Source organism: Mycobacterium kyorinense, assembly GCF_001672775.1.
GTDB classification, from domain to species: Bacteria; Actinomycetota; Actinomycetes; order Mycobacteriales; family Mycobacteriaceae; genus Mycobacterium; species Mycobacterium kyorinense_A.
In genome coordinates this window covers 1-49,452 of sequence record NZ_LZKJ01000064.1, presented here as the reverse complement: position 1 = coordinate 49,452, position 49,452 = coordinate 1, and the positions used below count along the sequence as shown (strand labels likewise).

Below are 49,452 nucleotides of genomic sequence, written 5' to 3'. Positions count from 1 at the left end.
CGCGCGAGCGTGTAGCCGGTCATCGTCCAAGCGACGACCGCCTGGGTGGACCCGAATTTGGTGATGAACGTGCGCTGGGCCACCCCGACGACTGTGGCGTCCATGATCGCCATCACCACGGCAACGGCGCACACACCGGCTATTCGCAGTAGGCCCAGGTCGAGCCGGTCCGGATAGCTGGACTCGTTGCTGGTCGACTGGCGGGAGCGCAGCACGGACCCCAGCGTAACGACAATTAGCTAGATGACCAACCTACTTTGCGGATGCTGACGTAGTCTCGCAGCATGACGCTGACCGAAATCCCGTTGACCACTCTGGACGATCGCCCCACGTCATTAGCCGAATACGCCGATCGCGCCGTGCTCGTCGTCAACGTCGCCTCGAAATGCGGCCTGACCCCGCAATACAGCGCACGTTCATCACCAAATTCGGGTCCACCCAGGCGGTCGTCGCTTGGACGATGACCGGCTACACGCTCGCGCTGGCCACGGTGATCCCACTGGCCGGTTGGGCCGCCGACCGATTCGGCACGAAGCGGCCTTTTATGGCGTCCGTGCTTGCATTCACCGTGGGTTCGTTGCTGTGCGCGCTGGCGCCAAACATCAGTGTGCTCATCGTATTTCGAGTACTTCAAGGTCTTGGCGGCGGCATGCTGATGCCGCTGGCCGTCACGATCTTGAGCCGCGAGGCTGGTCCGAAACGGATCGGCCGTCTGATGGCGGTGCTGGGTATTCCGATGCTGCTCGGCCCGATCGCGGGACCGATTCTCGGTGGTTGGCTGATCGACACCTATAGCTGGGAGTGGATTTTCGGGATCAACGTGCCGATCGGTTTGGCGGCATTCACCCTGGCTGCACTGGTGTTTCCACAGGATCGCGCAACCCCGTCGGAGGCATTCGACGTCGTCGGCATGCTGCTCCTGTCGCCGGGCCTGGCCGCGCTGCTGTACGGGGTCTCCTCCATCCCGGGTCGCGGCAGCGTCACCGACGAGCACGTGTGGATACCGGCGGTCGTCGGCTTGGTGATGATCAGTGGGTTCGTTCTGCACGCGCTGTACCGGACGGAACACCCGCTGATCGATCTGCGGTTGCTCAAGAATCGCGAGGTCACCGCCGCCAACTCAACGTTGTTGTTCACTGCGGCAGCCCTTTTCGGCGCCGGATTGCTGCTCCCGAGCTGCTTTCAGCAGATGTTGCTCCAAACGCCGCTGCAGTCAGGGGTGCACATGATTCCGGAGCGGTTCGGTGCGCTGGTCGCCATGCCGATCGCCGGAGTGTTGCTGGATAAGCGGGGCCCGCACAAGGTCGTGCTGGCCGGCATCACGTTGATCGGCGCGGGCATGGCCGTCTTTGCCTACGGCGTCTCGACGCACGCAGCCTATCTGCCCGTACTGCTAGCGGCGCTGACGCTGATGGGGATGGGACTGGGTTGCACGACGATGCCGCTCGTGGCGGCGGCCGTCCAGTGCCTGGCACCGCATCAGATCGCCCGCGGTTCGGCACTAGTGCATGTCAACCTTCAGGTGGCAGCATCGATCAGCACCGCACTGATGTCGGTGATCCTTACCAACCAATTCAACGACAGCAGCAACATTTCACACGCCTACACCGCGGTGTTCGTCGTGGCCGCCGCGGTGGCGCTGTTGGCGTATATCCCTGCGGTGTTTCTGCCCAAGCAGCCGATCGCCGCGGTAGCCGACCGGCCACCGATGATGACTCACTGACCCCGGCTGCCGCGCACGTCTACTTGGCCGTCGCCATAGTGGTCGTGATCTGCGGCAGCCAACAGCCAGGCGTACTGGAATGCGACTTCCTTCCACCGCTCGTAACGACCGCTGATACCGCCGTGGCCGGCGTTCATCTGAGTCTTCAGCAGCACCGAGTTGCCGTCGGACTGGGCGTGCCGCAACGCCGCAACCCATTTCGCCGGCTCTACGTAATAGACCCGGGTGTCATTCAGCGAGGTCATTGCGAGGATGGCCGGGTACTTCTTGTTGCCGACGTTCTCATAGGGAGAGTAGGCCTTCATATAGGAGTAGACGGCCTTGTCCTGCAAGGGGTTTCCCCACTCGTCCCATTCGGTGACAGTCAGCGGCAACGACGGGTCCAACATGGTTGTCAGCGGGTCGACGAAAGGCACCACCGCCAGGATGCCGGCGAACAGACCCGGCTCCTGATTGGCCACCGCGCCCATCAACAGGCCGCCTGCGCTGCCGCCCATTGCCACCAGGCTCTGCGGTCGGGTCAGCCCGGAGTCAACCAAATGCTTTGCCACCGCGACGAAGTCGGTGAAGGTGTTCTTCTTGTGCAGCAGCTTGCCGTGCTCGTACCACAGCCGGCCCATCTCACCGCCGCCGCGGACATGCGCGACGGCGAAGACCATGCCCCGATCCAGCAGCGACAGCCGCGGAATCGCGAACTGTGGATCCTGGCAGATCTCGTAGGCGCCGTATCCGTACAGCACTGCCGCAGCCGGGAATTCGATGTCGGCCCGGTGCACGATCGACACTGGAATTCGGGTGCCGTCGTCTGCCAGTGCCCATTCGCGTCGTTCGACGTAATCCTCGCGCCGGAAGTCGCCGAGCACCGGTTGCTCACGCAGCAATGTGCGCTCTCCGGTGACCAGGTCGAGGTCGTAGATCTGCACCGGCGTGACAAACGATCCGGCACCGATGCGCAGCTTCGGCGAATTCCAGGTCGGGTTGGGCCCAAGGCCTGCGGACATCAGCTCGGAGTCGAACGAAATCTCTTCGGGACTGCCGTATCCGCCGTCGTCACCAATGGGCCACAGCTGGACTCGCGGCAGCGCCTCCCGTCGATAACTGAGCACCAAATGCCGTTCGAAGGCATCCACGGCGTCCAGCCGGACGTCATCCCGATGGCCGATGAGCGTCCGCTTCGCGGCTGGTTCACCGACCGGCGTCTCGACGAGCGTGAAGTTCACCGCACCCTCGTTGTGCAGGATCAAAAACCGATCCTCACCCGCGACGACGGCGTGCTCAACCGAGTATTCGACGCCGTCGCGGCGCGGCCACACGGTCCTGAATTCAGCCTGCGGATCGGCGGCATCGGCGTAGCGGACCTCCGATGTGATCGCCGATCCGGCGGCAATCAACACGTAGGCGTCGCTGCGGGTGCGCCCGACTGCCAGCCAAAACCGCTCGTCGGCTTCGTGATAGACCTTCACGGCGGGCAGTCCAGAGCCGATGCGATGCCGCCATACCGTGTCCGGACGCCAAGCCGCATCCACGGTCACGTAATAGACGGTGCGGTTGTCGGTCGCCCAAGTTGCGCCCGCACCGATCCCGACGATCTCGTCGGAATATCGTTCGCCGGTATGTAAATCCTTGAACCGCAGGGTATAACGTTCGTCGCCGACGATATCGACCGAATATGCCAGGACGTTGCCGTCGGGGCTGACGCTGGCGGCACCCAAGGCGAAGAAGTCATGGCCGTCCGCCTCGATGTTCTCGTCGAGCAGCACCTGCTCGCCGGGAATCTCGGTGTGCTCGTCGAACACCGGCGGCGTCCAGTCGCCGGGATTGGTGACCGGACAACGGCAGTGCACGCCGTACTGCTTGCCTTCGAAGCTGCGGGCGTAATACCACCACTGACCACGTCGGGTCGCGACCGACAGATCGGTCTCCTTGGTACGCGCCTTGATCTCCTCGAAGATGCGCTGCCGCAAGGGTTCCAGCTGCGCGGTCGACTGATCGGCGTAGTCGTTCTCCGCCTCGAGGTAAGAGATCACGTCTGGATTGGCTTTGTCACGCAGCCATTCGTAGGGATCGACGAACACGTCTCCGTGGAATTCCCGTCGGCTCTCGACCCGTTTCGCGACCGGCGGCGCAGGTGTACCGCTCACGCGCCGGGCCCGATCCAGTCGTCGAACCGCAGTCCGGAAATCCGTTGGTAGGCATCCACGTAGCGGTCGCGGGTGGCGTCGATGATGTCGTCCGGCAGCGGCGGGGGTGGCTGCGAACCCGCCCGGTCCCAGCCGGACTCGGGACCGGTGAGCCAGTTGCGGACGAACTGCTTGTCGAAACTGTTCTGCACCACCCCGGGGCGGTAGTCGTCAGCCGGCCAGTAGCGCGACGAATCCGGAGTGAAGACCTCGTCGGCCAGTACGAGCTCGCCTCGATTGTCGATACCGAACTCGAATTTGGTGTCGGCGATGATGATTCCCTTTCTCAGGGCATGGTCGGCGGCCTGTACATAGGTCTGCAGCGTACGGTCGCGCAGTTGGTTGGCCCGCACCGCGCCCACCATCTCGGTCACCCGCGCGAACGAAATGTTCTCGTCATGCTGGCCCAACTCGGCCTTGGTCGCCGGAGTGAACAACGGCGTGGGAAACTTGCTGGCCTCGACCAGACCCGGTGGCAGCGGGATACCGCAGAGTGTGCCGCTGGCCTGGTAATCCAGTAAACCCGAGCCGGTCAGGTAACCGCGGGCCACACACTCCACCGGCAGCATCTCCAAGTTGCGCACCACCAGCGCGCGGCCAAGAACCTCGTCGGGAATCCGTGGATCGTCCGGCGGTCCGGCCAGGTGGTTGGGCGCCTCGACGAAGTCGAAGAAGAACACGCTCATCGCGGTCAGGATGCGGCCCTTGTCCGGAATCGTGCTGTCCAAAACGTAGTCAAACGCCGAAATCCGGTCAGTTGCGACGAACAACAGATGCTCGTCGTCGACGCGGTAGAGCTCGCGGACCTTGCCGCTGGCCAGATGTTGGTAGTCGGACAGAGCGGGACGCATCGGGTCAGCTTAATGGCGATCGCAAGCGCGGCGGAGCCGGGCGCTGGGGGCACCACCCGCTTGCGGGGGACGGGTCGCCATCATGATCAAGCCGCGATCGCAAGCGCGGCGGAGCCGGGCGCAGCGGGTCGACACGCGATTATCGGACAACTGCGCACGACTGCTGTGCTGGGATCAGGGCTATGAAATCGCGGTTCGTCCCTTACGCCACTACTCCTGGTCGACTGCTGGCGCAGTTGCTCAGCGATGCCGCCGTCGTTGTGTGGACTGTTGTATGGGTGTCCGTCGGCGTTGCCGTGCACAGTGCGTTGGCGACGATCGCCGCAGTGGGTCGCCAGGTCGAAGGCGGCGCACACGGCGTCGCCGGCAACCTGTCGTCTGCGGGCCACAACGCCGACCGCGTCCCGCTAATCGGAGACGCCGTCAGCAAACCGCTCACTGCGGCCAGCCACGCGGCGCTGGACATTGCCGGGGCCGGACACGATCTGGACACCACCGCCAGTTGGCTGGCCGTCGTCCTGGCGCTGGCGGTTGCGGCACCACCGATTTTCGCTGTGGCGATGCCCTGGCTGGTGCTGCGGTTGCGCTTCTTCCGCCGCAAATGGACGGTGAGCGTATTAGCTGCCACGCCGGCCGGTGAACAGCTACTCGCGTTGCGGGCATTGACGAATCGACCGCTGCGGCGACTCAGCGCCGTCAGCCCCGACCCGGTCGGCGCGTGGCGCCGCGAGGATCCCGCTGCCATCCGTGGCTTGGCCGCCCTTGAGCTGCGGTCGGCGGGAGTCAGGATCCGCTACCCTGGACGCCCTGCCTGACCCGACGCCAAATTCGCAGCAGGCCGGCAGCGACCACAATTACCCACGCCGCCAACGCGTCCCAGAAGAACACCAGCGAAATCGTATGCAGGGATCGCTGCTGCAGCTCGCCTGCCATCGCGTCAGTGGCGGCCGAGTACATGCCTAGTGGGAACACCAGCGTCCACCACACCCCGGTGAATTGCAGGACCTCAGGACGCTGACTGATGCGATGCAAACCGAAATAGATCAGCGGCGGTATCCACAGCGTGGCCGCCACCCAGGTCACTACCGTGACCGTGCGGACGCCGCCGGCCAGCCAATGCGGGGCCTGCGAATGGATGTAGTCACCGGCCAGCGTGGCGATCGCCAACCCGCCCATCAGGATCCAGGTGTCGGGCTCGAACCCGTCGCGATCCTGGCGCTCGGCGACGGCGCGCCACAGCATCAACCAGGTCATCACGCAGTAGATGACGATCGCTATTCCCCAGATCGGCAGGGCAACCATCAACCACCAGCGGTGGCCGGTGTGGTGAGCCGCCTGGGCGGCAACGATCGCCAAGCCGGACGAGCCGACGCTGGCCAGCTCCCACGCGCCGTGCACTCGGTCCCGCAGGGCTGGCCACCCGTGTCCGGACATATTCCTCGCGGTGAGCACGATCAACACCAGCCACGACAGCAATGCGATCGCGCCGAGGGCCCGCACCACAATTGGATGAGACACCAACCGGGAGTCCAACACCGCGCATCCTGCGACGAACGTGAACAATCGCAGGGTGATATCGGGGTCACGCAGGTCCCACGGCACGATCTGACGCCTGGCCGCGACGCCGATCAGCACCAGCGCGACGAGGGCCAGCAGGCCGAGCGACGCGAGGATGCCCAGTGTCCCGCTGAGCCACGGGTAGTGGTGGTTGTGTGCGGCGATGGACAGGATCCCAGTCGCCATCACCGCCGAGAAAACGTCCGGCGTCAGTGTGATGGCAATGAGTCGGATCTTCACCCCGCACCGAGCAGCGTCACCACCAGATGGCGGATGCCGGTGTGGCGGTTGCTACGAGTCCATTCCACAGGTGCGACGAGCTGCACGCCGCCGAAGCGCGTCAGCAGCTCCTCGAACAACACTCGCAATTCCAGTCGGGCCAGGTTAGTCCCCAGGCAGTAGTGCACGCCCTGACCGAAGCCTAAGTGCGGATTAGGTTTACGCGTGACGTCGAATTCATCGGCGCGGTCGAATACGCTGGCGTCCCGGTTAGCCGAACCTTCCCAGATCTGGACCTTCTGCCCGGCCGAGATCGGCTGCCCCCCGAGTGTGACGTCGCGGGTGGCGGTGCGCCGTTTGGATGGCGACGGCGATGTCCACCGAATTATCTCCTCCACCGCCGTGGGCAGCATGCCCAGATCCGCACGCAGCGCTTGCAATTGGTTCGGGTGATCGGCCAGCGCCAGCAGGCCGCCGGCAACCGCGTTGCGCGTCGTCTCCGCTCCGGCGCTGAACAGCAGGCTGAAGAACAAATACACTTCGAGGTCCGACAGAGCCGGCACCCCTTCAGCATCGTCGCGCTCTGCGTTGGCCACTACCGACAGCATGTCGTCGGTGGGCTGGGCGCGCTTCGCAGCGATCAGCTCTTGGCCATAGGTGTACATCCGCGACCCGGCCTCTTCGACCGAGAGCTGCGAAAGGGAAGCCTTGCGGGCACCGCCGAAGTCGAACTGCGGCTCGATCGCCTCGAAGAGCCAATGCCGGTCGGACTCAGGCACTCCCAGCAGGATGCAAATCATCTGCATGGGCAGTTCGGCCGCGACGTCAACCACGAAGTCGAACGGCTCTCCCGGCACCACGGCGTCCAGCAGCCGGCGCGCCCGGCCGCGCAGATCGTCCTCGACGCGGCGGATCATCCGGGGCGTCAGGCCGGAGCTGACAAGTCGCCGGATCTGCGAGTGACGTGGGTCGTCCATCATGTTGAGCACTTGGCCCGCGATCGCCAGGTCCTGCAACAGCGTGCCGCCGAAGGGGCGGTCACCGCCGGTGACGGATGAGTACGTCTCCGGATCTTTCAGCACCTCAAGCGTTTCCGGGTAGGTCGCCACTGACCAAAAGCCTTCACCGTCGGGGGTATGTTCGGTGGGCTCATGCCAGTACACCGGCGCTTCTCGGCGGTGGACCGCGAACATTTCGTGCGGAAATCCGTTCGCGAAATTATCCAGATCGGTGAAGTCGATTCCCGCCAGGGCACCGGCGCGCGTCACAGGATCGCGCCCGGCGTGTATTTGGCCGCCTCCGGGTAGCGCGCAACCAGGGCTTCCACCGCTGCGACCACCGTGTCGACCTGATCGCCGGCGGCGCCGGTGAACGCCTGTTTGTCGGCCAGCGCGGCGTCGATAGCGCGGCGGTCCAGCGGCAACCGCGGGTCTGCCGCCAACCGGGCGAGAAGATCAGGATCGGCGCCGTCGCGCATCGCCAGCGCGGCCGCCACCGCGTGCTCGCGGATCACCTCGTGCGCGGCTTCCCGCCCCATCCCGGCGCGCACGGCCGCGATCAGTACCTTGGTCGTCGCCAAAAACGGCAGATAGCGGTCCAGCTCACGGCCGATCACCGCCGGGTAGGCGCCGAACTCGTCGAGCACGGTCAGCATTGTCTCGATCTGCCCGTCGACGGCGAAAAAGCTGTCCGGCAACGCCACTCGGCGCACCACCGAGCAGAACACGTCGCCCTCGTTCCACTGCGCGCCGGCCAGTTCGGCGGCCATCGAGGCGTAGCCGCGCAGCACCACCTGCAGACCATTGACCCGCTCACAGCTTCGGGTGTTCATCTTGTGCGGCATCGCCGAGGAGCCAACCTGACCCGGCGCGAAGCCCTCAGTGACCAGCTCGTGCCCGGCCATCAGCCGGATGGTGTGCGCCAGCGACGACGGTCCCGCGCCGAGTTGCACCAGTGCCGAGACCACTTCGTGGTCCAACGACCGCGGGTACACCTGACCGACGCTGCTCAATACCGTTGCGAAGCCCAGATATTCGGCGATGCGCTGTTCGAGCTCCGCCAGTTTCGCCCGGTCGCCGAGCAGATCGAGCATGTCCTGGGCGGTACCCATCGGACCCTTGATACCGCGCAGCGGATAACGGTCAATCAACTCACGCAGCCTGGTCAGCGCCAGCAGTGTCTCTTGGGCTGCGGAGGCGAACCGCTTGCCTAATGTGGTCGCCTGAGCGGCGACATTGTGGCTCCGTCCAGCCATCACCAGGTCGCGGTACGCCACCGCGCGCTCGGCCAGCCGCGCCACCACCGCCACGCCGTGGGAAAACACCAGCTCCATCGACCGGCGAATCTGCAGCTGCTCGACGTTCTCGGTCAGGTCACGGCTGGTCATGCCCTTGTGCACATGTTCGTGGCCGGCCAGCGCGTTGAACTCCTCGATGCGGGCTTTGACATCGTGGCGGGTCACTCGCTCGCGGGCCGCGATGGAGGCCAAATCGACGTCCTCGAGCACCCGCTCGTAGTCGGCGAGCGCCTGTTCGGGAACCGGCACGCCCAGCTCCGCCTGGGCTTGCAGCACCGCCAGCCACAGCCTTCGCTCGGCGACAACCTTGGCCTCCGGCGACCAGATCGACACCATCTCGGCGCTGGCATATCGGGCGGCCAGCACATTCGGGATGTTCACAACGTCACAGCTTACGGTTGAGATGCGGCAAGCTGAGCGGATGTACTTCGTCGGTGTCGACCTTGCCTGGGGAGAAATCAACCAGAGCGGGATTGCGGTCGTCGACGCCGACGGTCGGCTGCTGCATGTCGGGGCGGCGCACGACGACGCCAGCATCGAAAGCGCACTGGCGCCCTATGTCCGCGAAAAATGCCTGGTCGCCATCGACGCGCCGCTCATCGTGAAGAACCCGACCGGACACCGCCCGTGTGAGAGAGCACTGAACAGCGATTTCCAGAAGTTCGAAGCTGGCGCCCGCCCGGCGTATACCGGCAGACCCGAGTTTGCCCGAGGTTCCCGCGGAGCCAGGCTCGCCGACGTGCTCGCCCTGGATATGGACCCGCGCAGCCAGGCGAGCCGACGCGCCATCGAGGTGTACCCGCATCCGGCGACCGTGGTGCTTTTCGGCCTGGACCGCACGCTGAAGTACAAGCGCGGCGCCTTCGACGGTCGCCAGCGCGGATTGCTGCAGCTGATGACGCAGATCGAGGGGCTCGACGAGGCGACGCCGCGACTGCGCGTCAACCATCACGTGGCCTGGGTCGAGCTGCGCAACAGGGTGTCCGCGGCAACTCGACCGGTACAGCTAGATGGGGCCGAAGATCCCGTCGACGCCGTTATGTGTGCCTACCTCGCGCTGTATTGGTATCAGCGTCCTGAGGACATGACGATCTATGGCGACTTCACGACGGGTTACATCGTCACGCCATCGCTTCCGCCCGAGCTCGTCGCGCCGGAGGCCGCGCCTGACCCCGACGCCATGGAACAGCGGCTCGCGCGCGTCACCGCGCTCCTTGAGGAAGCGCAACTCGAGCTAGCGGCGCTTCGTGCGCTATCGATTACTCCGAGGCGTCGGCCAGGTGCGGCTGGTCGGTGACACCACCGCGAAAACCGAGCCGGCGTTTGACGACGACAGTGAGCAGTGCCAACACGACGCCGCTCGCGATCAAGACCGCGGCCAACATGTACTGCTGCCCCGGGCGCCCCGATAGCGGTGTCACCAGATACAGGCAGGCCGCAAATCCGATGACGGGCAACGCGGTCGGCGTTTTGAAGTGGCGGCGGGTTCGGCGGACATCGCGGCGCAACACCAGCGCCGCGACATTGACTGTCGCGAACACCGCCAGCAATAGCAGCGACGTGGTGCCGCCGAGCACCTCGATCGCGTCGGTGTTGGCGACCGCGGCGACATAGAGGATCAGCGCGAAGGCGACCGCAGTGGTGAACAGGATTGCCACCCACGGCACCCGTTTGTTCGGGCTCACGACACCCAGCACCGGCGGTAGCACCTGCTGACGCGACATCCCGTAGATCAACCTGCTGGCCATGAGCATGCTGATCAGCGCGGTGTTGGACACCGCGATCATCGAGATGAACGGCAGGATGGTTTTGATGGGCAGTCCCGGCGCTCCGATACCTACGACGTCGATCAGCGGGGTATCGCTGACTTTCAGCTCCCCGACCGGCACCAACGCCACGGAGATGATCGCCACGACGACGTAGACCACGCCCGCGATGCTCAGCGCGGACAACAGGACCTTCGGGAAAGTCCGGACCGGATTCTTGATTTCTTCGGCCATGTTGACCGAGTCCTCGAACCCCGTCATCGCGAAAAACGCCAACGAGGTGGCCGTAGTGACGGCCAGAAATACGTTCTTGTCGGTGCCGGTGTCGAACGCGACCACTCGCGCGAAGTCGACATGCTCGCCCGAACCGAATGCCCACAGGCCGACGAGAATCACCAGAACCAGCCCGGTGATTTCGATGCTGGCCAATACGACATTGAGCTTGACGCTTTCTCCCACGCCGCGCAGGTTCACCGCGGCCAACGCCGCGATGAACAGCAATGCGACCAAAACAACGCCCACCACACCCCAACGGATGTGGAATGCGACAACGAAGTTGGCCGCGAAAAACCGCGCTGCCATCGATGCGGACGTGATTCCCGCGCACATCACGACGAAGGCGACCAGAAACGTCACGAACTGATTGCCGAACGCCTTCTGCGCATACAGCGCCGCACCCGCCGCCTGGGGATATTTGGTGACCAACTCCAGATAGCTCAAGGCGGTCACGGCTGCGATCACGAATGCCAGCAGAAACGGAACCCACGCTGCGCCACCGACTTCGGCTGCCACATCGCCGATCAACGCGTACACGCCGGCGCCCAAAATGTCGCCCAGAATGAAGAACAGCAGCTGCGGCGGTCCTATCACACGACGCAGGTGAGGTTGCCGCCCGAAGGCCGCAGGGACGTCCGTGGTGCCTTCCGGAAACCCGCCGACCACCGAAGCCGGTGCAGGATCAGATCTGCACGGGCCGAAGTTCGAACGGCGCCAGCACATCGATGACGTCCATCACGGTCGCCCTGGCGGCAGCCCGCGGGTCCTGCTGGTCGTCGACCAGGGCGGAGACCACAGCGCCGTCGACCGCGTAAATCAACGCCGACACCAGCTCGAGTCGCACCAAACGTCCCGACCGCTCGATGGCATCGGCGACGGCGTCGACGCGTTGACGCAGGTTTCGGCGCTGGATATCCCGCAGCGCCGGTAGCCGGGCGCAGGCGATGTAGCGCTCGTAGCGCGAGATCAGCTGCTCGATCAGCCGCGGGCCGGTGTCGTCGCCGACGAGCAGATCGACGAGGACGTCGGCGGTGGTCTCCGGGCCGCGGCGACGCCGGGACAGACTGGCCACCCGGGCCCGCAACTGAGCCACCTCCAACATCCCGACGTGCGAGACCGCGCTGGCGATCAGGTCGTCGAGGCAGGAGAAGTAGTAGGTGGTCGACGCCAGTGGCAGGCCCGCCCGCTGCGCGACAGCCCGGTGCCGCACCGCTTCGAAGCCGCCTTCGCACAGCAGCTCGGCGGCCGCGCTGATCAGCGCGTACCGTCGACGTTCTCCCTTGGGAGTGACCGCTGCCGTCACGCATGACATGCTGCCAGGCAGTTAGGGGCAGTATTGCCCTTTCGGACAAACGACCGCTCGGTTGACATCGCGCCGGCGACCAGGAGCGGCGCACTTTATGATGTCCGGCATGCCGGACTTGTCCCGTCGTGCCGTGCTGCGCCTTGGGGCCAACGCGGTCGCCGGCGCCGTCGGCGCCTACACGTTGGGGACGCTGTTTCCGGCTCGGCCGTCAGTAGCCGCACCGGCGCCGACGACCGGCGGCGTTCCGTTGGTTCCGCCACCGCTGGAACCGGCACCCGCGCCGGTCGCCGCCCCGACGATGACGACCGGTTCATTCGTGTCAGCAGCGCGCGGCGGAGCGACGACCAACTGGGCGATCGCGCGTCCGCCTGGCCAGACCAAGGCGCTGCGACCGGTGATCGCGCTGCACGGCAAGGGCAGTGATGCCGCCACGGTGATGGCCGGCGGGGTCGAGCAAGGCCTGGCTCAAGCCGTCGACGCCGGCCTACCGCCGTTTGCGGTGGTCGCCGTCGACGGCGGCGGAAGCTATTGGCACAAAAGAGCTTCCGGCGAAGACTCGGGCGCCATGGTGTTGAACGAACTCATCCCGATGCTCGACAAGCAGGGGCTGGACACCTCACGCGTGGCGTTCCTCGGCTGGTCGATGGGAGGCTACGGCGCGCTGCTGCTCGGGGGCCGGCTCGGGCCAGCGCGTACCGCGGCGATTTGCGCGGTGAGCCCGGCACTGTGGCTCTCGCCCGGGGCCGCGGCGCCGGGAGCCTTCGACGGCGCCGACGACTGGTCGGCCAATTCGGTGTTCGGGATGCCCGCGCTGGCGTCGATCCCGATCCGGGTGGACTGCGGCAACAGCGATCCGTTCTACGCCGCTACCAAGCAGTTCGTCGCGCAATTGCCCAATCCACCCGCAGGCGGCTTCTCGCCAGGTGGGCACGATGCATCGTTCTGGAGCGCGCAATTACCCGCCGAGCTGACCTGGATGGCGCCGCTGCTGACGGCGTAGCCGCGTTTTCGGAACGCCCTCGCGTTGAGAGTGAATCCTCGGCGACGACACGCCGATGAGCATCGCCCTGTATTCACACTGAAAGTCGCTCGCGGCGGCGGGCTACACCTCGATGACGACCGCGCCGCCCTGGCCACCGCCTGCGCACATCGCCGCCACCCCGATCCCACCGCCGCGGCGGCCCAATTCGTGCACCAGCGTGGTCAGCATCCGCGCGCCGGTGGCCGCGATCGGGTGGCCCAGACTGCACCCGCTGCCGTAAATATTGACCCGATCCTCGTCGAGGCCGTACTCGCGGCACGCCGCGATCGGGACCGACGCGAACGCCTCGTTGATCTCCCACAGCGTGACGTCGGCGGGCGACAACCCGGCGCGGTCGAGCACTTTGCCGATCACCCGGACCGCGCCCAGTCCGGTGTCTTTGGGCTCGACGCCGACCGATGCCCAGGTCTTGACCGTCCCCAGCACGGTCAGACCGGCTGAGCGGGCAAAGCCGTCGTCGGCCAGAGTCAACGCGGCTGCTGCGTCATTGGTGCCGCTGCTGTTCCCGGCGGTGATGGAGAACCCCTCGATCTCGGGGTGGAGCACTTTCAGTGACGCCAGCTTTTCCATGCTGGTGTCCCGACGCGGATGCTCATCGACGCTGAACTCCACGAGCGCATCCTGCGGTCCGTGGATCTTCAGCGGCACGATCTCGTCGACGAACGCGCCCCCGTCGATCGCCGCGATCGCACGTTGGTGTGACCGCAGCGCCCAGGCGTCCATCTCTTCGCGAGTAATGCCGACGGCTTCTGCGGTGTTCCAGCCCACCGTGATGGACATGTCACGGGTAGGCGCGTCGGGTGTCTCGACGTGCGTCGGCGGCATCCACCGCTCCTCGAACTCCAGGGTGGGGCCGGGAATGCGCCAGTTCATCAGAGGACCCGTCGACAGCGACTGCACACCGCCGCCCACCACTACCCGTTCCACGCCTGAGCCGATGTGGGCTGCGGCGTTGGCGACAGCGGTCAGACTGCCCGCGCAATGCCGGTTGACGGCCTGGCCGGGCACCGAAACCATGTCCGAGGCGGCGGCTGCGTAACGCGCCAAATCCCCGCCGCCGTAATGCGACTCGGCAAAAATCACATCGTCGATGACGTCTGGCTCGACACCGGATCGCCGGACTGCCTCGGCCAGCACCGTGGTGGCGAGCACTTCGGCGGGGGTGTTGACCAGTGAGCCTTTGAACGACGTCGCGATTGCGGTCCGGACGGCACTGACGATGACGGGCGTGCGCATGTGGTCAACCTTCGGTTGTGATTTCAAGTCAGCCTAGAATGACTAATCGTATCAACTACCGTAGTGGCGACGATAACCCCGGGCACAGCCGCGAGGCTTACGATCCCACCGTGACCGTGCCCTTCGGCTGGGACTTGCCCTACGACTGGCCGCGTAAGCCCGTCCTGGCGCGCAACGTGGTGTGCACCTCGCAGCCGCTGGCCGCCCAGGCCGGACTTCGGATGCTGGCCGACGGCGGTAGCGCCGTGGACGCGGCTGTCGCGGCGGCCATCAGCCTCACCGTGGTTGAACCGGTGTCCAACGGCGTCGGATCGGACGCCTTCGCGATCGTCTGGGACGGCCAGCGGTTGCACGGATTGAACGGGTCGGGCCGCTCTCCTGCCGCATGGACGCCGGAATACTTCGACGGCAACGGTGTTCCCGCATTCGGCTGGAATTCGGTGACCGTGCCCGGGGCGGTGTCAGCGTGGGCCGAATTGCACGCGCAGTTCGGCAAACTACCGTTCGAGCGACTCTTCGAGCCGGCAATCTCCTACGCCCGCAATGGTTTTCTGGTATCGCCGACGGTCGCCGCGCACTGGGCGGCGCAGCTCCCGGTCTTCAAATCCCAACCAGGGTTTGCGCAGTTCATCATGCCCGGGGGACGCGCACCGGGTCCTGGTGAAGTCGTCACCTTCCCCGAGCTCGCGGTCACGTTGGAGAAGATTGCGGCCAGCAACGGCGAGGCGTTTTATCGCGGAGAACTGGCAGCTCAACTCGAGGCGCACTCGGCGGCTCACGGCGGCGCAATGCGGGTGAGCGACCTGGCCGCGCACCGGTCGGATTGGGTGGGCACCATCAGCCGCGACTACCGCGGCTACACCATCCATGAGATCCCGCCCAACGGTCAGGGGATCGCCGCGTTGATCGCGCTGGGAATCCTCGAGCAGTTCGACATGGCCGGCTTACCAGCAGATTCGGCCGATAGCGTGCATCTGCAGATCGAAGCGATGAAGCTCGCCTTCGCCGACGCTCAAGCCTGCGTCGGCGACATCGACCATATGCTGTTTCCCCCGGAGAGCCTTCTCGACCAGGAGTATTTGAAACAGCGAGCTCGGATGATCGATCGCAAGCACGCACAGCCTGTCATGGCGGGCGCACCCAAGGGCGGCACGGTGTATCTCGCCGCGGCCGACACCGCAGGGGTGATGGTGTCGATGATCCAGTCGAACTACATGGGATTCGGATCCGGTGTGGTGGTGCCGGGCACCGGGATCTCGTTACAGAACCGGGGCGTGGGTTTCGTTGCGACGCCCGGACATCCGAACCGGGTCGGCCCGAACAAGCGTCCCTACCATACGATCATCCCGGCCTTTATGACCAAAGGCGGCGCTCCGGTCATGAGCTTCGGGGTGATGGGCGGGACTATGCAACCGCAGGGCCACCTACAACTTGTGGTGCGCATCGTCGATCACGGCCAGAACCCCCAGGCGGCGTGCGACGGCCCCCGGTTCCGTTGGTTGCACGGTATGCAGGTGAGCTGCGAACAGGGTTTCCCGCCGTCCACCCTTAGCGAACTGCAGCGGCGTGGCCACGAGTTGGTGGTCGTTGACGACTACAACCAGTTCGGCAGCTGCCAGGCCATCTGGCGACTCGACGATGGCTACCTTGCGGTGAGCGATCCTCGCCGCGACGGCCAGGCCGCGGGGTTCTAGGCGTGCACCTTGCCCTGAGCGGCGGCCAGGCCGATGTCGGTGCGAAAGTGCCCACCCGGCAGCCGGATTGAACCCAACGTGTCATAGGCAGCGGCGCGAGCGGCGTCCAAGTCGGCACCGGTTCGTACGACCGAGAGAACCCGTCCGCCCGAGGACACCACCGCGCCGTCGTCGCGCCGGGCCGTTCCAGCATGCAACACGCCGTCGGCCTCCGCCCCGACGATGACGTCGCCGACTCGCGGACGGCCCGGATAATTCTCCGCTGCCAGCACCACCGTCACCGCCGCGCCATCCCGCCAGCGCAGTTCCCCGAAGCCGGCCAACTCGCCGGTGGCCGCCGCATAAAGCAACTGCCCCAACGGGGATTCCAGCAGCGCCAACACCGACTGCGTCTCCGGATCCCCGAAGCGGCAATTGAATTCGATCACCGCCGGCCCGCTGCCAGTGATCGCCAGACCGGCGTACAGCAATCCGGTGAAGGGACAACCACGTTGGACCAGTTCGGCCGCAACGGGTTCCACGATCGTCGTGACGATATCGCGGTAAACATCGTCGGGCAGCCAGGGCAGCGGCGCATAAGCGCCCATGCCGCCGGTGTTGGGCCCGGTGTCGCCGTCACCGACTCGTTTGAAGTCCTGAGCCGCCAACAGCGGGACCACGGTGGTGCCGTCGACCACGCAGAACAGCGACACCTCGGGGCCGTCCAGGTACGACTCCAACAGCACAGGGTGCCCCGCCTCGAGCAGCGCGGCCGCATGAGCGCGCGCGACACCGCGGTCCGCCGTGACCACTACGCCTTTACCGGCGGCCAACCGGTCGTCTTTGACAACCCAGGCTTGGCTGCCGGCCGTCGGCCCGAACCGATCCAGTGCCGCATCCAAATGTGCGGGGTTGTCCACGATCTCACTGGAAGCCGTGCGCACACCGGCGGCGGCCATCACGTCTTTGGCGAACGCCTTCGAGCCCTCGATCCGGGCGGCGTCTTTGCTTGGCCCGAAGCAGGCGATGCCGGCGTCGCGCAGGGCGTCGGCCACGCCGAGCACCAGCGGCACCTCCGGCCCGATCACCACCAGGTCGGCCGCAACCTGCCGGGCCAGCGCGACGACGTCGTCGCCGGAGGTGATGTCGACTTGGTGCTGGTCAGCTACCGCAGCCGTACCAGCGTTCCCCGGCGCAATGGCCAGCGCGTCAACCTCGGGGTCGTCGCGAAGCGCCAGGAGCAGCGCATGTTCACGGGCACCTGAACCGATCACCAGGACACGCACGAAACCTCACCTTAGCCGAGTGGCGTTGATCGGCCCGCCCGGAAGGTGACGGCCATCCGGCCATACACTTGACGGCATGGTGTATGGTCTAGTACAACTGTGGTTCACGTCACGCATGAAGGGTGGTGTCAGGTGACCACGACGCAAAGTGCCTGCCCGTTCGGGGCCGGCTTCGACTTCACCGATCCGGACGTCCTGCTACGCGGGATCCCGATCGCCGAGTTCGCCCAGCTGCGCAAAACCGCGCCGGTGTGGTGGAACGAGCAGCCGCCTGGCGCCACGATCTTCGACGACGGCGGCTACTGGGTGATCAGCAAGCATCAGCACATCAAGGACATCTCCCGGGATAACGATGTCTGGTCGACCAATCTGAACGGTGCCGTGATGCGGCTACCCGACGGCACAACCCGCGACCAGTTGGAACTCACCAAGGCGCTGCTGATCAACCACGACCCGCCGGAGCACACCCGGCTGCGCAAGCTCGTCTCCCGGCTGTTCACCCCGCGAGCGGTCGCGGTCCTGGAGGAGAAGCTGGCGTTAGCGGCCCACGACATCGTCAAAGCCGCCGCCGAGAAGGACAGCGGCAACTTCGTCGACGACATCGCGATGGAACTGCCGCTGCTGGCGATCGCGGATCTGATCGGGGTTCCCGAAGACGATCGGGAAAAATTGTTCCACTGGACCAACGCGATCATGAACACCGACGACCCAGACTTCGAAACCGATTACACGATGGCCAACGCCGAGTTGATGGGCTACGCCTACACGATGGCCGAGGAGCGCCGGCGCTGCCCCGCCGACGACATCGTCACCAAGTTGATCGAGGCCGACGTCGACGGGGAGTCGCTGGGCGAAACCGAGTTCGCGTTCTTCGTGATCCTGCTGGCGGTGGCCGGCAACGAGACCACCCGCAACGCGATGACGCACGGCATCAATGCCTTTGCCGAAAACCCGGAGCAGTGGGAGATCTTCAAGCGCGACCGGCCCGAAACCGCGGTCGACGAGATCGTGCGCTGGGCGACGCCGGTGCACTGTTTCCAGCGCACCGCCAAAGTGGACACCGAGGTTGGCGGCGTGGCGATCAAACAGGACCAGCGCGTCGGTCTGTTCTACAGCTCAGCCAACTACGACGAAGACGTCTTCGATAAGCCGTTTGAGTTCAACATTCTGCGCAACCCCAACCCGCATCTGGCATTCGGCGGGCAAGGAACCCACTACTGCATCGGCGCGAATCTGGCCCGCATGGAGATTCGGCTGATTTTCGACGAGATCGCCAACCAGATCCCGGACATCACCAAATTGGCAGAGCCCCAACGGCTTCGGTCCGGCTGGATCAACGGCGTCAAGGATCTGCGCGTCTCCTATCACGGCTAGTGCGCACGCACGGCTGGGGCGGCGCTGCCCCGACTAGCGATGAGGAGGCCGTCGCACGGATCCTGGCCGCCGCGAGCCAGGCCATCGATGCGCGCGGCGCTGACATCAGCATTGCCGATGTCGCCCGCACCTTGGGGGTGACACGACAAACCGTCTACCGCTACTTTCCCAGCACCGACGCGCTGCTGGTTGCGGCGGCCACTCAGGCGGCCACCGGATTCCTGGACCGGTTGGCCGCGCACTTGTCGGGCATCACCGATCCGGTGGACGCGGTGACCGAAGGAATCGCCACCGCCCTGGAGTGGCTACCCAGCGACAAACACATCGGCCTACTGCTCGCCCACGACCGCAACAACGCTTTCACCGCGGATGTCACGTCCGAGGTGGCTGTGCAGTTCGCGAATGCAATGTTGCGGCGATTCGATGTCGATTGGCCCGCAGCGGGTTTGACAGACGACGACTTGACCGAACTGGGCGAGCACCTTCTGCGGATCATTCAGTCGTTCGTGATCGATCCCGGACGTCCCCCCCGGCGCGACGGCGAGCTGCGCCGGTATCTACGTCGTTGGGTGGGCACGACGGTGTCCGGCTAGCCCTTGCCCTGGTGCATTCGGACCGCGTCGTTGACGTTGGCTTTCTTGTCTTCGGAGGCGCCCTTGGCGGCGGCCTTCTTGCGCTTTGCCACGACGGCGTCGACCGCGCCGTTGAGCGCCGAGCCCAGCGGGAATCCGAGATAGTGCGTCACAAAGACCGCCATCTCCTTCAGTTCGGTCTCGGTGAGCTCTTCATTGAGCAGTGCAGCGTTGATCTGGATCTCGGCCAGGTCGCGATTTCCGATCGCGGTCACCGCCGTCAGCGTCATGATGCGCTTGTCGCGCATCGACAATCCCGGCCGGGTCCAGATGCTGCCGAACAGGTGATCGACGGTCAGGTCGAAGTACGCGTCGCCCTCCACATTGGGCATTTCCCAGCCGTAAACCTCGTTCATTTTCTCGAGGCCCTTGCGGCGTGACTCGTCCATCATGACTCTTTCTGTGTGTGCGGCACGCCGAGGCCGGCGGCCAAATTCTGCCGGGCCACATCGGCGAGCGGCAGCTCCACCGACACGGCCTCGCCCAACGCCAGTGCCAGGCTCAGATCCTTCTCACCGAGTTCGCGGGCGTGCAGGAACGGCTGGTACAGGAAGTTGTCAGCCTCAATGGGTTTCATGTCATCGCGGACCATGATGGCCCCCGCCCCGCTGGTGAGCGCGTCGGTGTGCCGCACGACCCGGCCCAGCGCCTGTAGGTCCAGTCCGGCCGCCTCGGCGAGTTTCATCGCTTCGCATGCCGCAGCATAGGAGGTGAACGTCAACATATTGCGGGCCAACTTCATTCGGGTGCCCGCACCCGGCTGGCCGGCGTGGATGACCATCGACGCCCATTGCTTGAACGCCGGCTTGATCCGCTCGTACACCTCGCGTTCGGCGCCCACCATGGTGGCCAGTTCACCCTTTTCGGCGGCAGCACCGCCACCACTGACCGGGGCGTCGACGATGTGAATGTCTTGTGACTTCAGCTCTTCGGCCAATTCGACGGCCGTCGTGTCACTGATCGTCGAGTGGATCGCGATGACGGTACCCGGCTTCGCGTTGGCCGCCAGTTCGGCGACGACCTCGCGGACCTGCTCGTCGTTGAGCACGGTGACGCTGATGAGATCGGCGGCCGCGATGTCGGCCACGCTGTCGGCCAAGGTCGCGCCGGCTTCGGCCAACGGCGTCATCGCTTCGGTCCGCACATCGAAGACCGTGAGCCCGCCGGGCCAGTCGACCAGCCGCTTGGCCATCGGCGCGCCCATGTTGCCCAATCCGATGTAGCCCAGCTTCAAATCAGCGCTCATGGCGCCGCTCCTCCACATCGCTTTCTGCTCTGCATCGTCGCCGACGCGGCTCATGATCGGAAGATCTGTCCGCCGTCGACATTGAAGATCTGGCCGGTGATCCACGAGGCCTGGTCGGAGAGCAGGAACAAACACATGCCGACCAGATCATCGGGAGTTCCCATCCGTGACAGCGGGAGGCCCTTGACGATGTCGTCGACGATCTCTTTGGGCGTCGTCGTCCGATTGGCCTCAGTGTCGATGGGGCCCGGCGCAATCGCGTTGATCCGGATGTTCTGGCCGCCCAACTCCCGCGAAAGTTGTTGTGTCAAGCCGTTGATGCCGACTTTGGCCAGGCCGTAGTAGTTCGAGTACAGCCAGGCAGCAGTGGATGATTGGTTGACGATCGCACCGCCGCCGCGCTTGGCCATCTTCTTGTAGACCGCGCGGGTGCACCACAGGGCGCCGTCGAGGTTGACGCTCATGAACTTCTTGTAGTACTCGGGGTCGATGGTGAGCAGGAAATCCAGTTTCATGCCGCCAAATATTGCGGCGTTGTTCACCAGGTAGTCGATACCGCCGAACTCGGACAGCGTGCGGTCGGCCATCGCCTTGGCCGAAGCCGGGTCGGAAACGTCGACGGGAATGCTGATGGCATTGCCGCCGTCGGCGGTAATCTGCTTGGCCACGCCTTCGGCAGCCTCGGCGTTGATGTCGGCCACGACAACCGCGGCGCCTTCCCGAGCCAGCGCCTCGACATACGCCTGACCGATGCCGCCACCTGAGCCGGTGACGATGGCCACCTTATTCTCGAATCTCATACTTCCCTCTCTTGCCGAGTGTGGGCTTATGTCACGCTTTTCACGTCTTTGCGTGCCTTAAAACCACACTCGCCGTGTTAAATGCCGGTAGCAACGAGCTTGGTCTCGAGATACTCCTCGAAGCCCGCCAGGCCCATCTCGCGGCCGTTGCCGGACTGCTTGTAGCCGCCGAACGGCGCGTCGGCCGAATACCAGACGCCGCCGTTGACCGTGACCGTCCCGACCCGCAGGCGCGACGCCACCGCGGCGGCGCGGTCCGGGTCGGCGCTCACCACGGTGCCCGACAGTCCGTACGGTGAGTCGTTGGCGATCCGCACCGCGTCGTCGTCGCCGTCGTGGGCGATCACCGTGAGCACCGGGCCGAAGATCTCTTCGCGCGCCACCCGCGCGTCGTTTCCCAACCCGGTGATCACGGTCGGCTCGATGAAGAAGCCGGTCGTCCTATCCGCCGGTCGGCCGCCGCCGCATGCGAACGAACCGCCTTCTGCCCCAGCCAGATCCAGATAGCTTTGCACCCGGTCGCGCTGGCGTGCTGAGATCAGCGGTCCGCAGACCGTTCCGGGATCGGTCGGGTCGCCGGGCTTGATCGACGACATGGTGCCCGCCGCGATGGCGACCGCCTCGTCGTAACGGGCTCGCGGCACGACCAGCCGGGTGGTGATCGCGCAGCCCTGCCCGGCGTGCATGCAGGCCGAGAACGCCGACACCGAAGCAGCGCCGGCCATGTCGGCGTCGTCAAGCACGACAAACGCCGATTTGCCGCCCAGCTCCAAAAACACCTTCTTGATGGTGGCGGCGGCGTCGGCCATCACGCTGCGGCCGGTGGCCGTGGAACCGGTGAACGTAATCATGTCCACCCGCGGGTCTTTCGCCAACAGAGCACCGACGCTGTGGTCGCTGGAGGTGACGATGTTGACCACGCCGGGCGGAAAGTCGGTGTGCTCGACGATCAGTTCTCCCAATACCGCTGCACACCACGGGGTGTCGGGTGCGGGCTTCAACACCACGGTGTTGCCCGCGGCCAGCGCCGGCCCGAGCTTGGCGAGGTTGATCTGGTGCGGGAAGTTCCACGGCGTGATGGCGCCGACGACGCCGACGGCCTCCCGCGCGATCGTGCGACGGGTGGGGATGCCCATCGGGGACGCCTCGCCGAGATCCTGCTGCCACGGGTAGGACTCGGCGGTGTCGGCGCTGAAGGCGAGGTCCTCGACCGGTCCTTCGAGTTGGGCGCTGGCGGTGAGCATGCGCGGCGCCCCGACTTCGGCGATCGTGATGTCACGCAGTTGCTCGACGTGTTCGCGCATCGCGTCACGCAGTTGGCGTACGCACCGCACCCGCAACTCAATGTTGCGGGACCAGTCGGTCTCGTCGAACGCGCGCCGCGCCGCCTCGACGGCCCGGCCCATGTCGTCGGCGTTGGCATCGGCCGCCGTCCCCAGCACGTCTTCGGTGGCCGGGTTGACGGTCGGGAAGGTGCCGGCGCTGCCGGGCACCAACTTGCCGTCGATGAGCAGAGCGCCGACGCCGTCGGCCAATAGAGCCATCTTGTACTACCCGCCTTCTACGGTGGACAGTTGTCCGGAATAGTCCAGTCGAACCATAGCGGCCCAGCTGCGCACGGTGCAAGGTCCAGCCTTAAGCATTGACCGCGCAAGAGCCATACAGTGCTTTACACAGCCGCTTTGCGGCACGGGCTTGCTGATGTCGCATCAATCGGATAACTTGGACAAGTGTCCAGCGATGCCGTGGTAGCGATCACGCCGAATCGTGACCGCCAGACTGGGGAGACGCCGCGCAACCGCCGGCAAGAAGAGACGTTCCGTAAGGTGCTGACCGCCGGGGTGGAAGTCCTGCGGGAGAAGTCCTACGCCGATTTGACCGTCCGCGCAGTGGCCGCGCGGGCCAAGGTGGCCCCAGCGACCGCGTACACCTACTTCTCGTCGAAGAACCATCTCATCGCTGAGGTCTACCTGGATCTGGTGCGCCAGGTGCCCTACTTCACCGACGTCAACGATCCGATGCCAGTACGGGTGGACAAGGCGCTGCGGCATCTGGCGCTGGTGGTCGCCGACGAGCCCGAAGTCGCCGCGGCATGCACGACGGCGCTGCTCGGCGGCGGCGCCGATGCAGCGGTCCGCAGCGTGCGCGATCGCATCGGCGCGGAGATCCATCGCCGCATCACCTCGGCGATCGGCCCGGACGCCGATCCCCGCACGGTTTCCGCGCTCGAGATGACGTTTTTCGGCGCGCTGGTCAACGCCGGCAGCGGCGCCTTCACCTACCACCAGATCGCCGATCGGTTGGCCTACGTGGTGGGTCTGATCTTGGGAGAAGGCAAATGACTCGCGCCGGCGACGATGCAGAGCGGGGCGATGAGAAGGAGCGGCGCTCATGACTGTTGAGACGCCCGAGGTGGTGCTCGACCCCTACGACTACGACTTCCACGAAGATCCGTACCCGTACTACCGGCGGCTGCGGGACGAGGCCCCGCTGTACCGCAACGAGGTGCTGAACTTCTGGGCGTTGTCACGTCACGGCGACGTGCTGCAGGGCTTCCGCAACAGCACCGCGCTGTCGAATTCCTATGGCGTGTCGCTGGATCCGGTTTCGCGCACCCCGGACGCACACAAGGTGATGTCGTTTCTGGCGATGGATGATCCCGGCCATCTACGGCTGCGCACGCTGGTGTCCAAAGGGTTCACCCCGCGCCGGATCCGCGAACTCGAGCCACGGGTGATCGAGCTGGCCCGGATGCACCTCGACGCCGCGCTGCAGTCGGAAAGCTTTGACTTCGTTGCCGAATTCGCCGGCAAACTGCCGATGGACGTCATCTCCGAGCTGATGGGCGTGCCCGAACCGGACCGGGCCCGCATCCGCGAGCTGGCCGACGGCGTGATGCACCGCGACGACGGCCTGGCCGATGTCCCCGCATCGGCCATCCAAGCTTCAGCCGACCTGATGGTCTACTACGCCGACATGGTCGCCCAGCGCCGCAAGAAGCCGTCGCAGGACTTGACCTCGGCACTATTGGAAGCCGAGATCGACGGGGACCGCCTCAGCGACCAGGAAATCATGGCGTTCCTGTTCTTGATGGTGGTCGCCGGCAACGAGACAACGACCAAATTGCTGGCCAACGCCGCGTATTGGGGTTTCAAGAATCCCGACCAGCTGGCGGGCGTCTACGCCGATCATTCGAAAATCCCGCTGTGGGTAGAGGAAACGCTGCGCTACGACACCTCGAGTCAAATCTTGGCCCGCAGTGTGGCCCACGAGTTCACGCTGTACGACACGACGCTGTCCGAAGGCGATGTGCTGCTGCTGCTGCCGGGTTCGGCCAACCGCGACGACCGGGTCTTCGACCAGCCCGACGAGTACCGCATCGGCCGCGAGATCGGCTCCAAACTGGTCAGTTTCGGCAGTGGCGCGCACTTCTGTTTGGGCGCGCACCTGGCCCGGATGGAGGCGCGGGTGGCACTCACCGAATTGTTCAACCGCATCCGCGGCTATCAGGTGGACGAGGCGAATGCCGTGCGCGTCCACTCCAGCAACGTACGCGGATTCGCCTGTCTGCCGATCACCGTGGAGACCATGTAAATGCCTCGCTTCCAACCCCATCCGGCCCGGCGGCCCGCCATCGTCGCCGGTGCGTCGTCCGGCATCGGCGCCGCCACCGCTGTCGAGCTCGCCGGGCGCGGCTTTCCGGTAGCGCTGGGCGCCCGCCGTGTCGAGAAATGCCAGGAGCTGGTTGACCAGATCAAAGCCGATGGGGGAGAGGCCGTCGCGCTGCATCTCGACGTCACCGACCCCGAGTCGGTCAAGGGCTTCGTCCACCAGGCGACCGAACAACTGGGCGACATCGAACTGCTGGTCACCGGCGCCGGCGACACCTTCTTCGGCCGGCTGGACCAGATCAGCACCGACGTCTTCGAATCGCAGGTGCAGATCCACCTCATCGGCGCCAATCGGTTGGCCACCGCGGTGCTGCCCGGAATGTTGGAACGCCAGCGCGGCGATCTGATCTTCGTCGGGTCCGACGTCGCGCTGCGTCAGCGTCCGCACATGGGTGCCTACGGTGCGGCCAAGGCAGCGTTGTTGGCCATGGTGACCAACCTGCAGATGGAACTGGAGGGCACCGGGGTGCGCGCCTCGATCGTGCATCCGGGGCCCACCAAGACCGGCATGGGCTGGAGCCTGCCGCCCGAATCGATCGGGCCAATGCTCGAAGACTGGGCCAAATGGGGGCAGGCCCGCCATGACTACTTCCTGCGCGCGTCTGACCTCGCCCGAGCGATCGCGTTCGTCGCCGAGACCCCGCGCGGCGGGTTCGTCACATCGATGGAAATCCAGCCCGAGGCGCCGCTGTCCAACGCGCCCGCAGAACGCCAGCAGCTGAAGTACCCGGAGGAATCGTGATAAGCCCAGACCTGAAAGTAGTTCCGCGGGTATCCGGCGGCGAGGTTGAACACGGCCACCTCGAGGAATTCCGCACCGACCCGATCGGGCTGATGAAACGCGTCCGCGACGAGTGCGGCGACGTCGGCTGGTTCCAGCTCGCCGGCAAGCAGGTCGTGTTGCTGTCCGGCGCAGAAGCCAACGAGTTCTTCTTCCGCTCCAGTGACGAAGACCTCGACCAGGCCGAGGCGTATCCGTTCATGACGCCGATCTTCGGCAAAGGCGTGGTGTTCGACGCCAGCCCCGAGCGGAGAAAGGAGATGCTGCACAACTCCGCGCTGCGCGGCGAGCACATGAAAAGCCATGCCGTCACCATCGAGCGCGAAGTGCGTCGGATGATCGAGAACTGGGGCGAGACAGGGGAAATCGACCTGCTGGATTTTTTCGCCGAGCTGACCATTTACACCTCGACTGCGTGCCTGATCGGCCCCAAGTTTCGCGAGCAGCTCGACCACCGGTTCGCCCAGCTCTACCACGAGCTCGAGCGCGGCACCGACCCGCTGTGCTACGTCGATCCTCATCTGCCGATCGAGAGCTTCCGTCGTCGCGACGAAGCCCGAAAAGGCTTGGTGGCCTTGGTCCAGGAGATCATGAACCAGCGGATCGCCAACCCGCCGGCCGACAAGAGCGATCGGGACATGCTCGACGTGCTGGTGTCGATCAAGGACGACGACGGCAATCCTCGGTTTTCGGCCGACGAGGTCACCGGCATGTTCATCTCGCTGATGTTCGCCGGCCACCACACCAGCTCGGGCACCGCGTCGTGGACGCTGATCGAGCTGATGCGCCACCCGGACGTCTACGCAGGCGTGATCGACGAGCTCACCGAACTCTATGCCGACGGCCAATCGGTGAGTTTTCATGCGCTGCGCCAGATTCCGCGACTGGAGAACGTGCTGAAGGAGACGCTGCGGCTGCACCCGCCGCTCATCATCCTGATGCGGGTCGCCAAGGGCGAATTCGAAGTGTGCGGCTACCCGATTCACGAAGGCGACTTCGTCGCAGCCTCACCGGCGATCTCCAACCGCATCCCCGAAGACTTCCCCGACCCGGACAACTTCGTGCCGGAACGCTACGAAGAGCCGCGTCAGGAAGACCTGATCAACCGGTGGACCTGGATCCCGTTCGGCGCGGGCCGGCACCGCTGCGTGGGGGCGGCGTTCGCCACCATGCAGATCAAAGCGATCTTCTCGGTGTTATTGCGCGAGTACGAGTTCGAGATGGCCCAGCCATCGGAGAGCTACCGCAACGACCATTCCAAAATGGTGGTGCAGCTGGCTCAGCCGGCCAAGGTGCGCTACCGCCGCAGGAGCTGAGATGGGTTACCGGGTGAAAGCCGACCTCGATCTCTGCCAGGGACACGCGATGTGCGAACTGGAAGCGCCCAACTACTTCCGAGTGCCCAAGCGCGGCCAGGTCGAAATCCTCGACGACGAGCCGCCCGACGAGGCCCGCAAAGAAATCGAGCAAGCCGTGTGGGCCTGTCCCACCCAGGCTCTGTCCATCGAAGAGAAAGAAGACTGACAATGGCGTCATTTCCACGCGCAGAGCTGGACGACTGGGTGCAGCGCTGGCTTGCGGCCAACAAGGACTGCGAGAAATCAGGCGACTGGAAGCCGCTGGCGGACTTTTACGCCCCCGAGGCGACCTACGGCTGGAATATCGGCCCCAAAGAAGACGTGATGTGCGTCGGAGTCGACGAGATCCGCGACGTCGCGCTCGGCCTGGAGATGGCGGGCCTGGAGAACTGGCAGTACCCGTATCAGAAGGTGATCATCGACGACCAGCAGGGCGAGATCGTCGGTTTCTGGAAACAAGTGGTGGTCGACGGCGACGGCGGCCAGCAGGAGATCTACGGCATCGGCGGCAGTTGGTTTCGGCTGGGCGCCGACAAGCTGATCGAGTGGCAGCGCGACTTCTTCGACTTCGGCCATGTCCAGGCGCTGTATATGGACCTGATGAAGGCCGGAAAGCTCTCGGCGGGCATGCAGAAGCGGATCGAGCGCAGCCTGGCCGGTGAGAAGCTGCCCGGCTACTACCCACTCGGGAAGACCCCGGTACCGCTGTGGTGAGCCACGTCACTACGCTGACGCTCGAGTCCTGACAAACAAGCTGAAAGCAGGTTCGCGGTGAAAACAAAGGGCGCGCTGCTCTGGGAGTTCAACCAGCCGTGGTCGGTCGAGGAAATCGAGATCGGCGACCCGCGCAAGGACGAAGTCAAAATCCAAATGGAGGCGTCGGGGATGTGCCACTCCGACCACCACCTGGTGACCGGCGGCATCCCGATGGCCGGGTTCCCGGTGCTCGGTGGCCACGAAGGCGCGGGCATCGTGGTTGAGGTCGGCGAGGGCGTCGAAGACTTCGCGGTCGGTGACCACGTGGTGCTGTCCTTCATCCCGTCCTGTGGCAAGTGTCCAAGCTGTCAGGCCGGCATGCGCAACCTCTGTGACCTGGGTGCCGGGCTGCTGAACGGCGCATCGGTGACCGACGGCAGCTTCCGCGTGCAGGCCCGCGGCCAAGATGTCTACCCGATGACACTGCTGGGGACGTTCTCGCCGTACATGGTGGTGCATAAGAGTTCGGTGGTGAAGATCGACCCGTCGATCCCGTTCGAGGTGGCCTGCCTGGTGGGCTGCGGTGTCACCACCGGCTATGGTTCGGCGACCCGGACCGCCGACATCCGGCCGGGCGACGACGTCGCGATCGTCGGCATCGGGGGCGTCGGCATGGCGGCGCTGCAGGGCGCGGTCAACGCCGGCGCCCGCTACATCTTCGCCGTCGACCCGATTGAGTGGAAGCGCGACCAGGCGCTGAAATTCGGTGCCACCCACGTTTATCCGGACATCGAAGCCGCGCTGCTGGGCATTATGGAGGTCACCGCCGGGCTGATGGCCAAGAAGGTGATCATCACCGTCGGCGAACTGCACGGTGCCGACATCGACAACTACCTCAACATCACCGCCAAGGGCGGCACCTGTGTCGTTACGGCGATCGGCAGCCTGTTGGACACCCAGGTGACGCTGAACCTGGCGATGTTGTCGCTGATGCAAAAAAACCTGCAAGGCACCATCTTCGGTGGCGGCAACCCGCAATACGACATCCCCCAGCTGCTGTCGATGTACAAAGTGGGAAAGCTCAACCTCGACGACATGATCACCCGCCAGTACAAGCTCGAACAGATCAACGACGGCTACCAGGACATGCTGGACGGCAAGAACATTCGCGGTGTGATCCGCTACACCGACGACGATCGGTAGCGACATGACCGACCGGCTGCGGGTGTTCCAGGTGGCGTCCGGGAACGTCGGGACCGAGATGGTTAAACGGGTCGCCCACCACCCTGATCTGCAACTGGTTGGATTGCACTGCTATTCGCCGGACAAGGTGGGCCGCGACGCCGGGGAGATCGCCGGTATCGAGCCGTTCGGGGTGACCGCCACCGCAACGGTCGACGAGATCATCGCCGCACGGCCGGATTGCGTGACCTTCCACGGGGTGTGGCCAGACGTCGCGCTGTATGAACAGGTGTTGGCGGCCGGGATTAACGTCGTCACCACGGCAGACTGGGTGACCGGACACCACCGCGACACTAACCACCGGTTACCGGACGGACGTAGCGAGTCCGAGGTGCTGCAAGCGGCATGCCTGCGCGGCAACTCCACTTTTTACGGCACGGGGATGAATCCCGGTCTGGCACAGATCCTGACGATCGTGCACAGCGCCGACGTGGCCGACATCGAGAACGTCACATGCATCGAATCGGTGGACGTGTCGTGTCACCACTCGGCCCCGACGTGGGCGAATTGCGGTTTCGGCCGGCCGGTCGACGATCCGGAGGTTCCGCGGCTGCTGGAACTGGGCACCCGGGTGTTCGAGGACGGGGTGCGGCTGATGGCCGACTGCCTCGATATCACGCTCGACGAAGTCCGGTTCAGCTACGAGTTGGGCGCGTGCACCAAGGATGTGGATCTGGGCTGGTACCAGTTGCCGGCCGGGTCCGTCGGCGGCGCGGCATTCCAATACATCGGCATGCTCGACGGCGTACCCCGGGTGGAGTTGCATCTGGAATGGCAGATGACGCCGCACACCAACCCGCACTGGGACATTCAGGGTTGCTATATCACCAAGATCCAGGGCGATCCATGTATCTACAGCAAGCATTTGATCCTCCCCAAGCCGGGGACCGACTTTTCATCGCCTGAATCGTTCGCGGCGATCGGCATGACCGTCACCGGACTGCCCGCACTCAACGCAATCCGAGCGGTTGTCGACGCGCCACCCGGCGTCGTCACCAGCGCCGACCTGCCGTTGCGCGCGTTCGCAGGCCGCTTCAGCAGGCCCGATGGTGGCGACCCGCTGCGCCCGGCTTCGCCGCGCTTGCGATCGGCCCCGGCCGATGGTGGCGACCCGCTGCGCCCGGCTTCGCCGCGCTTGCGATCGCCACGGTGAGCGGCTTCCCCAACCTCCTTGAGCCGGGGCGCATCGGTGCCATGACGCTGCGCAACCGACTGGTGATGTCTCCGATGGAGACGATGTACGGCACACCTGACGGGCTGCCGTCACCGCGCACGTGTGACTACTTTGCTGCGCGCGCACAAGGCGAGGTGGGTTTGATCACCGTGGGCGCCACCGGGATTGACCCTCGGCATCCGGAAACGCCGGGCGGCCTGCATTTGGGCACCGACGCCGCCATCGATGCGCACTGCAGACTGGTAGAAGCGGTGCACGAGCACGGCGCCAAGATACAACCGCAGATCGTGCACGCCGGACCCGACGGCTTGGGCCCGGAAATGCATCAGGTGACATCACTGGGTCCGTCGGTGATCCCGTCGTACCTGACCGGGCGACCGTCGGAGGAGATCAGCACGCGACAGCTCACCGACGTGCTCGACCTGTTCAAGGCGGCAGTACATCGTGCCGCCGAAGCCGGCTACGACGGCATCGAATTGCACGCAGCGCATGGCTACATGCTGCTCGGGTCGTTCCTTGCGCCGCAGCGTAATCGACGCACCGACGACTATCGCGGCGATTCGGTGCGCGGCCGAATCCGGATCGTGCTGGAAGCACTGGCGGCGATCCGCGCCGAGATTGGCGACACATTGCCGATCACGTTGCGGATTTCCGGATACGAACGGGTGGCCGGCGGTCGGCCGATCCACGAAACCGCGCAGGTGGCACCGGAATTGGCAGCCGCCGGGGTGGACGCCTTCCATGTCAGCGGCGGGGTGATCGACCGGCTCGTCACCCAGATGGTCAACGGCGCCGACGACGGCGACGAACTCAACGTCGGCGCTGCTGCCGCGGTCAAAGAGGTGGTCGACGTACCGGTGATCGCCGTCGGCCGCATCCACGACCCGCTGCGCGCCGAGCAAATCCTGGCCGACGGCCGCGCCGATTTCATCGCAATGGGGCGGCCACTGCTCGCCGACGCAGAGCTACCGCGAAAACTCCGGACGGGCCAGGCGCGCCGCATTCGCAAATGTATCTCGTGTGAAAACTGCATCGATGCCATGGAACTGCGGTTTTCGGTCGACTGCGCGGTCAATCCCCGTACCGGCAAGGAACGCGACTTGGCGGCCAAGCCGGCCGCGCACGCTAAACGGGTAGTGGTGATCGGCGGCGGCCCGGCCGGCTTGGAAGCGGCGCGTGTCGCATCCGAGCGGGGTCATCGGGTCACGCTGTTCGAGCGCGCTGGCCAACTGGGTGGCGCACTGCGCTGGGCGGCGATTCTGCATCCGGAGAACGAACCGTTTCTGCGGTACCTGCGTGACGAGGTCAGGATCAGCACCACCAAAGTCGTACTGGGCCACGCTGCTTCGATCAACGACGTCGTCGAGTTGCAACCGGACGCGGTGGTGGTGGCCACTGGCGGCCGCATCGTCGTCCCGACGATCCCGGGTGATCACCTCCCGCACGTGCACACCGGACCGGCGTTGCGCCAGCTGCTGGCCAAGTGGTCACCGCGGCTAGTGCCGCCAAAGGCAGTCCGATTTGCCACTCGCGCATGGATGCCGATGGGACGGCGCGTCGCAATTGTCGGAGGTGACTTGGTCGCGGTCGAGCTCGCCGAGTTTCTGGCGAAGCGAGGACGGTTGGTGTCAATCCTCGAGTCGGGCAAGGTGATTGCGCCGGAGGTGGGCAGCAAGCGGAAGACCGAGCACATGGATCGTCTCGACCGTCTCGGCGTCACCGTCCACGTCCGAGCGTCCGTCGAGCGCATCACCGACGACGCGGTGGTCTTCACCCCGGCCGGTGGCACCACCCGTCAGTTGGCTGCCGACACCGTCGTCGTCGCGGGAACCCCCGAGCCCGACACCGCCTTGTTCGACGCGGTGGTGACTGCCATGCCCGACACGGAGGTGCACGCCGCCGGCGACTGCACCGGGCTGGGACTGATCCGTAAAGCGACCGAGGACGGCGCCCGTGCCGCCTGCGCCATCTAATGATTGGAGTGAGAATGTCAGAAGAAACAGTGCAACAGTTACCGGCGTTGGCCGCGTCACAGTCGTCATGGCGCTGCGTGCAATCCCATGACCGGCAGGGCTGGTTGGCGTTGATGGCCGACGACGTCGTGATCGAGGACCCGATCGGCAAGGCGATCACCAACCCGGACGGCACCGGCGTGCGGGGCAAGGACGGGGTCGCGGAGTTCTACGACACCAATATCGCGGCCAACCAGTTGACGATCACGTGCGAGGAGACGTTCCCTTCCAGCTCACCCAACGAGATCGCGCATATCCTGGTGCTGGACAGCAAGTTCGACAACGGAATCACCAGTTCGGTGCGCGGTGTGTTCACCTATCGCGTCAACGACGCGGGCTTGATCACCAACATGCGCGGCTACTGGAATCTCGACGCGATGACATTCGGCACCCCGGAGTGAGCCGGCTGCTCGCCGGCCGCGCCGCCGTCGTGGTCGGCGGATCCCGGGGTATCGGGCGGGCAGTGGCCGGCTTGTTGGCCCAGCACGGCGCCGCGGTGGTGGTCAATGGCCGCGATGCCGCGACCGCTCAGGCCGCTGCCGAGGCGATCACCGCCGACGGTGGCCGGGCGGTGGCTCATGCGGGTTCACCAAGTGACGAGGCGACTGCAGAAACATTGGTGGACAAGTGTATTGACGATTTCGGCGCCATCGACATCCTGGTGAATTGCGCCGGCATCGCCGAGCCGCCGGGTTCGTCGATCCTCGACATCAGCGCGGCGCAATTTGGCGAGCTGCTCGACGCGCACGTGGGCACGGTGTTCGCCACCTGCCGCGCGGCCGCGCCGAAGATGGCCGCTGCGGGCGGCGGCAGCATCGTCAACACCAGCTCGATGGCTTTCCTCGGCGATTATGGCGGCACCGGATATCCCGCCGGTAAAGGCGCGGTCAACAGCCTGACCCTGGCGATCGCCGCCGAACTCAAAGCACACCGGGTCCGCGCCAATGTGGTGTGCCCCGGCGCGAAAACGCGGTTATCCACCGGACACGACTACGAAACCCACATCAGGGACCTGCACCGGCGCGGTCTGCTCGACGAGGTTAGCATGCGCGGGTCGCTGGATGTGGCATCACCGGACTACGTCGCGTCGACGTATGTTTATCTGGGCAGCGACCTGGCTGCGCAGGTGACCGGTGAAATCTTCGTCGCCGCAGGTGGTTTCATCGGTCGGTTTCCGCGGCCCTCGCCGGCCGTCATCGCGTACCGCGACCACCACGACTCCCCGCCGTGGTCGGTGACGGAGGTGGCCGGTTTGATCGAGAGCGCAGCCGACTAGTGGGCACCATATGCTGGTCGGTATGGCCACTGTGTTCACCAAAATCATCAACGGCGAGATTCCCGGGCGGTTCGTGTATGAGGACGACGAGGTCGTCGCGTTTTTGACCATCGAGCCGATGACGCAGGGGCACACCCTGGTGGTGCCGCGCGCGGAGATCGACAACTGGCAAGACGTCGACGGCGCCGCATTCGCGCGAATCATGGCGGTGGCGCAGCTGATCGGAAAGGCGGTGTGCCGAGCCTTCCACACCGAGCGGTCCGGCGTCATCATCGCCGGCTTAGAGGTTCCCCACCTTCACGTGCATGTCTTCCCGACCCGCAGGCTCAGCGATTTCGGCTTTGCCAACGTCGACCGCAACCCGTCGCCGCAATCCCTGGACGAGGCGCAGGCCAAAATCAAGGCAGCGCTAGCCGAACTGACGTGATGCTCAACCCACCTGGGCCGGCACGTCGGCGATGCGCGGCAGGCTGACACGGAAGCGACAGCCCTGCTCGGGTGCGGTGGTTACCGTCACTGAGCCGCCGTGGGCCTGGACCAACGAGTCGACGATCGACAACCCCAGCCCGGTGCCGCCGCTGGTTCGCGCCCGCGACGAGTCGGTCCGGTAGAACCGCTCGAAGATGCGCAGCGCATCCTGCTGACTCATCCCCGGCCCTTCGTCGGCGACCTCGAGCACCGCGTTGTCGCCGTCGGTGCCGACCCGCACGGTGATGTCGGCGTTTTCCGGGGTGTGCTGCAACGCATTCGTCACCAAGTTGCTGAGGACCTGACGCAGCCGGGCCTCGTCGCCGAGCACCTCCGGGGTTCCGGGGCCGTCGAGCACAGCCATGGTGATGTTGCGCTTGGGGGCGATCGCCTGCGCGTCGTGCACCGCATCGCTGGCCAGCGCCAGCAGGTCTACCCGGCGACGCTCGAGGGGGCGTTGGGCGTCCAGTCGGGCAAGCAGCAGCAGATCTTCGACCAGTAGGCCCAGTCGACTCGCTTCGCTTTCGATCCGCGACATCAGCATCTCGACGTCGCGCGCCGCGCCCTGGCGGTACAACTCCGCGAAGCCGCGGATCGTGGTCAGCGGCGTGCGCAGTTCGTGGCTTGCGTCGGTGATGAAGCGTCGCATCCGGTCTTCGGAACTGCGCGCCTTCGCCGCAGACGACTCGGAGGACGCCACCGCTCGCTGAATCTGCGCGAGCATTCCGTTGAGCGCCAGGGACAGCCGGCCCACCTCGGTTCGCGAACTGCGCTCGGGGACACGGCGATCCAGCTGGCCGGCCGCGATCGCGGCCGCGGTCTGCTCGACCTCGGTCAATGGTCGCAGGCTTCGGTGCACGACGGCATATCCGGCGATGCCGAGAACCAACAGCACCGCCGCGCCGATGCCAACCTGCAGCCAGACCAGCGACCGCACGGTGTGCTGGACATCGGAGAGGTCATAGGCGACGGTGATCAGTCGACCCAGTGGCCCGCGCACCGACACCGCGCGCCACTGCACACCGGATTTGTCGACGGAGCCGATCGTGGTGGGCTCGGGGCCCACATCGTTGTTGTTGGGCAGCGCGGGTTCGGCGTTGCGATCGTTGACCACCGTCCAGGTGCGGCCGTCCTTCCCGATGCTGCGCACGTAGAAGTTTGACGGCGGGCGATCGGCGTTCGGCCTTTCGTTGGCGTGTGATGACGTGCGGCGCGGAGCCTGCGCCCAACCTCGGGATGCGTCGATCAGGTTCTGATCGACCCGGTTGATCAGGCTGTGCCGCAGGATCGACGTGACCGCGATACCCGAGGTCGCCAAGCCACCCGCCACCAGCACCAGGGTGGCCGCGACGAGGCTCACCCGGAGCGGCAGTGCTCCTCGATGAAGTTTGGCCATTCCCGTATTCTTCGCCTACGACGCGCTATCGCGGCTCGCGCAACACGTATCCCACTCCGCGCAATGTGTGCAGCAGGCGCTTATCCCCGGTGTCGATCTTGCGCCGTAGATACGACACATAGGACTCGACGACATTGACGTCGCCGCCGAAGTCATAGCGCCAGACGTGATCGAGGATTTTCGGCTTGCTCAATACCGTGCCGGCGTTGATCACGAAGTAGCGCAACAGAGTGAACTCGGTGGGTGAGAGCGACACCGGCTCGCCTGCCTTCCACACCTCGTGTGTGTCCTCGTCGAGTTCGATGTCGGCGAACGTCAGTCGGGCGTTGCGGTCCTCGGTGATGCCCTTGCCGGCGCGGCGCAGGATGACGCGCAGCCGCGCGACGACCTCTTCCAGGCTGAACGGTTTGGTCACGTAGTCGTCGCCGCCGAGCGTGAGCCCGGCGATCTTGTCCTGCAACGAGTCGCGGGCGGTCAAAAACAGCGCAGGCGCATCGATGCCGTCGGCGCGCAGGCGGCGCAGCACCCCGAAGCCGTCCATGCCGGGCATCATCACGTCGAGGATGACGGCGTCCGGTTTGACCTCGCGGGCCAGGTCCAGGGCTGCGGGCCCACTGGCGGCGGTGTGGACCTCGAAGCCCTGGAACTTGAGACTCACCGCAAGGAGCTCGAGGATGTTGGTTTCGTCGTCGACGACGAGGACGCGCGCCTCGGGGGTGGTCCCGTCTGTGGTTGCCGATGCCATATCGCTAATCTCCTCGTACTTCGTTGAACGGAACCTCCATGGCAACTGTGATGTTCCTGTGAATGCGTTGCCAGTTTGATCTGCGTGGTCGGGGGTCAGCGCAGATGGGCGCGCATAGACTCGGGGGATGAATCTGGGAAAAAGCCTGGCGACGCTCGCCACCGCACCATTGCGGGTCGGGCTGACGGCGGCCGACGCCGGCTTGGGCGTTGCCGCCTCGGCCGTTGACCTGGCGAAGCGCACTGTCGGTGAAGCCGGGGTGCAGACCCGGTCTAACGCCGTCGTTCACATGCTGGGTATTGATGACGCGCTCGGCCGAGCAAACCGGATCGCCGGGCTGCTCGACGACGACGCTCCGTTGGGGCGCGCGCTGGCACCCGACGGCCCGGTGGACCGGCTGCTGCGCCCCGGCGGGATTGTCGACATGCTGACCGCCCCCGGCGGGCTGCTGGATCGGCTGACCGAAGAGGGCGGTGGTCTTGAGCGAGCCCTGAAGCCCGGCGGGCTGGTGGATCAGCTGGTCGCCGACGATGGGCTGATCGAGCGTGTCCTGGCCGAGGACGGGCTGGCTGACCGGTTGCTGGCCGACGGGGGCTTGATCGACAAGTTGACCGCCCGGCACGGGCCGCTGGAACAGCTCGCCGACGTTGCCGACACGCTGAGCCGCTTGACACCAGGGATGGAGGCGCTAGAGCCGGCCATCGAGACCCTGCAGGAGGCCGTCATCGCCTTGACGATGGTGGTCAACCCGCTGAGCAATATCGCCGAGCGCATCCCGCTGATTCCGCGGCGGACCTCGCGCCGCTCCTCAACGCGTCCCGTGCGTTCGCCGCGGGTTATCGAGGAGTAAGCCGTTCGGCTGCGACCGGCCCGCCGAGCGTGAACCCAGCTTCACGTTGGTGGGCGAGTGTGAACCCAGTTTCACGCTCGCCGTTAAGCAGGCGTCAATAGGACTGGCCGTCGGCGTACCGCTGGCGCCGGTAATAGCGACCGCTGCCGCGATTTCTCGCCTTATACGTCGGCAGCTGGCTGTCACCGTTGGGACAAACGAGTCGCAGATTCTCACGACGGTTATTGCTCTTCGAGATCGACTCCGCACGCGAGGCAGGTCATCGACATAAGACGACGCTATCTCTCAGTGCCGACATGGAATGGAGCCGCGTGAGAGACTCGAACTCTCGACATCCGCTTTACAAGAGCGACGCTCTACCAACTGAGCTAACGCGGCCGGGGCGGCTCGATGAGCCATGGCGATTCTACGACGGGGTCCCGGCGTCGCTGCGGCGCCTAAACGAGCGGTCGTCAGTTCGGACCGCGATCAGCCGTGCGGCGCCTCAGAAATCTTGCTGTCCGGCTTGCCCACCGTTTGGCAGTAGGTCGTCGCCGACAAACGCGTAACCGAGATCTCCATACTGCTCGGGTCAGCACCGCTCTTGTCTTTGAGCATCTTGCCGATCTCCTCGTTTTGCTTCTTCTCGTCCTGCGTGGTGAAGTCCTTGCACTTGGTGTCGCCGCCGGTATTGATCACCTCTGAGGCCGAACATCCACTGAACAGCAGCGCAGCGGCCACAATCGTGACAGGAACAATCGACTTCATCGTCGGCCTTTCGGGTCGGAGTAGCTAGACATCTATAGACAGGCGCATCAGACTTTAAACTCCAGCACGCACGGACCTCGTCAGCGGCTGGTGTGCACGATCAACACGTCGACCTTGGCCTTGCTGGCGACACTTCCGGGGATCGAAAACACCCGTCCGATGATCGCCGATCGTGCGTTCAGTCCCACGTTCCCGACCACGAGCAAATCGGCCTGAACCTGTTCGGCGAGGTCAACCAGCGCATCGACCGGAGCGTCCTGAATCGGCCGCTCCTCGATGTCCGTCGCGCCGGCCGCCTTGGCCCGGTCGCGGCCCTCGCGCAACATCGCATAGATCGGCGCATTGCCCTGCACTTTGTAGCCTTCGTCCCCGAGCGCGTCGGCCGCGCGCGGATCCTCCTTGTTGGGAACATAACCGGTCACGATGATCAGCTTCGCGTTCGATTCGGCGGCAATTGCACCTGCGCGCTCGACCGCATCCAGCGACGAAGCCGAGCCGTCGGTACCGACCACCACAGTTTTATAGGCGGTCATCAGCCCTCTCCAACGTCGTTGCACTGCCTTTCGCAGACCCTAACGCTGCCACCTAAGACGGCTACCGGGGTTCGGCGAAATCTACCTTCAACCGCTGGTCACACCCTTTGACAAGGGTCCTTGCAGCAACCTGCGGCATACTGGACGTCAAGCATCAAACGTCGTCGCCGCAAATTGCCGTCGGGGGGCAGGGGTGACGCTCAGGACAGAGTCGAGATCTGGTGGCCAATCAATCCGGCGGTAAGCACCGTCGCAGAAAGCCGGCACCTTGGCAGATGCGCCGCCGATTGACCCGCGGCGCGGTGGCACTGGTGTCGGTGCTGGCGGTGCTGGCGACTGGAGCCGGCTGGTGGATGGCCCATGGCGTCCTGGGCGGAATCACGGTATCCGAGGCGCTGAGCTCCGACGACCCGCATTCCAGCGGCGGCGAGATGAACATCTTGCTCATCGGCCTGGACTCGCGCAAAGACCAAGACGGCAACGAACTGCCCGACGCGATCCTGAACCGCCTGCACGCCGGCGACTCCGACGCCGGCGGCTACAACACCAACACGCTGATCTTGGTGCACGTCGGCGCCGACGACAAAGTCACCGCGTTCTCCATTCCCCGCGACGACTATGTGCCATTCAGCGGCGTCCCCGGGTACAACCACATCAAGATCAAAGAAGCGTACGGGCTCACCAAGGACTACGCCGAACAGAAGTTGATGAACCAGGGCGTCAGCGATCAAAAACAGCTCGAGACCAAAGGCCGCGAGGCAGGCCGGACCGCGACCTTGCGGGCAGTGCGCAACCTGACCGGTGTACCGATCGACTACTTCGCCGAGGTCAACCTCGCCGGATTTTACGACCTGGCCCAAAGCCTCGGCGGCGTGCAGGTATGCCTGAAGCACGCCGTCTACGACTCCTATTCCGGCGCCGACTTCCCGGCCGGGCGCCAGACGCTCAACGCCGAACAAGCGCTGGCGTTCGTGCGCCAGCGCCACGGCCTGGAAAACGGCGACCTGGACCGCACCCACCGCCAGCAGGCGTTCCTGTCCTCGGTAATGCACCAACTCCAAAGTTCGGGCACCTTCACCGATCTGAGCAAGCTGAAAAGCCTGATGGCCGTGGCTCGTAAGGACGTGGTCTTGTCGGCCGGCTGGGACGAGAACCAATTCCGCCGGATGGGCGCGCTGGCCGGCGGCGACATCGAATACCGGACGCTACCCGTTGTCCGGTACGCCAACATCAACGGCCAGGACGTCAACATCGTCGACCCCGCCGCGATCAAGGCCGAAGTCGCAGCGGCATTCGGTACCAGCGGATCGTCCACCACCACCACCAGCACCGCACCCAACCCGTCGACCGTCGTCGACGTCGTCAACGCCAGCAGCACGTCCGGACTTGCCAGCACCGTTTCACGCACCCTGAGTCAGCACGGTTACACCAAAGGCACTGTGCGCGACCGCGAATACGGCGAACCGAGCGCCACGACCGTCGATTACGGGCCGGGCGCCAAGAGCGATGCGCAGACCATCGCCGCGCTGTTGGGCGTCGAAGCGGCCGACCACAGTGATTCATCGCTGACCGCGGATCGCGTTCAAGTTTTCGTCGGCGACGATTACTCCGGGTCATCGCATGACGAAACGTCTTCTGCCACAGCGATGGCCGGGTCATATCACGGTTCACGCACCCCCAGTACCGAGCCGACGCCTGATCGGGGTGCACCCATCGACGGCGGCGGCGTTCCCTGCGTCAACTAGGCGCTACCGTTAATGAGTGTGAAAGTAGGGCGGGATTTTCGGGATTTTCCCGCCCTGTGTTCACACTGAAAGCCCTGATTTCACACTCAACTTGCGCGTCGTCGCGCGGCGTCAACCAGATGCTTTACGTAACAAGAACGCCAATACGACGTTCTCGAAGGCTTGTTTGGCTTCGATCATCGTCCAGTGCCCGCAGTTAGGGAACACGTGCAGTTCGGCATTCGGGATGGTGCGCATCGGGATCAGGGCCATGTCCAGCGGGCTGACCCGATCATCGCGGCCCCAGGTGATCAACGTCGGCGCCGTCACCCGGTGCATCATCGCCCACGGTTGCGGCCCTTTCGACGACTCCATGGCTTGGATCATCTGCTCGAATGCAGCCCTGCTGTACATCCGGCGCGCACCGGCCAGCGTGGCGGGGTCGGTGGCGTGCTGCCACCGCTCCTCGATCAGATCCTCGGTCACCACTGCGGGGTCGTACACCATCGAATGCAGCCAGCGGATCAGCCGCTCGCGGGTGGGCTCTTCGGTGAACTCCTGCAGCAGTCGGATGCCTTCGGCTGGACCGGGACTGAAGACGTTACGTCCGATACCTCCGATCGTTACCAGTCGACGCACCCGATCGGGTTGGGCCATCGCGAAGTTGAGCGCGACACCCCCGCCCATCGAATTGCCGATGATATCGACAGTGTCGAGGCCCAGCGCGTCGACGAACCGCCCCACCGCATCGAACGCGGTGATCATCGGGTGACCACCGAAGTCGTCGCTGACGCCGAAGCCGGGAAATTCCAGGACCAGACAACGGAAGCGCTCGGCGAATGTGCCGAGGACGCCACGAAAGTTGCGCCAACCAGTAACCCCGGGCCCCGATCCGTGCAGCAGCAGCAGTGGTGGGCCGTCGCCAGCCTCGTGATAGCGCAGAACGCCTGGCTCGGTGGAGATTTCGCGGAGACTGCCTTCGTAGGTGAGGTTGGCTGTCATGCGTGGGTTCCGCCGTCGATGCGGATCTCAGTGCCGGTGATGAACGCGCCGTCATCAGACACCAGCATGGCGATCACGCCGGCGACGGCGGAGGGGGCGGCCATCGGCGCTCCGCTGGATTCCTCTGTGGTGGGCATGATCGGTGACAGCCTGCCGAACAACGCCCAGTCCGCATCCGGCGGAATGAATCCGCCAGTGGCATCGGTGATTCCGGATTTGATGCTGCCCGGCGCCACGCACACAGCGCGCAAACCTTGCTTGGCGTACTCAAGCGCCAGCGCATGGGTAAATGACTGGACACCGCCCTTACTGGCCGCATACGCCGCCATGTAGGGGTGGGCGAAGGAAGCCGAGGTCGAGCTGAAGTTGACGACCGCGCTGCGCGCGTTGCTCAGCAGCGTCGGCAACGCCTCGCGGACAACGAGGAACGTCCCAGTGAGATTGACGCCGATGATCTGGTTCCACAGGTCGGTTGTCATCTGATCGGTGTGCGCGGCGCGCAGCATGCCGGCGGCATTGACCACCGAATCCAGGCCGCCCAGCGTGGCCACGGCCGACTGCACGCCGTCGACCACCGATCTCTCGTCGCCGACATTCATCTCCAGTGTGGTGAGGCGTTCGCCGACGCCCGCCTCGCCGGCCTGCGCACGGGTCTTGTCCAGTCCGTCGGCAGCGATATCCGCGGCGACGACGGCGGCGCCCTCATCGAGCAGGCGCAGTGCGGTGGCCTGGCCGATACCCGATGCGGCGCCGGTCACCAGGATCCGGTTACCTTCAAGACGCTTCATGTGAACTCCCCTTGATCAGGTTGAAGCCTTTGTAGCCGGCCTCGGCCACCTCTGCACAGATGTCGTTGTAGACGGCGAACCCGCCGGTGAACAACATAAACACACGTGGCTTGCCGGGGACGTTGGCGCCCAGATACCAGGAGTTCGCTTTCGGGAAAAGCGTTGCCTCGGCCCGCTGGGCGCACTCGGTAATCCAGTTGTCTACCGACTCCGGGCTGGGCTCGATCGCGGTGTAGCCGTGCTCGTCGAGATAGCCGATGCAATCGGCGAGCCAGTTCACGTGTGCCTCCGCGTGCAACACCATGTTGGCCAGCACGCCGGGCGCTCCCGGGCCGGAGACGATGAACAGGTTGGGGAACCCGTCCACACCCAGGCCCAGATAGGTGCGCGGACCATCCTGCCAGTCGTCGCGCAGTGTTTGGCCTCCGCGGCCAGCGATGTCGATCTTGGCCAGCGACCCGGTCATCGCGTCGAAGCCGGTGGCCAACACGATCGCATCGACGTCGTAATGCGCGTCGGTGGTGTTGATTCCAGTCGGGTCGATCGACGTGACCGGTGTCTTGCGCACGCTGACCAGCTTCACATGCGGCTTGTTGTAGGTCTGAAAGTAGTTGGTGTCGGTGCAGATACGCTTGGTCCCGATGGGATGGTCGCTCGGGATCAGCAGGTCGGCGACCTCGGGGTCGTCGATCACGGCGCGAACCTTCTCCTCGTAGAACCTTTTGGCTTCTTCGTTGGCATCCGAGTCGGTCATCTGGTCAGGGAAGGTCTTCGAAAACAGCACACCACCTAGCTGCCAACGCTTTTCGAACGCTGCTCGGCGCTCTTCTGCGGATACTTCCATCGTCTTGCTCGGGTGGGCGATATGCGGTGAGCCACCGCCGCTGCGCCAGGAAAGCCGACGCCGCTCCGCGTAACTCGCTTTGATCACGGTCATGTCCTCGGCAGTCAGCGGCTTGTTGCCTGCTGGAACGCTGAAGTTGGGGGTGCGCTGAAACACATAGAGTTGCGCCGCTTGCTCGGCGATCACCGGAATCGATTGGATGCCCGAGGAACCGGTACCGATGACCGCGACCCGCTTGCCGGTGAAATCGACAGGCGTATGCGGCCAATGAGCAGTGTGGTACACCTCGCCGGCGAAGGTGTCCAGGCCCGCGAATTCCGGCGTCAGCGCAGCAGACAGCGAGCCGGTAGCCATCAGGCAGAACCGGGCGGAGAGCACCTCGCCCCCGTCTGTGGTCAGCGTCCAGTGCAGGGTCTCCTCGTCGAGGACCGCCGAGCAGACACGGGTGTTGACGGTGATGTCCTTACGCAGCTCGAGCTTGTCGGCGACCCAGTTGATGTAGCGCAATATCTCGGCCTGGGTCGCGTACTTCTCGGTCCAGTTCCATTCCTGCTGCAATTCGTCGGAGAACGAGTAGCAGTAGTCGACACTCTCGACATCGCACCGGCAACCGGGATACCGGTTGAAGTACCAGGTGCCGCCAACATCGGGAGCGGCTTCCAAAACCCGCACCGACAACCCCTGTGAGCGCAGTTTGTGCAAGGCGTACAGTCCGGCGAATCCGGCACCGACAACCACCGCATCAAGGGTCACGACGTGACGGTAGGCCCATTCGATCGCGAACAACAGTTGCTTCCCGGTCACTGGGATCGCCAAGGGTGTCATCATCACGGGCAGGAGACCATCGATCGCGGCCCACGACGTAAGGACAACACCATGACCGAACGAGTAATCGACCGGGTGATGGCGATGGCGGAGCAGTTGCGCGACCAGGCCGCCGAAGCCGAACACATTGGCCGGCTCACCGACGGCACCGTCAAGCTGATGAAGGGCGCCGGCCTGATCCGGCTGCTGCAGACCAAGCAATACCAGGGCTTCGAGGTTCATCCCCGCGAGTTCGCCGAGACGACGATGGCCACCGCGGCGCTGGACCCGGCGGCCGGCTGGATCGTCGGCGTGGTGGGTGTGCACCCCTACCAGTTGGCCTATGCGGACCCAAGAGTCGCTGCCGAGATTTGGGCCGACGACGTCGACACCTGGATGGCCTCGCCGTACGCGCCGCAGGGCGTGGCCAAACCGGTCGACGGCGGTTACCTCTTCAACGGGCGCTGGCAGTTCAGTTCGGGCACCGACCATTGCGACTGGATCATCCTGGGCGCCATGCTCGGCGACGAGAAGGGCGTCCCGTTGATGCCGCCGCAGATGCTGCACATGATCCTGCCGCGCAAGGACTACGAGATCGTCGAGGACTCGTGGAATGTGGTGGGGCTGCGAGGAACTGGCTCCAAGGACGTCATCGTCTCCGATGCGTTCGTCCCTTCCTACCGAACCATGGACGCCGCGAAGGTGATGGACGGCACCGCCCAACGTGAAGCCGGCATGACCGAGCCGCTCTACCTGATGCCGTGGTCGACGATGTTCCCGCTGGGCATTTCGGCGGCCACCATCGGCATCGCCGAGGGCGCGCTGGCCGCGCACCTGGATTACCAGCGCGGCCGGGTGGGCGCCACCGGGACCGCGATTAAGGACGACCCCTATGTGATGCACGCGATCGGCGAGGCCGCCGCCGATATCAACGCCGCCCGCCAGGAGCTGCTGGCCAACGCCGACCGCATCTACGACATGGTCGCGGCCGGCAAGGAGGTGTCGTTCGCCGACCGCGCGGCCGGGCGCCGCACCCAGATTCGCGCGGTGTGGCGCGCGGTGTCGGCGGTCGACGAGATCTTCGCCCGCTCGGGCGGGAACGCGGCGCGGATGGACAAACCGCTGCAACGGTACTGGCGGGATGTGCATGTCGGCCAGATGCACGCCATCCATGTCCCGGGCACCACGTATCACGCGTCGGCGCTGAGTTCGATCGGCATCGATCCGCCCGAGGGCCCGCTGCGGGCTTTGATCTAGGAGCTTGGACAGTGACCGACCTGAAAAGCCTGGGCTACATCACGATTTCGACCAACGACATCGATCGCTGGCGGCATTTCGCCTTCGACATCCTGGGTTTCGCGGAAGGCAAAGGACCCGATCCGGCAGCGCTGTATTTGCGGATGGACGAGCGCGCCGCCCGGCTCATCGTGGTGCCCGGCGAGTCTGACCGGGTCCTCACCGTGGGCTGGGAAGTGCGCGACCATCCGGGTTTGCAGCGGGTCAAGGCCGCCCTCGATGGAGCGGGGGTGGCGTTCAAGCAGCTGTCCGTCGACGAGGCCGAGGCCCGCCGCGTGGAAGAGGTCATCACCTTCGAAGACCCGGCCGGCACTACCGTGGAGGTCTTTCACGGCGCAGTGCTTGACCACAGCCCCGTCGTCACCCCGTTCGGCGCGAAATTCGTGACCGGCGGTCAGGGTCTGGGCCACGTCGTCGTCCCGGCCACCGATCCGGGCGGGCTGTTCGACTTCTACACCGATGTGCTGGGCTTCCGGTCTCGCGGCGCCTTCCGTGTGCCACTGCCGAAAGAGTTTGGCCCAGTCCGCGTTCGCTTCCTCGGCATCAACGAACGACACCACAGTCTGGCGATTGTCCCCGCCGCGCATCAGCGTGATCCGCGCCTCGTCCACATCATGGTGGAGGTCGACAGCCTCGACGCCGTGGGTCAGGCGCTGGACCGCGTCAACGCCGAGGGTTTTCAGCTGTCGTCAACCTTGGGCCGCCACACCAACGACAAAATGGTGTCGTTCTACGTTCGCGCACCCGGTGACTGGGACATCGAATTCGGCACCGACGGTATGCGGGTCGACGAAACCTATTACACCGCAGAGGAAATCACGGCCGACAGTTACTGGGGCCACCAGTGGGTCGGAGAGATGCCCGCGGCAATGCGGCTATGACACCCGACACCGACGTCACGCCCGTCCCGGCCGCGTCCGTCAGCTCCTGGGACCACGAGGTCGACGTCGTCATCGCGGGATACGGAGTCGCGGGCGCGGCCGCCGCGGTCGAAGCCACCCGCTGCGGTGCCGAGGTCCTGGTACTGGAGCGCACCGGCTCGTGGGGCGGAGCGGCGGCCATGGCTGGCGGATTCATCTATCTCGGCGGTGGTACGCCGCTGCAAAAAGCTTGTGGCTTCGATGATTCCGTCGAGAACATGACGGCGTTCCTCAACATCGCGATGGGGCCGGGCGCCGACGAGAACCGCGTCGCCGACTACTGTGCGGGCAGCGTCGATCACTTCAACTGGCTTGTCGACTGCGGCGTGCCATTCAAAGCGGAGTTCTTCCCCGAGCCCGGCTGGGAGCCGATGGGCGATCAAGGTCTGATGTACAGCGGCGGCGAGAACTCGTACCCCTACAACACGATCGCGACGCCCGCCCCGCGCGGCCACGTCCCCCAGATGTCGAACAAGAAGCAGGGCGAGGCCAGCGCCGGCTACATGCTGATGAAGCCGCTCGTGGAGACCGCGACCGCGGCTGGCGCACAAGCGATTTACGACGTGCGGGTGCAGCGCCTTATTGTCGAGTCCGACGGCCGGGTGGTTGGCCTGTGTGCGCGTCGGTACGGAACCGACGTGACGATCCACGCCCGCCGGGCCGTGGTGCTCGCGACGGGCAGCTTCGCCTACAACGACGCCATGGTGGCCCAGTACGCCCCTCGGATCGCCGGGCGCCCGGCTGCGTCCATCGAACAACACGACGGCCAGGCCATCCGGATGGCGCAGGCGCTGGGTGCCGATCTGGCGCACATGGACGCCACCGAGGTCGCGATCTTCATCGACCCGCAACAGCTGGTGCGCGGCATCCTCGTCAACGGCCGCGGTCAACGCTATGTCGCGGAGGACACCTATCCGGGCCGCGTCGGGCAGCTCACGCTCTACCAGCAGGACAACACCGCATACCTCGTCATCGACGAAGCTGCACAGAATGAGGCCATGGCGTCGCTATCCCCAAAGATGATGCTGCGCCCGCCGACCTGGGTGTGCGAATCCATCACCGAGCTCGAGCAGGAGATGGGTCTCGCGCCGTCTTCCTTGCAGGCGACCGTGGCCGCATTCAACGATGGCGCCGCGCGCGGCGAGGATCCACTGCTGCACAAGAAGGCCGAGTGGCTGCGGCCCGTCGGATCGCCGGTGGGCGCGATCGATTTGCGCGAGAGCACCGGCGGGTTCACGCTGGGCGGCCTGAAGACCACCCTGGATTCCGAAGTGCTGCACGTGAGCGGAGAGCCGATCCCCGGTCTGTATGCGGCGGGCCGCTCCACCGCGGGCTTGGCTGCGTGGGGTTACGCCAGCGGCATCTCGCTCGGCGACGGCAGCTTCTACGGCCGCCGTGCCGGCCGCGCCGCCGCCCAAGCCTGAGTCTTTTCGCCACCATCGCTTCGCACACCGGCGATGCGTGCTGCATCAATCCCATGCCGCTATGTGACAGCGGCCACACCATGTGGTACAAAAAGGAATATTTCTATTAGAAATATCAAGGAGCGTGCCATGGCTAGCGAAACCAACACTCCAAGTGCTGTCATCGACCGGGTCTCGTTGGTGCTGGATGCCTTTGATGGGCCCGGCCGGCTGACGCTGGCGCAGATCGTGCGCCGGACCGGCCTACCTCGCTCCTCCGCACACCGGATGCTGGAGCGGCTGGTGCAATTACGCTGGCTGCGCCGCGATGGTCGCGACTACGAACTTGGCATGCGACTGGTCGAACTCGGGTCGCTCGCTGTTCATCAAGATCGGCTGCACCGCGCGGCCATCCCGCTATTACACGATCTGCACCGGTCTACCGGGCTGGTCGTGCATCTGGCCGTCCTAGACGGCGCCGACGTGGTCTACCTAGAGAAGATCGGCGGCCCGATGACCGCGGCGATCCCCAGCCGTGTCGGCGGACGCCAGCCAGCACACTGCACAGCTGTGGGCAAAGCGATGCTGGCCTACAGCGGCAACGTCGAGGCCGTCGACCTCGCCACCCGCAAAACCAGATATTCGATCAGCAGCGGCGCACAGTTGACTGCCGAACTGACCAAGACGCGTGCGCACGGGGTGGCGGTCGACCGCGAGGAGTCGCTGGCCGGATTCGGCTGTGTGGCCGCGCCCATCGGTGATCCGGGCAAGGCCATTGCCGCCGTTTCCGTGTGCGGACCAATGAACGGGATGAGGTTCGACCATCGCATGGCGGCGCCGGTGCGCATGACGGCAATGCGCATTTGGCACAACATCGATGACGGTGCGCATCGAGTGGCGCCGACGCTGCAGCAGGTGCGCCCATGCCACGCGATCCCAGCGCCGCGTCCCGACCGGAGACCGGCCGCGCTGCAGTTCGCATGAGACTCGACCCGCAAATTGCGGACATGCTAGAGGCACTCGACGCGGGCTTTCCACACGTGGAGACGATGACCGGAGCACAAGCACGCGAGGCGATCCGGGCACGAGTCGTCGCCCCGGCACATCCTGAAGGCGTCGGGTCGGTGCACGACCAGACCATCCCTGGCGACGTCACCGTCCGCATCTACCGGCCAGCCACGGAGTCACCGCTGCCGATTCTGGTGTACGCGCACGGCGGCGGCTTTGTGTTCTGCGACCTCGACAGCCACGACGGCCTGTGCCGCAGCTTCACGAATCGCATTCCGGCCGTTGTTATTTCAGTTGCATACCGGCTGGCTCCGGAGCATCCGTGGCCGGCCGCCGCCGAGGACGTCTACGCAGTGGCGCAGTGGGCGGCCCGCAATGCCGACGCGCTTGGCGGCGACGCGAGTCGCATCGTGGTCGGCGGCGACAGCGCGGGCGGCAACCTGGCTGCCGCGGCGGCGCTGATGGCGCGCGACCGTGGCGGACCATCGCTGGCAGGACAGCTGTTGATCTACCCGATGGTCAACGCCGACTTCGATACCGAGTCGTATCGACTGTTCGGGGAGGGCTACTACAACCCGCGCGTCGCGCTGCAGTGGTACTGGGATCAGTACGTGCCCAGCGCCGCCGACCGCGAGCATCCCTACGCGTCGCCGCTAAAGGCCGACTTACGCGGTCTGCCACCGACCGTCGTGGTCGCCGCCGGCCATGACCCGTTGCGGGATGAGGGCAGTGCGTTCGTCGCCGCGCTGAAGACGGCGAATGTGCAGACAGCGCACTGCCACTACGAAGGCGGCATCCACGGTTTCATGACGATGCCGGCGGTGGACTTGGCTCAGCGGGCACGCGCGGAGGTCTGTAGCGAGCTGGCCCGTCTACTGCGACTGGCCCAGCGATCGGCCGGAATCTCATAGGCGCGGCGAATGGCTGGTCAGGTGTATGTGATTGACCGGGTCATCACGCGGCCCGGCTGCGCCAAGACGTTCGTCGACACGTATCTGTCCGGCTACGCGCCAGGGGCACGTAGCCGTGGAATGACGTTGCAGCGAGTGCTGGTCAGTCCGCCGATCTGGGATGCCGATCAGCCCACCACGGTCACAATCGTCTGGTCGCTGCCGAGCCCACAGGCCTGGTGGGAGATGACCTGGCAGGCTCGGCCCGACCCCGCGGTTGGGCAGTGGTGGGCCGATCTCGCCGACCTGGTGATCGAGCGCACCCGCAGCGTCGCAGCCGACGCCACAGACGTGGACGGAC

At 65.2% G+C, this 49,452-nt stretch carries 46 protein-coding genes, 1 tRNA gene and 4 pseudogenes; 28 read left to right on the top strand and 23 right to left on the bottom strand.

Annotation, left to right across the window (positions count from 1 at the left end; all coding sequences use genetic code 11):
• Positions 1-215, bottom strand: a pseudogene (locus A5707_RS06735) (MFS transporter); the annotation flags it as partial.
• 69 nt (positions 216-284) lie between these two features.
• Between A5707_RS06735 and A5707_RS23090 the strand changes: the two are divergent.
• Together A5707_RS23090 and A5707_RS06730 are read left to right on the top strand one after the other, a co-directional pair.
• Positions 285-413: pseudogene (locus A5707_RS23090) on the top strand (glutathione peroxidase); the annotation flags it as partial.
• Positions 386-1,723 carry a DHA2 family efflux MFS transporter permease subunit gene (locus tag A5707_RS06730; protein WP_082969298.1) on the top strand — a complete coding sequence of 446 codons (1,338 nt, stop codon included), beginning with the start codon at positions 386-388 and terminating at the stop codon, positions 1,721-1,723. The pseudogene A5707_RS23090 and the gene A5707_RS06730, both read left to right, overlap by 28 nt.
• Here the strand turns inward: A5707_RS06730 and A5707_RS06725 are convergent.
• Together A5707_RS06725 and A5707_RS06720 are read right to left on the bottom strand one after the other, a co-directional pair.
• Entirely contained in the window at positions 1,717-3,864 is a 2,148-nt protein-coding gene (locus A5707_RS06725) for a S9 family peptidase (RefSeq protein ID WP_065013735.1), read from the bottom strand. The two genes, A5707_RS06730 and A5707_RS06725, sit on opposite strands and share 7 nt — an antisense overlap.
• Positions 3,861-4,754 carry a phosphoribosylaminoimidazolesuccinocarboxamide synthase gene (locus tag A5707_RS06720; RefSeq protein ID WP_065013734.1) on the bottom strand — a complete coding sequence of 298 codons (894 nt, stop codon included), beginning with the start codon at positions 4,752-4,754 and terminating at the stop codon, positions 3,861-3,863. Before A5707_RS06720 ends, A5707_RS06725 begins: the two co-directional genes overlap by 4 nt.
• 182 nt (positions 4,755-4,936) lie before the next feature.
• Here A5707_RS06720 and A5707_RS23725 point away from each other — a divergent pair, with 182 nt between their 5' ends.
• On the top strand, positions 4,937-5,569 hold the full coding sequence (locus A5707_RS23725; RefSeq protein ID WP_065013733.1) for a hypothetical protein: 633 nt from the start codon (positions 4,937-4,939) through the stop codon (positions 5,567-5,569).
• On the opposite strand, the gene A5707_RS23720 is transcribed toward A5707_RS23725, so the two are convergent.
• Genes A5707_RS23720 through purB form a run of 3 tightly spaced genes read right to left on the bottom strand, consistent with a single transcriptional unit; the run spans position 5,538 to position 9,207 of the window.
• On the bottom strand, positions 5,538-6,551 hold the full coding sequence (locus A5707_RS23720; RefSeq protein ID WP_065013732.1) for a tellurite resistance/C4-dicarboxylate transporter family protein: 1,014 nt from the start codon (positions 6,549-6,551) through the stop codon (positions 5,538-5,540). The genes A5707_RS23725 and A5707_RS23720 overlap by 32 nt on opposite strands.
• A complete protein-coding gene (locus A5707_RS06705; protein ID WP_065013731.1) occupies positions 6,548-7,798 on the bottom strand; it encodes a cytochrome P450 in 1,251 nt (416 codons plus the stop codon). Before A5707_RS06705 ends, A5707_RS23720 begins: the two co-directional genes overlap by 4 nt.
• Positions 7,795-9,207 carry an adenylosuccinate lyase gene (gene purB / locus A5707_RS06700; protein ID WP_065013730.1) on the bottom strand — a complete coding sequence of 471 codons (1,413 nt, stop codon included), beginning with the start codon at positions 9,205-9,207 and terminating at the stop codon, positions 7,795-7,797. The genes A5707_RS06705 and purB overlap by 4 nt, the downstream gene beginning before the upstream one ends.
• A 22-nt stretch (positions 9,208-9,229) precedes the next feature.
• On the opposite strand from purB, the gene A5707_RS06695 reads away from it, so the two are divergent.
• Positions 9,230-10,123 (top strand): DUF429 domain-containing protein, encoded by an 894-nt coding sequence (locus A5707_RS06695; RefSeq protein WP_269455140.1) that lies wholly within the window; start codon positions 9,230-9,232, stop codon positions 10,121-10,123.
• On the opposite strand, the gene A5707_RS06690 is transcribed toward A5707_RS06695, so the two are convergent.
• Together A5707_RS06690 and A5707_RS06685 are read right to left on the bottom strand one after the other, a co-directional pair.
• Complete coding sequence (locus A5707_RS06690) at positions 10,086-11,462, bottom strand: APC family permease (protein WP_232000647.1); 1,377 nt, start codon at positions 11,460-11,462, stop codon at positions 10,086-10,088. The two genes, A5707_RS06695 and A5707_RS06690, sit on opposite strands and share 38 nt — an antisense overlap.
• An 88-nt stretch (positions 11,463-11,550) precedes the next feature.
• Positions 11,551-12,180: a TetR/AcrR family transcriptional regulator gene (locus tag A5707_RS06685; RefSeq protein ID WP_065013728.1), complete on the bottom strand. Its 630-nt coding sequence runs from the start codon at positions 12,178-12,180 to the stop codon at positions 11,551-11,553.
• Positions 12,181-12,268: 88 nt separating this feature from the next.
• Here A5707_RS06685 and A5707_RS06680 point away from each other — a divergent pair, with 88 nt between their 5' ends.
• Positions 12,269-13,174, top strand: coding sequence for an alpha/beta hydrolase-fold protein (locus A5707_RS06680; protein WP_065013727.1), 906 nt, complete (start codon positions 12,269-12,271; stop codon positions 13,172-13,174).
• A 102-nt stretch (positions 13,175-13,276) separates the two neighbouring features.
• Here the strand turns inward: A5707_RS06680 and A5707_RS06675 are convergent, their stop codons facing one another.
• Positions 13,277-14,452 (bottom strand): thiolase family protein, encoded by a 1,176-nt coding sequence (locus tag A5707_RS06675; RefSeq protein WP_065013726.1) that lies wholly within the window; start codon positions 14,450-14,452, stop codon positions 13,277-13,279.
• Positions 14,453-14,562: 110 nt separating this feature from the next.
• On the opposite strand from A5707_RS06675, the gene A5707_RS06670 reads away from it, so the two are divergent.
• On the top strand, positions 14,563-16,146 hold the full coding sequence (locus A5707_RS06670) for a gamma-glutamyltransferase family protein (RefSeq protein WP_065013740.1): 1,584 nt from the start codon (positions 14,563-14,565) through the stop codon (positions 16,144-16,146).
• Here A5707_RS06670 and purD read toward each other — a convergent pair.
• On the bottom strand, positions 16,143-17,411 hold the full coding sequence (gene purD / locus A5707_RS06665) for a phosphoribosylamine--glycine ligase (RefSeq protein ID WP_065013725.1): 1,269 nt from the start codon (positions 17,409-17,411) through the stop codon (positions 16,143-16,145). The two genes, A5707_RS06670 and purD, sit on opposite strands and share 4 nt — an antisense overlap.
• 132 nt (positions 17,412-17,543) lie before the next feature.
• Between purD and A5707_RS06660 the strand changes: the two genes are divergently transcribed.
• Together A5707_RS06660 and A5707_RS06655 are read left to right on the top strand one after the other, a co-directional pair.
• On the top strand, positions 17,544-18,785 hold the full coding sequence (locus tag A5707_RS06660; protein ID WP_065013724.1) for a cytochrome P450: 1,242 nt from the start codon (positions 17,544-17,546) through the stop codon (positions 18,783-18,785).
• Positions 18,785-19,378, top strand: a complete 594-nt coding sequence (locus A5707_RS06655) for a TetR/AcrR family transcriptional regulator (RefSeq protein WP_065013723.1) — start codon at positions 18,785-18,787, stop codon at positions 19,376-19,378. Before A5707_RS06660 ends, A5707_RS06655 begins: the two co-directional genes overlap by 1 nt.
• On the opposite strand, the gene A5707_RS06650 is transcribed toward A5707_RS06655, so the two are convergent.
• From A5707_RS06650 to A5707_RS06635, 4 genes are all read right to left on the bottom strand, one after another.
• Positions 19,375-19,806, bottom strand: a complete 432-nt coding sequence (locus A5707_RS06650; protein WP_065013722.1) for a carboxymuconolactone decarboxylase family protein — start codon at positions 19,804-19,806, stop codon at positions 19,375-19,377. The genes A5707_RS06655 and A5707_RS06650 overlap by 4 nt on opposite strands.
• Positions 19,806-20,663, bottom strand: a complete 858-nt coding sequence (locus A5707_RS06645; protein ID WP_156657634.1) for an NAD(P)-dependent oxidoreductase — start codon at positions 20,661-20,663, stop codon at positions 19,806-19,808. Before A5707_RS06645 ends, A5707_RS06650 begins: the two co-directional genes overlap by 1 nt.
• Positions 20,664-20,713: 50 nt before the next feature.
• The gene (locus A5707_RS06640) at positions 20,714-21,463 is read right to left on the bottom strand and encodes an SDR family oxidoreductase (protein ID WP_065013721.1); all 750 of its coding nucleotides are present in this window, start codon (positions 21,461-21,463) and stop codon (positions 20,714-20,716) included.
• A 77-nt stretch (positions 21,464-21,540) separates the two neighbouring features.
• The gene (locus A5707_RS06635) at positions 21,541-23,007 is read right to left on the bottom strand and encodes an aldehyde dehydrogenase (RefSeq protein WP_065013720.1); all 1,467 of its coding nucleotides are present in this window, start codon (positions 23,005-23,007) and stop codon (positions 21,541-21,543) included.
• A gap of 186 nt (positions 23,008-23,193) precedes the next feature.
• Here A5707_RS06635 and A5707_RS06630 point away from each other — a divergent pair, with 186 nt between their 5' ends.
• The 12 genes and pseudogenes from A5707_RS06630 (at position 23,194) to A5707_RS06575 (ending at position 34,100) form a co-directional block, all read left to right on the top strand.
• Complete coding sequence (locus A5707_RS06630; protein WP_065013719.1) at positions 23,194-23,805, top strand: TetR/AcrR family transcriptional regulator; 612 nt, start codon at positions 23,194-23,196, stop codon at positions 23,803-23,805.
• Between the two features lie 49 nt (positions 23,806-23,854).
• Positions 23,855-25,057: a cytochrome P450 gene (locus A5707_RS06625; RefSeq protein ID WP_065013718.1), complete on the top strand. Its 1,203-nt coding sequence runs from the start codon at positions 23,855-23,857 to the stop codon at positions 25,055-25,057.
• A complete protein-coding gene (locus A5707_RS06620; protein WP_065013717.1) occupies positions 25,058-25,876 on the top strand; it encodes an SDR family oxidoreductase in 819 nt (272 codons plus the stop codon). It abuts the gene before it with no gap.
• Between the two features lie 11 nt (positions 25,877-25,887).
• Positions 25,888-27,231, top strand: coding sequence for a cytochrome P450 (locus A5707_RS06615; RefSeq protein WP_065013738.1), 1,344 nt, complete (start codon positions 25,888-25,890; stop codon positions 27,229-27,231).
• Position 27,232: 1 nt separating this feature from the next.
• Positions 27,233-27,439: a ferredoxin gene (locus A5707_RS06610; protein WP_065013716.1), complete on the top strand. Its 207-nt coding sequence runs from the start codon at positions 27,233-27,235 to the stop codon at positions 27,437-27,439.
• Positions 27,440-27,441: 2 nt separating this feature from the next.
• The gene (locus A5707_RS06605) at positions 27,442-27,987 is read left to right on the top strand and encodes a hypothetical protein (RefSeq protein ID WP_065013715.1); all 546 of its coding nucleotides are present in this window, start codon (positions 27,442-27,444) and stop codon (positions 27,985-27,987) included.
• 57 nt (positions 27,988-28,044) lie between these two features.
• Positions 28,045-29,172 (top strand): NDMA-dependent alcohol dehydrogenase, encoded by a 1,128-nt coding sequence (locus A5707_RS06600; protein WP_065013714.1) that lies wholly within the window; start codon positions 28,045-28,047, stop codon positions 29,170-29,172.
• A gap of 4 nt (positions 29,173-29,176) precedes the next feature.
• A pseudogene (locus A5707_RS06595) lies at positions 29,177-30,247 on the top strand (dihydrodipicolinate reductase); the annotation flags it as partial.
• 113 nt (positions 30,248-30,360) lie between these two features.
• On the top strand, positions 30,361-32,358 hold the full coding sequence (locus A5707_RS06590; RefSeq protein ID WP_065013713.1) for an FAD-dependent oxidoreductase: 1,998 nt from the start codon (positions 30,361-30,363) through the stop codon (positions 32,356-32,358).
• 14 nt (positions 32,359-32,372) lie between these two features.
• Positions 32,373-32,798 carry a ketosteroid isomerase family protein gene (locus A5707_RS06585; protein WP_156657631.1) on the top strand — a complete coding sequence of 142 codons (426 nt, stop codon included), beginning with the start codon at positions 32,373-32,375 and terminating at the stop codon, positions 32,796-32,798.
• A complete protein-coding gene (locus A5707_RS06580; RefSeq protein ID WP_419866396.1) occupies positions 32,780-33,673 on the top strand; it encodes an SDR family NAD(P)-dependent oxidoreductase in 894 nt (297 codons plus the stop codon). Before A5707_RS06585 ends, A5707_RS06580 begins: the two co-directional genes overlap by 19 nt.
• A gap of 22 nt (positions 33,674-33,695) precedes the next feature.
• Positions 33,696-34,100: an HIT family protein gene (locus tag A5707_RS06575; protein WP_065013737.1), complete on the top strand. Its 405-nt coding sequence runs from the start codon at positions 33,696-33,698 to the stop codon at positions 34,098-34,100.
• A 3-nt stretch (positions 34,101-34,103) separates the two neighbouring features.
• Here A5707_RS06575 and A5707_RS06570 read toward each other — a convergent pair whose 3' ends face one another.
• Positions 34,104-35,537, bottom strand: a complete 1,434-nt coding sequence (locus tag A5707_RS06570; protein ID WP_065013710.1) for a sensor histidine kinase — start codon at positions 35,535-35,537, stop codon at positions 34,104-34,106.
• A gap of 25 nt (positions 35,538-35,562) precedes the next feature.
• Positions 35,563-36,282 carry a response regulator transcription factor gene (locus A5707_RS06565; RefSeq protein ID WP_065013709.1) on the bottom strand — a complete coding sequence of 240 codons (720 nt, stop codon included), beginning with the start codon at positions 36,280-36,282 and terminating at the stop codon, positions 35,563-35,565.
• Positions 36,283-36,409: 127 nt separating this feature from the next.
• Between A5707_RS06565 and A5707_RS06560 the strand changes: the two genes are divergently transcribed.
• Positions 36,410-37,132, top strand: coding sequence for a hypothetical protein (locus A5707_RS06560; RefSeq protein WP_065013708.1), 723 nt, complete (start codon positions 36,410-36,412; stop codon positions 37,130-37,132).
• 94 nt (positions 37,133-37,226) lie between these two features.
• On the opposite strand, the pseudogene A5707_RS24375 reads toward A5707_RS06560, so the two are convergent.
• The 4 genes and pseudogenes from A5707_RS24375 to A5707_RS06545 form a co-directional block, all read right to left on the bottom strand.
• A pseudogene (locus tag A5707_RS24375) lies at positions 37,227-37,361 on the bottom strand (HNH endonuclease); the annotation flags it as partial.
• Between the two features lie 73 nt (positions 37,362-37,434).
• Positions 37,435-37,510: transfer RNA gene (locus A5707_RS06555), tRNA-Thr, on the bottom strand.
• 90 nt (positions 37,511-37,600) lie between these two features.
• The gene (locus A5707_RS06550; RefSeq protein ID WP_065013707.1) at positions 37,601-37,879 is read right to left on the bottom strand and encodes a hypothetical protein; all 279 of its coding nucleotides are present in this window, start codon (positions 37,877-37,879) and stop codon (positions 37,601-37,603) included.
• 80 nt (positions 37,880-37,959) lie between these two features.
• A complete protein-coding gene (locus A5707_RS06545) occupies positions 37,960-38,412 on the bottom strand; it encodes a universal stress protein (protein WP_065013706.1) in 453 nt (150 codons plus the stop codon).
• 275 nt (positions 38,413-38,687) lie between these two features.
• On the opposite strand from A5707_RS06545, the gene A5707_RS06540 reads away from it, so the two are divergent.
• Entirely contained in the window at positions 38,688-40,157 is a 1,470-nt protein-coding gene (locus tag A5707_RS06540) for an LCP family protein (RefSeq protein ID WP_065013705.1), read from the top strand.
• Positions 40,158-40,268: 111 nt separating this feature from the next.
• Here the strand turns inward: A5707_RS06540 and A5707_RS06535 are convergent, their stop codons facing one another.
• From A5707_RS06535 to A5707_RS06525, 3 genes are read right to left on the bottom strand one after another with little or no spacing between them, the layout of a single operon-like run.
• Positions 40,269-41,138 (bottom strand): alpha/beta fold hydrolase, encoded by an 870-nt coding sequence (locus A5707_RS06535; protein ID WP_065013704.1) that lies wholly within the window; start codon positions 41,136-41,138, stop codon positions 40,269-40,271.
• Complete coding sequence (locus A5707_RS06530) at positions 41,135-41,926, bottom strand: SDR family NAD(P)-dependent oxidoreductase (RefSeq protein ID WP_065013703.1); 792 nt, start codon at positions 41,924-41,926, stop codon at positions 41,135-41,137. Before A5707_RS06530 ends, A5707_RS06535 begins: the two co-directional genes overlap by 4 nt.
• Positions 41,913-43,598, bottom strand: coding sequence for a flavin-containing monooxygenase (locus A5707_RS06525; RefSeq protein ID WP_232000646.1), 1,686 nt, complete (start codon positions 43,596-43,598; stop codon positions 41,913-41,915). The genes A5707_RS06530 and A5707_RS06525 overlap by 14 nt, the downstream gene beginning before the upstream one ends.
• 48 nt (positions 43,599-43,646) lie before the next feature.
• On the opposite strand from A5707_RS06525, the gene A5707_RS06520 reads away from it, so the two are divergent.
• The 6 genes from A5707_RS06520 to A5707_RS06495 form a co-directional block, all read left to right on the top strand.
• A complete protein-coding gene (locus A5707_RS06520) occupies positions 43,647-44,831 on the top strand; it encodes an acyl-CoA dehydrogenase family protein (protein WP_065013702.1) in 1,185 nt (394 codons plus the stop codon).
• An 11-nt stretch (positions 44,832-44,842) separates the two neighbouring features.
• Positions 44,843-45,751: a biphenyl-2,3-diol 1,2-dioxygenase gene (gene bphC / locus A5707_RS06515; RefSeq protein ID WP_065013701.1), complete on the top strand. Its 909-nt coding sequence runs from the start codon at positions 44,843-44,845 to the stop codon at positions 45,749-45,751.
• Positions 45,748-47,214: an FAD-dependent oxidoreductase gene (locus A5707_RS06510; protein WP_065013700.1), complete on the top strand. Its 1,467-nt coding sequence runs from the start codon at positions 45,748-45,750 to the stop codon at positions 47,212-47,214. The genes bphC and A5707_RS06510 overlap by 4 nt, the downstream gene beginning before the upstream one ends.
• A 129-nt stretch (positions 47,215-47,343) precedes the next feature.
• Entirely contained in the window at positions 47,344-48,177 is an 834-nt protein-coding gene (locus A5707_RS06505; RefSeq protein WP_065013699.1) for an IclR family transcriptional regulator, read from the top strand.
• Entirely contained in the window at positions 48,174-49,112 is a 939-nt protein-coding gene (locus A5707_RS06500) for an alpha/beta hydrolase (RefSeq protein ID WP_065013698.1), read from the top strand. Before A5707_RS06505 ends, A5707_RS06500 begins: the two co-directional genes overlap by 4 nt.
• 9 nt (positions 49,113-49,121) lie before the next feature.
• Positions 49,122-49,452: hypothetical protein (locus tag A5707_RS06495; protein ID WP_065013697.1), on the top strand; the 331-nt coding region annotated here is incomplete at its 3' end.

What these genes read in the sequence shown, in the direction of transcription:
- A5707_RS06730 (WP_082969298.1), top strand. Translation starts at nt 386, where the DNA reads ATGCGGCCTGACCCCGCAATACAGCGCACGTTCATCACCAAATTCGGG.
- A5707_RS06720 (WP_065013734.1), bottom strand. Translation starts at nt 4,754, where the DNA reads ATGCGTCCCGCTCTGTCCGACTACCAACATCTGGCCAGCGGCAAGGTC.
- A5707_RS23725 (WP_065013733.1), top strand. Translation starts at nt 4,937, where the DNA reads ATGAAATCGCGGTTCGTCCCTTACGCCACTACTCCTGGTCGACTGCTG.
- A5707_RS06695 (WP_269455140.1), top strand. Translation starts at nt 9,230, where the DNA reads ATGCGGCAAGCTGAGCGGATGTACTTCGTCGGTGTCGACCTTGCCTGG.
- A5707_RS06685 (WP_065013728.1), bottom strand. Translation starts at nt 12,180, where the DNA reads ATGTCATGCGTGACGGCAGCGGTCACTCCCAAGGGAGAACGTCGACGG.
- A5707_RS06680 (WP_065013727.1), top strand. Translation starts at nt 12,269, where the DNA reads ATGATGTCCGGCATGCCGGACTTGTCCCGTCGTGCCGTGCTGCGCCTT.
- A5707_RS06675 (WP_065013726.1), bottom strand. Translation starts at nt 14,452, where the DNA reads ATGCGCACGCCCGTCATCGTCAGTGCCGTCCGGACCGCAATCGCGACG.
- A5707_RS06650 (WP_065013722.1), bottom strand. Translation starts at nt 19,806, where the DNA reads ATGGACGAGTCACGCCGCAAGGGCCTCGAGAAAATGAACGAGGTTTAC.
- A5707_RS06645 (WP_156657634.1), bottom strand. Translation starts at nt 20,663, where the DNA reads ATGAGCGCTGATTTGAAGCTGGGCTACATCGGATTGGGCAACATGGGC.
- A5707_RS06640 (WP_065013721.1), bottom strand. Translation starts at nt 21,463, where the DNA reads ATGAGATTCGAGAATAAGGTGGCCATCGTCACCGGCTCAGGTGGCGGC.
- A5707_RS06635 (WP_065013720.1), bottom strand. Translation starts at nt 23,007, where the DNA reads ATGGCTCTATTGGCCGACGGCGTCGGCGCTCTGCTCATCGACGGCAAG.
- A5707_RS06625 (WP_065013718.1), top strand. Translation starts at nt 23,855, where the DNA reads ATGACTGTTGAGACGCCCGAGGTGGTGCTCGACCCCTACGACTACGAC.
- A5707_RS06620 (WP_065013717.1), top strand. Translation starts at nt 25,058, where the DNA reads ATGCCTCGCTTCCAACCCCATCCGGCCCGGCGGCCCGCCATCGTCGCC.
- A5707_RS06610 (WP_065013716.1), top strand. Translation starts at nt 27,233, where the DNA reads ATGGGTTACCGGGTGAAAGCCGACCTCGATCTCTGCCAGGGACACGCG.
- A5707_RS06605 (WP_065013715.1), top strand. Translation starts at nt 27,442, where the DNA reads ATGGCGTCATTTCCACGCGCAGAGCTGGACGACTGGGTGCAGCGCTGG.
- A5707_RS06585 (WP_156657631.1), top strand. Translation starts at nt 32,373, where the DNA reads ATGTCAGAAGAAACAGTGCAACAGTTACCGGCGTTGGCCGCGTCACAG.
- A5707_RS06575 (WP_065013737.1), top strand. Translation starts at nt 33,696, where the DNA reads ATGGCCACTGTGTTCACCAAAATCATCAACGGCGAGATTCCCGGGCGG.
- A5707_RS06570 (WP_065013710.1), bottom strand. Translation starts at nt 35,537, where the DNA reads ATGGCCAAACTTCATCGAGGAGCACTGCCGCTCCGGGTGAGCCTCGTC.
- A5707_RS06565 (WP_065013709.1), bottom strand. Translation starts at nt 36,282, where the DNA reads ATGGCATCGGCAACCACAGACGGGACCACCCCCGAGGCGCGCGTCCTC.
- A5707_RS06560 (WP_065013708.1), top strand. Translation starts at nt 36,410, where the DNA reads ATGAATCTGGGAAAAAGCCTGGCGACGCTCGCCACCGCACCATTGCGG.
- A5707_RS06550 (WP_065013707.1), bottom strand. Translation starts at nt 37,879, where the DNA reads ATGAAGTCGATTGTTCCTGTCACGATTGTGGCCGCTGCGCTGCTGTTC.
- A5707_RS06545 (WP_065013706.1), bottom strand. Translation starts at nt 38,412, where the DNA reads ATGACCGCCTATAAAACTGTGGTGGTCGGTACCGACGGCTCGGCTTCG.
- A5707_RS06540 (WP_065013705.1), top strand. Translation starts at nt 38,688, where the DNA reads ATGCGCCGCCGATTGACCCGCGGCGCGGTGGCACTGGTGTCGGTGCTG.
- A5707_RS06535 (WP_065013704.1), bottom strand. Translation starts at nt 41,138, where the DNA reads ATGACAGCCAACCTCACCTACGAAGGCAGTCTCCGCGAAATCTCCACC.
- A5707_RS06530 (WP_065013703.1), bottom strand. Translation starts at nt 41,926, where the DNA reads ATGAAGCGTCTTGAAGGTAACCGGATCCTGGTGACCGGCGCCGCATCG.
- A5707_RS06525 (WP_232000646.1), bottom strand. Translation starts at nt 43,598, where the DNA reads ATGATGACACCCTTGGCGATCCCAGTGACCGGGAAGCAACTGTTGTTC.
- A5707_RS06520 (WP_065013702.1), top strand. Translation starts at nt 43,647, where the DNA reads ATGACCGAACGAGTAATCGACCGGGTGATGGCGATGGCGGAGCAGTTG.
- A5707_RS06510 (WP_065013700.1), top strand. Translation starts at nt 45,748, where the DNA reads ATGACACCCGACACCGACGTCACGCCCGTCCCGGCCGCGTCCGTCAGC.
- A5707_RS06505 (WP_065013699.1), top strand. Translation starts at nt 47,344, where the DNA reads ATGGCTAGCGAAACCAACACTCCAAGTGCTGTCATCGACCGGGTCTCG.
- A5707_RS06500 (WP_065013698.1), top strand. Translation starts at nt 48,174, where the DNA reads ATGAGACTCGACCCGCAAATTGCGGACATGCTAGAGGCACTCGACGCG.